Source organism: Pseudomonas sp. F007, assembly GCF_057814275.1.
On the sequence record NZ_JBVATA010000006.1, the window covers coordinates 281,236 to 338,906 of the forward strand.

Consider the following 57,671-nt stretch of genomic DNA (forward strand, 5'->3'; position numbering starts at 1 on the left):
CGGTGATCATCTTCGACGACGCCGACATCGACGCGGCGGTCGAAGGCATTCGTACCTTCGGTTTCTACAACGCCGGCCAGGACTGCACCGCTGCCTGCCGCATCTACGCCCAGGACGGGATCTACGACAGGTTCGTCGAGAAGCTCGGAGCGGCGGTCGCCAGCATCAAGTACGGCCTGCAGGATGACCCAAGCACCGAGCTCGGCCCGCTGATCACCGCCCAGCACCGCGACCGTGTCTCCGGTTTCGTTGAACGCGCCGTGGCGCAACCGCACATCCGCCTGGTCACGGGTGGCAAGACAGTCGAAGGCAATGGTTTCTTCTTCGAACCAACGGTGCTGGCCGACGCCCAGCAGGACGACGAAATCGTCCGCCGCGAAGTGTTCGGTCCGGTGGTATCGGTGACCCGTTTCAACGATGAAGCCCAGGTTCTCGGTTGGGCCAACGATTCGGACTACGGCCTCGCCTCTTCGGTGTGGACCGCCGACGTCGGCCGCGCCAACCGCCTCGCCGCTCGCCTGCAATACGGCTGCACTTGGGTCAACACCCACTTCATGCTGGTCAGCGAAATGCCCCATGGCGGTCAGAAACTGTCCGGCTATGGCAAGGACATGTCCATGTATGGGCTGGAGGACTACACCTGTGTGCGGCATGTGATGTTCAAGCATTAAGAAGGGGTTCGCTGCGATGCGGCGAAGATGTCCCCCCGGTTTCAAGGCAGAAACCGGCAACAAGCACCACCAGGCTAGCGACACAAAACAACAATAACCCCCGATCCAGGCGACGCCTCCCAAGGCGCCGCCTCGGCTTCGGCCATCCGAAATCTGCCGATTTTCCGGAGCAACTACGCCATGAGTGCACTACCCGAAATGTCTGCAAGCGCCGCCGACAGCGATGCCGAGCAGCTACGCCGACTGGGCTACACCTCGAACTTCAACCGCAGCATGAGCCTGTGGGAAAACTTCGCCCTTGGCTTCACTTACCTCTCCCCAGTCGTAGGGGTTTATACCCTCTTCGGCCTGTGCCTGGCCGCAGGCGGGCCGCCGATGTTCTGGGCGTATTTGCTGGTGGGCTGCGGCCAACTGCTGGTGTGCCTGATCTTCGGTGAAGTGGTTTCCCAATTCCCGATCTCCGGCGGCGTCTATCCCTGGGCTCGGCGCCTGGTGGGCAAGCGCTGGGCGTGGATGGTCGGCTGGATCTACTCCATCGCCCTGTGCGTGACCATCGCTGCAGTGGCCGTTGGTGCCGGTCCGTACCTGGCCGCGATGCTCGGTTTTGAACCGAACAACAACACCAACATCGTCATTGCCCTGGTGCTGACCCTGTTCGCCACCCTGGTCAACCTCAGCGGCACCAAAGTGCTGGCGCGAATCGCCATGTTCGGTTTTCTCTGTGAGCTGATCGGCGCGGTCATCGTCGGTGTTTACCTGCTGATTTTCGAACGTCACCAACCCATCAGCGTGCTGTTCAACACCTTCGACATCAGCGTCGATGGCTCCTACCTGCCGGCCTTCCTCACCGCTTCGCTGGCCGGGATGTTCCTGTATTACGGCTTCGAAGCCTGCGGTGACGTGGCCGAGGAAACACCGAACCCGAGCAAGAAGATTCCGGTGGCCATGCGCATGACCATCTACATCGGCGGCATCGCCGCGATGTTCGCTTGCCTGGCGCTGATTCTCGCGGTACCGGACATGCAGGCAGTGATCAACGGCACCGACAAAGACCCGGTAACCACCATCCTCAACAACGCTTTCGGCCCGGTGGGTTCAAAAGTGGTGATGGGCGTGGTGATGATTTCCTTCATCTCCTGCGTCATCAGCCTGCAAGCGGCGGCCAGTCGTCTGCTGTACTCCTACGCCCGTGATGAGATGGTCATCGGCAGCAGCCTGCTCAAACGCATCTCGCCGACTACTCAGGTGCCAGTCGCGGCGCTGTTCGTGTCAGGGGTGCTGCCGGCGCTGATCATTGTCCTCGGCTTCTTCCTGCAGGACGCGGTTGCCACCATCGTCAGCTTCGCCGCCATCGGTATCTACCTGGCCTTCCAGATGATTGTCCTCGCGGCGCTCTATGCCCGCGCACGCGGCTGGAAGCCCAGCGGCAAATTCACCCTGGGAGCCTGGGGCCTGCCGGTGAACATCGGCGCGCTGGTCTATGGTGTCGGAGCGATCGTCAACATGGCATGGCCACGCACGCCGGATGCGCCGTGGTTCATCAACTACGCAATGGTCTTGAGCACCGCCATCGTGATTGGCCTGGGCCTGCTCTACATGTGGCTCGGCAAACCGTACGACCACGGCACCGCACCTTCCGGGGATGCCTGGAAAGTCAGCCGGTAACGACAACGCCCTGGCCGGTGAAGACGGGTCAGGGCGACTAAAAACCAACAAGGATTGAACATGGATATCACCCGCCGCGACTTCCTCAACGGCGTCGCCGTCACCATCGCCGCCGGCATGACGCCGCTGCAGATTCTCCAGGCCGCCCCGGATGGACGCTACTACCCACCGGCCCTCACCGGCCTGCGCGGCAGCCACGTCGGCTCGTTCGAACTGGCGCACCAGATGGGCTGGGAGAAAAAAGTCTTCGACACCGATGCCCTGCCAATCAGCGAGGACTATGACCTGGTGGTGGTCGGCGGTGGCTTGAGCGGGTTGTCCGCCGCCTGGTTCTACCGTGAGAAACATCCAAAAGCGCGGATCCTGATTCTGGAAAACCACGACGACTTCGGCGGCCACGCCAAGCGCAATGAATTCTCCGCCGGTGGCCGGATGATCATCGGCTACGGCGGCAGCGAGGCCTTTCAGTCGCCCAACCATCTCTACAGCAAGGAAGTGAACGGTCTGCTGAAAAAACTCGGGGTCGACATCAAGCGCTTTGAAACCGCCTTCGACCGCCAGTTCTATCCGGGCCTGGGCCTGTCGCGCGCCGTGTTCTTCGACAAGGAAAACTTCGGCGAAGACAAACTGGTCACCGGCGACCCGACGCCGATGGTGGCCGACGACATCGCGCCGGACCAACTGCACGCCCGCAGCATCGAAGCCTTCATCAACGACTTCCCCCTGCCGCAGTCCGACCGCGATGCGTTGATTGCCCTGCACAGCGCACCGAAGGATTACCTGGCGGGTAAATCCACCGAGGAAAAAACCGCGCACCTGGAAACCACCAGCTACCGCGATTTCCTGCTCAAGGATGTCGGCCTGTCGGAACAGGCGGTGAAGTACTTCCAGAGCCGCACCAACGACTTCATGGCCCTGAGCATCGATGCCGTGGCCGCGTACGACGCCTACAACGTCGGCTTCCCCGGTTTCAGTGCGATGAATCTGGAGCCGATCAGCGAAGAAGCCCTGGCGGAAATGGAAGAGCCCTACATCTACCACTTCCCCGACGGCAACGCGTCGCTCGCACGCCTGCTGGTGCGCAGCCTGATCCCGGCGGTCGCCCCGGGTCACACTATGGACGACATCGTCCTCGCGCCGTTCGACTACGCCAAACTCGACCAGGCGAAAACCCCGGTGCGCATTCGCCTCAACAGCACCGCGGTCAGTGTGCGCAACGTCGGCAACGGGGTGAACATCGGCTACAGCCGTGGCGGAAAATTGAGTCAGGTGCGCGGCAAGCACTGCATCATGGCCTGCTACAACATGATGATTCCGTACCTGTTGCGCGACCTGTCGAAGGAGCAGGCCCACGCCCTGAGCCAGAACGTGAAATTCCCGTTGGTGTACACCAAGGTGGTGATCCGCAACTGGCAGTCGTTCCAGAAGCTGGGGGTGCATGAAATCTATGCGGCTACTCAACCCTACAGCCGGATCAAGCTCGATTACCCGGTCAGCATGGGCGGTTACAAGCATCCCAGGGACCCGACGCAGCCGATCGGCCTGCATATGGTCTATGTGCCCACCAGCCCCAATAGCGGCATGAACGCCCGCGACCAGGCGCGTGCCGGCCGGGGTCGACTGTATGGCCAGACCTTCGAGGCGCTTGAGGCACAACTGCGCGATCAGTTGCAGCGCATGCTCGGCCCGGGTGGGTTCAACCAGGAGACCGACATCCTGGAAATCACCGTCAACCGCTGGTCACACGGCTATGCGTACTTCTCCAACAGCCTGTACGACGATGCCGATGAGAGCGAGAAGCTGATGGAACTGGCGCGTCAGCCGGTGGGCAAAGTCAGCATCGCCAACTCTGACGCTGCCTGGAGTGCCTACGCCCATGCGGCGATTGATGAAGCCCATCGTGCGGTAGGAGAAATCGGCTGACCAACGCCGTACTGTCTCTGCCTCGCCAAGAACATTGGCGAGGCAGGATCGGGAAACAACCTCAAAACCGCGAAATGCTGCGCATCGCGTCCACCAGATAGCGCATGGCAATCCGGTCACTTTCGGACAATTCCCGGTAGTGCTCCACCAGCCTTCTCTCCTCATTACTGAGCCGACGTGCACCGCACACGCCGCTCACCCCCAGGAACATCCCCAGCCACTCGATAATGCGTTGCGCTTTTGCCATGGACGAATTCCTTCTGAATCTGGATAAAAACGCCGACTGCCGCGTCGGTCATGAGCCTAAGAATAGGGAGAAAAAACGCTTCGAGAAGGGTTTTTAGAGTAATTAGTCAAATAAATAAAAACGCTTATTTAAAACGCCATATCGGTCATTCAGAACTACATACAAGGCTGTAGGAAATCCCCTCGACCTGTAGGAGCGAGCTTGCTCGCGAAAAACGTCAACGATGACGCGGATTGTCTGATAGCAAGCGGTGCCTACAGTTTTTTCGCGAGCAAGCTCGCTCCTACAGGGACAGCCGTAGTTTTCAAAAAAACAACCCAATCATTTTGCGAGTTATTTCGAACCCTTTAACTAATCGGGCATCTGTTTAAACTCCCACGGGTTTGGCCGAAGGCTTGTCCGAACCTCCATTTCAGATCCGTAACGCAGCCAGGAACGCCGCGGGATTGTCCAAGACAGGTTGTCCTATGCACCGCAGGAATTTGCTCAAGGCCTCCATGGCCATCGCTGCCTACACCGGCCTTTCGGCCACTGGCCTGTTGGCAACCCGCGCCTGGGCCGGGACGGCCGATGGCGAAGCCCAGGCCTTCGATTTCGAAGCACTGAAGATCCAGGCCAAGCAACTGGCCAGCAACCGCTACGTCGATACCAAGCAAGTACTGCCGCCAACGCTGGCCAGCATGACCCCGCAGAACTTCAACGCCATCCAATATGACGCCAACCATTCGCTGTGGAATGAGCTGAACGGTCAACTGGACGTGCAGTTCTTCCATGTCGGCATGGGTTTCAAGCAGCCGGTGCGCATGTACAGCGTCGACCCCAAGACCCGCCAGGCGCGAGAGGTGCATTTCCGCCCTTCGCTGTTCAACTATGAGCGCTCCAGCGTCGACACCAGCCAGCTCAAGGGCGACCTGGGCTTTGCCGGGTTCAAGCTGTTCAAGGCCCCGGAGTTGGATAAGCACGACGTGGTGTCGTTCCTCGGTGCCAGCTACTTCCGCGCGGTGGACAACACCGGCCAGTACGGCTTGTCGGCCCGCGGCCTGGCCATCGACACCTACGGCAAAAAACGCGAAGAATTTCCCGACTTCACCAAATTCTGGTTCGAAACCCCGGACAAGGACAGCACCCGCTTCGTGGTCTATGCCCTGCTCGACTCGCCAAGCGCCACCGGTGCCTATCGCTTCGATATCGACTGTCAGGCCACGCAGGTGGTGATGGCGGTCGACGCCCACGTCAACGCACGTACCGCGATCGAGCAATTGGGCATCGCCCCCATGACCAGCATGTTCAGCTGTGGAACCCACGAACGGCGCATGTGCGACACCATCCACCCGCAAATCCACGACTCGGACCGACTCGCCATGTGGCGCGGCAATGGCGAGTGGATCTGCCGGCCGCTGAACAACCCGGCAACCCTGCAGTTCAATGCATTCGCCGACAAGGACCCGAAGGGCTTCGGCCTGGTGCAGACCGACCACGAGTTCGCCAGCTATCAGGACACCGTCGACTGGTACAGCAAGCGCCCGAGCCTGTGGGTCGAACCGACCACAGCTTGGGGCGAAGGCTCGATCGACCTGCTGGAGATCCCGACCACCGGCGAAACCCTGGATAACATCGTCGCCTTCTGGACCCCGAAAAAACCGGTGGCCGCCGGCGATTCGCTGAACTACGGGTACAAGCTCTACTGGAGCGCCCTGCCGCCGGTGGGCACACCGCTGGCACGGGTCAACGCCACGCGCTCAGGCATGGGCGGTTTCACCGAAGGTTGGGCACCGGGCGAGCATTATCCGAAAGTCTGGGCACGGCGTTTTGCGGTGGACTTCAATGGCGGCGGGCTGGATCGCCTGCCCGCGGGCACCGGGATCGAGCCGGTGGTCACCGCGTCGAACGGTGAGGTCAAGGATTTCAACGTGCTGCTGCTCGATGACATCAAGGGCTATCGAATCACTTTCGACTGGTTCCCTACCAATGACAGCGTCGAGCCGGTGGAACTGCGCCTGTTCATTCGCACCCACGACCGGACGCTGAGCGAAACCTGGTTGTACCAGTACTTCCCTCCTGCGCCTGACCAGCGCACCTACCCCGACTGGCCGAAGGCCTGAACCCTGCGGGTCGGCTCCCATGGGGAACCGACCCGCTCGCGGCTTCAGTCGCGCAGATCCGACTCATGGATCGGCTGATCGCGGTGCGTCGCCCGCTGGTACTGCGATGGCCACACGGCCTTGCGTCCTCCCAGGTCGTCGTCGGCATGCAGCGGCCAGTAAGGATCACGCAGCAATTCCCGCGCGAGCAGAATGATATCGGCCTGGCAGGTGCGCAGAATGTGCTCGGCCTGTGCCGGTTCGGTGATCAAGCCGACGGTGCCGGTGGCAATCCCCGATTCCTTGCGCACTCGCTCGGCGAACCGCGTCTGGTAACCCGGCCCCGTCGGAATCTCGGCATTCGCCGCCGTACCGCCCGACGACACATCGATCAGATCCACACCCAGGGCTTTCAAGCGCCGTGCCAGTTCGACGGTTTCATCCGGGTTCCAGCCATCCTCGACCCAATCGGTCGCCGACACCCGCACGAACAGCGGCAACTCTTCAGGCCACACCGCGCGCACCGCCTCGGTCACCTGCAGCACCAGGCGAATGCGATTTTCAAACGAGCCACCGTACTGGTCGCGCCGCTGGTTACTCAGCGGCGAGAGGAATTGATGCAGCAGATAGCCATGGGCGGCGTGCACCTCGACCACCTTGAAGCCGGCGACAAGGGCGCGTTTGGCGGCCGCGACGAACGCCTGAATGACCTCGCTTATTTGCGCCTCGTCGAGCTGTGTGGGCTGGGTGTGCTGCGGGTCGAAGGCAATCGGTGACGGGCCGACCGGGGTCCAACCGCCATCCGCTGGTTTGACACTGCCATGCAGCCCCAGCCATGGCCGATGAGTACTGGCCTTGCGCCCGGCGTGGGCCAGTTGAATACCGGCCACTGCACCCTGGGCGGTGATGAAGCGGGTGATGCGCTGCAGCGGTTCGATCTGTTCGTCGTTCCACAGGCCCAGGTCCTGTGCGGTGATACGGCCATCGGCGGTGACCGCCGTGGCTTCGGTAAAGATCAGGCCGGCCCCGCCCACGGCACGGCTGCCAAGGTGTACGAGGTGCCAGTCATTGGCCAGGCCATCGACGCTGGAATACTGGCACATCGGCGACACGGCGATGCGGTTGAGCAGGGTCAATTGACGAAGGGTATAGGGTTCAAGCAGCAGACTCATGGGGCACCTCTTTGATCCAGTGGGCAGGCTCCAGGGTTCTGATTGAATAGTCGACGAGTGACTGGAAAGGATGCAGGACCCGCCCCCGCGGGTAAAAAATGGACAAAACGTCACAAGGCCAATCAAACAGTGATTAGAGCCTAGTCGACATCCGCCGATCAGGAAGGGTTCGGACTGCAGTTAACGAGTTGCAGCCCGACCGGGAGCCTCAGCGCGGCTCGATATGGGCGATCATCAGTTGCACGGTTTCCTGGCCGCGGAACTCGTTCACATCCAGCTTGTAGGCCAGTTCGACCCAGCGGATGGTCGGGTTGGGCCAGACCTCGCGATCGATCCCGAAGGCAATCCCGTCGAGTTTCACCGAGCCGCATTCGCTCTTGAGCACCACCTTGAGGTGGCGCTCGCCAACGATGCGCTGCTCGACCAACTGGAACACCCCATGAAACAGCGGCTCCGGGAAATGCTGCCCCCAGGGGCCGGCATGGCGCAGGGCGCGGGCCAGTTCCAGGTGGAACTCTTCGACCGCCAGGGTGCCGTCCGACAGCAGCCGCCCGGTCAGGTCTTCCTCGCGCATCTGGCGTCGCACCTCGGCGTCGAATGCCTGGCAAAACAGCGGGAAATTCGCTTCCGGCAAGGTCAGCCCCGCCGCCATCGCATGGCCGCCGTATTTGCTGATCAGCTCCGGATGCTGCGCCGCCACCACGCTCAGGGCGTCACGGATGTGGAAGCCCTGCACCGAACGTCCCGAGCCCTTGAGCATGCCGTCGCCAGCGTCGGCAAAGGCGATGGTCGGACGGAAGTAACGTTCTTTCATCCGCGAGGCGAGAATACCGATCACCCCCTGGTGCCACTCCGGATCGAACAGGCACAGGCCGAACGGCATCGATTCCACCGGCAAATCCTTGAGCTGGGCCAGTGCCTCGCGCTGCATGCCCTGCTCGATGGATTTGCGGTCCTGGTTCATGCCATCCAGTTGCGCAGCCATTTCACGGGCCAGGCCGACGTCATCGGTGAGCAGGCATTCGATCCCCAGGCTCATGTCGTCCAGGCGCCCGGCGGCGTTCAGCCGTGGGCCGAGGATGAAGCCCAGATCAGTGGAGGTGATGCGCGAATGATCGCGCTTGGCCACTTCGAGGATTGCCTTGATCCCCGGTCGCGCGCGCCCGGCGCGGATCCGCTCCAGGCCCTGGTGCACCAGGATCCGGTTGTTGGCATCCAGCGGCACCACGTCGGCGACACTGCCCAGGGCCACCAGGTCGAGCAATTCGCCGATGTTCGGCTGCGGCCGACTTTCATACCAGCCGAGGCTGCGCAGGCGCGCGCGCAGGGCCATCAGCACATAGAAAATCACCCCGACCCCGGCCAGCGCCTTGCTCGGAAAGGTGCAGCCGGGCTGGTTGGGATTGACGATGGCATCGGCGAGCGGCAGTTCGTCACCCGGCAAGTGGTGATCGGTCACCAGCACCTTGAGCCCGGCCTGTTTCGCCGCGGCAACGCCTTCGACGCTGGAGATGCCGTTGTCGACGGTGATCAGCAACTGCGGCTGGCGCTGCAGGGCCACCGCGACGATCTCCGGAGTCAAGCCGTAGCCGTACTCGAAGCGATTGGGCACCAGATAGTCGACATGGGCCGCGCCCAGCAGCCGCAAGCCCAGGGTGCCAACAGTGCTGGCTGTCGCGCCATCCGCGTCGAAATCGCCGACGATCAGGATCCGCTGGCGCTGCTCCAGCGCCACCACCAGCAAATCCACCGCGGCCTCGATGCCCTTGAGCTGCTGGAACGGGATCAGGCGCGCCAGGCTCTTGTCCAGTTCAACCTCGGACTGCACGCCGCGCGCAGCATACAAGCGCGTCAGCAGCGGCGGCAGGTCACCAAGAAATGGCAGGGTGGCGGGGAGCTGGCGAGGTTCGATGCGCATGGGAGGTCGGGGGCTTCTCTTCGATAAGGGTGTAAAGGATGCGGGAGCGCGATCAGCCGCGCTCGCCCTGCAACCATTGCAACTGGACTTCGTGCTGGCCACGGTCGTCGGTGACGAAAATCGTCCCTTCGCTGATCATCACATCCCACTTGATGACGCGGGGCATGTCCTGGGCCAGGGTCTCCAGCACGTCCTGGGGCACGGCGGCGATGTTGACGTTTTTCAGGGTCTTGATCGCCGGAATCACCTTGCCTTCCCAGACGCGCAAGCTGCCGTAGGCCAGCAGGCTGGTGCGTTCGGTGCGACGCGAACACCAGGTCAGGCGCTCGGCATCCGGCTGGCCGACTTCGATCCAGTGCAGCACGCGATCGTCCAGGCTCTTTTCCCACAGGGCTGGTTCGTCGACGTCCGACAGGCCACGTCCAAAGGACAGTTGCTCGTTGTACCAAAAGGCGTAGGCCAGCAGCCGCACGGTCATCCGCTCTTCGGTTTCCGACGGGTGACGGGCGATGGTCTGCTTCACCGTCTCGTAGATACTGCGGTCGAGGTCGGTAAGGTTCAGTTCAAACTTGTAGGTCGTGGACGGCTGGGCCATGGACGGGCTTCTTGATACGAGGAAAGGCGGCAAGTCTAACCGATGCGAGGACCATTCACCGAATCATGACCGCCATCAAGCTTGGCCGCCGGGCGCCTGGCTATGATAAAACGCTGTATTGATTCCGCCTTGTCCTACAGGATCGTCCATGTCGCTCTCCGCCAAACCGCTTGCCGGCCTGAAAGTCATCGAACTCGGTACCCTGATCGCCGGGCCGTTTGCTTCGCGCATCTGTGCCGAATTCGGCGCCGACGTGACCAAGATCGAATCCCCGGACGGCGGCGATCCCTTGCGCAAGTGGCGCAAACTCTACGAAGGCACCTCGTTGTGGTGGTTCGTCCAGGCGCGCAATAAAAAATCCCTGACCCTTAACCTCAAGCACCCCGATGGCCTGGCGATCCTGAAAAAGCTGCTGGGCGAAGCCGATATCCTCATCGAGAACTTCCGCCCCGGGGTCCTGGAAAAACTCGGCCTGGGCTGGGATGTGCTACATGCCTTGAACCCCAAGCTGGTGATGGTCCGCTTGTCCGGCTTTGGCCAGACCGGACCGATGAAGGACCAGCCGGGTTTTGGTGCAGTCGGTGAATCCATGGGCGGCTTGCGCTACATCACCGGCTTCGAGGACCGTCCACCGGTGCGCACCGGGATCTCCATCGGTGACTCGATCGCCGCCCTGTGGGGCGTGATTGGTGCCTTGATGGCCTTGCGTCACCGTGAAGTCAACGGCGGCCAGGGCCAGGTGGTGGACGTGGCCTTGTACGAGGCTATCTTCGCCATGATGGAAAGCATGGTCCCGGAGTTCGACGTGTTCGGCTTCATCCGCGAGCGCACCGGCAACATCATGCCCGGCATCACGCCCTCCTCCATTCACACCAGCGCCGACGGCAAGCATGTGCAGATCGGCGCCAATGGCGATGCGATCTTCAAGCGCTTCATGCAGATCATCGGTCGCGACGACCTGGCCAATGACCCCAGCCTGGCCAGCAACGATGGCCGTGACAACCGCCGCGACGAGCTCTACGGGGTGATCGATCGCTGGGTCAACTCGCTGCCGCTGGACACCGTGATCGAACGCCTGAACGCCGCCGAAGTACCCGCCAGCCGGATCTTCAGCGCAGAAGACATGTTCAGCGATCCGCAATTCATCGCCCGGGAAATGTTTCTCCAGGCCAAGCTGCCCGACGGCAAGGCCTTCAAGATGCCCGGCATCGTGCCGAAACTCTCGGACACCCCGGGCTCCTGCGAATGGGTCGGCGCCGAACTGGGCGAACACAATGCTCAGGTCCTCGGCGAACTGGGCTATGACGCGGCACAGATCACGCGGCTGCGTGAAGCCGGAGCAATCTGAGCTGGCCAGCCCTGGGCGAGGCTTGCGCTGGCTGGGCGTCGCGGCAGTTCTGGCCTGCCTGCAGGTGTTTCCGGCCGCCGCCGACGACAAGCAAACGCTGATCTGGCTGCTGCGCGACTTGCCGCCGCTGACCATTTTCGAAGGTCCGCAGAAGAACCTGGGCGCGGTCGATCAGCTCATGCCGCTGTTGATCGCCAGCCTGCCGCAGTACCGCCACGACCTGTTGCGGGTCAATCGCGCGCGGGGCATGCAGATGCTCCTGGAACCGAGTTTTACCTGCGACCCCTCTTTGCTGTGGAATCCCGAGCGGGCAAAGCGCCTCGCCTATTCGATCCCGGCCTATCGCATCCGCAGCAACGGCATTGCCATCCGTCGCAAGGACCGGGAAGCGCTCACACCTTTTCTCGTCGACGATCAGATCGACCTTGAGCGATTGCTGGCCAGCAATGGGCGCAAGCTGGGCGTGGTGGCCGAACGCAGTTACGGCGAGGTCGTCGATCGCATTCTGCGTCAGGCTCCGCCCGCCAGCCTGTCGGCGCACTACGGCAATGATGCTCTGGGCAGCCTGCTGCAGATGCAGCGCCTGGGCCGTCTGACATCGCTCATGGGCTACTGGCCGGAAATTCGCTACCAGGCGCTGCAGCAAGGCATCGCGCCTGAAGATCTCGAGTTCTTCGGCATTCACGGCAACGCCAAGTACCAATCGATCCATGTGGCCTGCTCGGACACCGCCGAGGGCCGCCGGGCGATCAGCGCCATCAATGTAACGATTCGTCAGTTGCGCAATAACCGCCTGATCGAGTTCTACGCGCAGTGGCTCGATCCGCAGATGCGCAGTGAGTACCTGCGCGACGCCGAGGATTTTTTCCAGGACGAGGCGCCTGAATAAACGCCAGGCAAAAAGAAACCCCGAGCAGTGGGGAGACGACTCGGGGTTAAACGTGGTCTACAAAGACCCGTACCTCAAGCGACAAGCACCGGAGCACAATGCTTGCTCTTGAAGGTACTGAATCTGACAGGCTCGATGAGGCGAAGGTTCCCGAAAAATAACAATCAGTGGCTCAGCACCTGGTGCCGCTCCTGGGCAACATTGCGCAGGGCCTCGATGGCACAGGGTTGCAGGCGCCCTTCGGCAATCAACAGATCACGGTGCAAACCATCGACGACATCGGTCAGCAGCCGCTTATCGGTGAACTGCGCCTGATTGAACTCGCGCTCGATCACAATGGCGCCCACGGTGCTCTTCAAGGTCACCAGGCAGAGGCCGTCGACACCCGAGGGCGTCAGCGTCACGTGGTAGGGGCTCAATGCTTCGCTCAACAACAGGCTGATACTTTCCATCTCGATCACCACTCAATAATTCGAAGACAAAGTGCCAAGGCGCATTCACTGTAAATGACCACCGGCCCGAGAAGAAAGTTCTGCACCGCCCCTGCGCGAGCGCGATGCCACCCTGAGTTGGCTGAGCATGCACGGCAAAGATGACAGGAAAAAAACAGCGCGTTACGCGTCAGTCGCCCCAGTTCGCGACGGCCCGCCACGGGGCTCGGTCCATCCCCCCACCACCCCGCGCAACTCACCGCTGGCGCTGTAGAACGGCACGCTCCATTGATAGATGCCCCTGACGCCCTCCTTGAGCAGCAGTTGGCGCTCGCAGAAGCGGCTTTTGCCACTGCTCAGCTGTTCCATCATTTCCTCGTGCAGCAGTCTGGCCGTGGCATCCGGGACCACGTCCATGTCGGTCAGGCACTTGCCCTGCACCCGTTCCAGGCGCACCGACAGATACTCCTCGTAGCCCTTGTTGCACAGCAGCAGGCGCCCTTGCAGATCGCGCACAAACATCGGGTCGGGCATGGCGTTGATCAAACTGTGCTGGAATGCCAGTTGATCGCTCAGCGCCTGCTCGGCCTCCCGGCGCTTGCTCACCTGGACCTCCAGACGACGACGCCACGACACGCTGAGCAGGCCGAACACGCCGGCGAGCAAACCACCCCACAACAGCCACGAGTAGATCGCTTGCCATGGCGAGGGGGGTGGCGCGACGACGCCTTCCAGCCATTTGCTGCGGATTGCTCGCAACTCGGTGGCAGGGAGCGCCTCCAGCGCCTTGTTGAGGATGCTCAGCAGTTGCGGTTGATCCTTGCGCAGGGCCAGGTGATCGTGCTCCCACTTGCCTTCCAGGCTCGCGCCAACCCTCAGCCGGCCAGCGGGAAAGCGGTAGATGGCATTGTCGTTTTCGATGGTCGCGTCGGCCTCGCCGGTCTCCACCAGCGCTCGCGCCTCGGCATAGGTTTTCACCGAACGCAGGCCGATCTGCGGGTATTCGTGACGGATCGCGCTCTCCAGCGCATGCCGCGCCGGCAACGCCAGGACCTTGCCTTGCAACGCTTGCAGCGACTCCACCGGCGGCGTCCCGGAGCGCTCTACAAAGACCCATCCGGACCCACCAAACGCGTGAGTGAAATCGAGGAACTCCTTGCGCTCCTCGCTCATCGCCAACGTCGTGCTCATGTTCGCACGGGCACTCTCCAGCAAGCCCAGCAGGTGCTCGGTGGAAAACGACTCTTCATGGACGAACTGCAAGCCGGTCATCCGCGAAATCTGCACCAGGATCTCGTTGTTAAGGCCCGTCCACTGCCCCTGCTCGTCCTTGAACAGGTACAACGGGTACTGCACCGATGCGACGATCACCTGGCGGTTATGGGCGATCCAGTCGCGCTCTTCGGAGGACAACAGCAGCGGCCTGTTCACACCGCCAGGGTTGCTTGCCGGGCCATCGGCCTGAGCGGTCGGCCCGCATGACGCAATCCCCAGCAAGCAGAAAAAAAACAGCCAGCAGATAGCTGGCCTTGTACGTGTCATTAGCCACATGCCCACATCCTTCACTCTGACTGCCCCATCCCTGAAGGGCAAAAACGGCGACCAGTGTGGCATGCAGAAACAGGAAAGCCCGTCAGGAGACGGGCTTCATGTGTGACAGTTTTTTGCAGATCAGAGAGGCTTGCCGCGGTTGCCATGCTGACTGACAAAGGCCTGCACGGCTTTCAGATCATTTGGCAGGACGGTGCAACGCTCGTCTCGCTCAAACAAATCCGAAAGGTGCGCAGGCAGTTCAAGCGCTTTTCCTACGCCAGCCTTTTCCACAGCTTCCGGAAACTTGACCGGATGCGCAGTTCCGAGGATCACCATCGGGATATCCAGGCTACGGCGGCATTCGCGCGCGGCCTTGACGCCAATGGCTGTGTGCGGGTCGAGCAGCTCACCGGTCTGGGCAAAGACTTCAGCGATGGTTTCGCAGGTCTGTGCGTCATCCACGGCCAGGGAATCGAACAGTTTGCGGGCTTCGGTCCAGCGCTCCTGCTCGACACTGAAACCGCCGCCTTGCTTGAAGCTGTCCATCAGGCCGGCAATCGCTGCACCGTTGCGACCATGCAGGTCGAACAGCAGGCGCTCGAAGTTCGACGAGACCATGATGTCCATCGACGGCGACAGGGTCGCGTGCAGGGTTTCCTTGACGTACTGGTTGCCGCTCATGAAGCGGTGCAGGATGTCGTTGCGGTTGGTGGCGACGATCAACTGGTTGATCGGCAGGCCCATGTTGCGCGCCAGGTAGCCGGCGAAGATATCGCCGAAGTTGCCGGTCGGCACCGAGAACGCGACCGAACGTGCCGGCCCGCCCAACTGCAGGGAGGCGTGGAAGTAGTAGACGATCTGGGCCATGATCCGCGCCCAGTTGATCGAGTTCACTGCGACCAGGCGCGTGCCCTTGAGGAAGCTCTGGTCGGCGAAGCTGGCCTTGACCATTTCCTGGCAGTCATCGAAGTTGCCTTCGATGGCAATGTTGTGAATGTTGTCGCCGAACAGCGTGGTCATCTGCCGACGCTGGACTTCCGAAACCCGGTTGTGCGGGTGGAGGATGAAGATGTCGACGTTTTCGCAGTGCTTGCAGCCTTCGATCGCCGCCGAACCGGTGTCGCCGGAAGTCGCACCGACAATCACCACGCGCTCGCCGCGCTTTTCCAGCACGTAGTCGAGCAGACGACCGAGCAGTTGCAGGGCAAAGTCCTTGAACGCCAGGGTCGGGCCGTGGAACAGCTCGAGCACCCACTCATTGCCGTTGAGCTGACGCAAAGGCGCCACGGCGTTGTGGGAAAACGCGCCGTAGGTCGCTTCGAGAATCTTCTTGAAATCGGCATCCGGAATGCTGCCGGTTACGAACGGGCGCATCACCCGGAACGCCAGCTCGTGGTATGGCAGGCCGGCCCAGGACGCGATTTCTTCCTGGGTGAAGCGCGGCAGGTTCTCGGGCACGTACAGACCGCCATCACTGGCCAGACCGGCCAGCAGGACGTCTTCGAAATTCAGGGCCGGTGCCTGGCCGCGGGTACTGATATAGCGCATTGGGGCAAACCTTCGGTTTGAGCTTGGGGCTGCAAGCGGCAAGTGAACGCTGAACCGCCTTTCACTTGCCGCTTGCCGCTCGCCGCTGCTGTATTAATTCAAATGTTCGACGCGGATACGTACTACCGGACCGTCAACGCCCTGCAGCGCTTCGAGGGCGGTAATCGCATCGTTCATGCGCTGCTCCAGCACACGGTGCGTCAGCAGGATCATTGGCACCAGGCCGTCGTGTTCTTCGACTTCCTTTTGCATGATCGATTCGATGTTGATTCCGCGCTCCGACAGAATGCTCGCCACCTGGGCCAGTACGCCTGGATGATCCTTGGCCTGGATGCGCAGGTAGTAGGCACTTTCGCAGGCATCGATTGGCAGGATCGGGTGCGCCGACAGGGTGTCCGGGTGGAACGCCAGGTGCGGTACACGATTCTCCGGGTCGCTGGTCATGGCGCGAACCACGTCCACCAGGTCGGCGATCACCGACGAAGCGGTCGGCTCCATGCCGGCGCCAGCGCCGTAGAACAGGGTCGAACCGGCAGCGTCACCATTGACCATGACCGCGTTCATCACGCCGTTGACGTTGGCAATCAGGCGATCGGCCGGGATCAGCGTCGGGTGAACCCGCAATTCAATACCACTGGCGGTGCTGCGTGCCACGCCCAGGTGCTTGATGCGATAACCCAGGGCTTCGGCGTAATTCACGTCAGCGGTGGTCAGCTTGGTGATGCCTTCGGTGTAGGCCTTGTCGAATTGCAACGGAATACCGAAGGCAATCGACGCCAGGATCGTCAGCTTGTGCGCCGCATCGATGCCTTCGACGTCGAACGTCGGATCGGCTTCGGCGTAGCCGAGCGCCTGGGCTTCGGCGAGCACGTCTTCGAAGGTACGGCCCTTCTCACGCATTTCGGTGAGGATGAAGTTGCCAGTACCGTTGATGATGCCAGCGACCCAGTTGATACGGTTGGCCGACAGGCCTTCACGAATCGCCTTGATCACCGGGATGCCGCCAGCCACGGCCGCTTCGAACGCAACGATCACGCCCTTCTCCCGCGCCTTGGCGAAAATCTCATTACCGTGAACGGCGATGAGCGCCTTGTTCGCGGTGACCACATGCTTGCCATTCTCGATGGCCTTGAGTACCAGCTCGCGGGCAACGGTGTAGCCGCCCATCAGCTCTATAACGATGTCGATCTCAGGGTTCGTGGCCACATCGAAGACATCGTTGGTAATCGCAATACCGGTCGTCTGGAACTGAGGCTTTGGCGTGCGCATGGCAATTTGTGCCACTTCGATTCCACGCCCGGCACGACGAGCAATTTCCTCGGCGTTGCGCTGAAGTACGTTGAAGGTGCCGCCACCGACGGTACCTAACCCACAGATGCCTACTTTGACCGGATTCACTCTGAACTCCCCATAAAACGGCCGACTCGAGGCCGGCCGTGGAAACAGCCGCACAATGTGCGGCTCTCTATTAATGGAGCGTCGACGACTGTCGTCGCCCCATGATCGTCAAAGGCTTACCGCGACGACGCAGGATTATTTCGCACCCAGCGCCAGTTTGGCCACTTGTGGCGCTGGCTGGTAGCCCGGAATCACCTGGCCGTCGGCCAAAACGATGGCCGGTGTGCCGTTCACGCCAATCGACTGGCCGAGAGCGAACTGTTTGGAGACCGGGTTATCGCACTTGGCGGCCTTGATCTCCTTGCCATCGACCATCTTGTCCATGGCGGCTTTCTTGTCGGCCGAGCACCAGACATTCTGCAGTTGCTCATCACCCGGCGAGCCCAGGCCCTGGCGCGGGAAAGCAACATAGCGCACTTCGACCCCGAGTTTGTTCAGGGCCGGCACTTCAGCGTGCAATTTATGGCAATACGGGCAGGTGGTGTCGGTGAAGACGGTGATGTGGGTCTTGGTTTCGCCGATGGCCGGATAAACCACGGTTTCAGCGACCGGAATGCCGTTGACCAGCTTGGCGATGCCCAGGCGCTCGGTCTTCTCGGTCAGGTTGACCGGCTTGCCATCCTTGAGTTGGAACAGGTAGCCCTGGACGATGTACTGGCCATCGGCGCTGGCGTACAGCACGCGGCTGCCCTTGAGTTTGACTTCGTAAAGACCGGCCAGCGGGCTGGCGCTGATGGTTTCGATCGGCGTGTCGAGCTGGAGGGTTTCGAGGCTCTTGCGGATGGCTTTGTCAGCCGCATCATCGGCGACGGCGAAAGTGCTGAGCAACGCAATGGCTGCAGCGGCGAAAATCTGGGTCAGACGCATGGGAACTCCTGAAGGCGGACAAATGGATCGATCAGAACGCCGCTATCGCTACAGCGGGTCATAATCGTCCATCGTGCAAACCGGCAAAGCCTATCACATAAGGCTTGGCGGGGCGGAATGCGGGTGATGCAAGGTGTTGGCGGTGGATCAGCCAGCAGGTGTATTGACTGGGCCGGCCCCATCGCCAGCAGGCTGGCTCCCACAAAGCTGCTTTCAACCCCGCGGATGATGCCTGGCATGCAGATCCTGCAACCGCGCCCGCGCCACATGGGTGTAAATCTGCGTGGTCGACAGGTCGCTGTGGCCCAGGAGCATCTGCACCACCCGCAAATCTGCCCCATGGTTGAGCAGGTGCGTGGCGAAGGCATGGCGCAGGGTGTGGGGCGACAGCGACTTGCCGATCCCCGCAACCTTGGCCTGGAGCTTGATCCGGTGCCAGAACGTCTGGCGGGTCATCTGCTCACCGCGCTGGCTGGGGAACAATACATCACTGGGGCGCCCGCCCAGCAGCTCGACACGGGCGTCACGCAGGTAACGCTCGACCCAGACGATCGCCTCCTCGCCCATCGGCACCAAGCGCTCCTTGCTGCCCTTGCCCATGACCCGCAACACGCCCTGGCGCAGGTTGACCTGTTCCAGGGTCAGGCTGATCAGCTCGGTCACCCGCAGTCCACAGGCATACAGCACCTCGAGCATGGCCCGGTCACGCTGGCCGATCGCCTCACTCAAGTCCGGCGCCTTGAGCAACGCTTCGACATCGGCTTCCGACAAGGACTTGGGCAACGGCCTGCCCAGTTGCGGCATGTCGACCCGCAGCGTTGGGTCCACGGCAATCATTTTTTCCCGCAACAGATAGCGATAGAACCCACGCACACCCGAGAGCATCCGCGCCGTGGAACGGGGTTTATAGCCCTGCTCCACGCGCCAGGCCAGGTGATCGAGGATCAGCTCGCGCCCTGCGTTGAGCAATTCCAGCCCCTGCTCCTGGAGCCAGCCGTTGAACAGCGCCAGATCACTGCGATAAGCGTCACGGGTGTTGTCGGAAAGGCCTTTTTCCAGCCACAAGGCGTCGAGAAACTGGTCGATCAGCGGGTGTTCGATAGCAGGCATGGGCACTCAAGACACGCAGGCCAGGCACTGCGTGCAAAAAAATAGTGAACGGTAAAGATGCCCGCTAGTCTTTCATAGCTGGCCATTTCAAGGAACAGGGAGCCTCAATGAACGAGCAGCAAATCCTCTTGGCCTTCGGTGGCATCGGTGCGGCAGCCATAGGCTGCCAATGGTTGGCCTGGCGCCTGAAACTGCCGGCGATTCTGTTTCTGCTGTTGGCCGGCATCGTCATGGGCCCGGTCATCGGCTGGCTCGACCCCGAAGAAATGTTCGGTCCGCTGCTGATGCCCCTGGTGTCACTGGCGGTGGCGTTGATTCTGTTCGAAGGCAGCCTGACCCTGCACCTCTCGCAATGGCGGGAGATCGGCAGTGTGGTACGGCGCCTGGTGACCATCGGCGCCCTCTCCACCTGGCTGGTGATCGCCGTCGCCACCCACTGGCTGCTGGGTTTCGACTGGCTGCTGGCAATCCTGTTCGGCACTCTGACCCTGGTCACCGGACCTACCGTCATCGTACCGATGCTGCGGGTGGTACGCCCCAAGGCCTCGATCGCCAACATCCTGCGCTGGGAAGGCATCGTCATCGACCCGATCGGCGCGTTGCTGGCAGTGGTGGTCTACAGCTTCATCATCGCCAGCGCCGATGGGAACGGCCTGAAGGACAGCCTGCTGACCTTCGCCGGGGTGATCGTCTGCGGCAGCCTGTTCGGCATCGGTGGCGGCCATGCCCTCGGCAGCCTGATTCGCCGGCAGTGGTTGCCGGAATACCTGCACAACCTGGCATCGCTGGCGGCGGTCCTGGGGGTGTTCATCGCAGCCAACGAGACGATTCATGAGTCGGGTTTGCTGGCCGTGACCCTGATGGGCATGTGGCTGGCCAACATGAAAGGCGTGGATGTGCGGCATATCCTGCACTTCAAGGAAAACCTCAGCGTACTGCTGATCTCCGGCCTGTTCATTTTGCTCGCGGCGCGCCTGGACCTGGACGCCATGCTCGCCTTGGGGCCCGTGGTCCTGCTGTTGTTGCTGGTGATTCAGTTCATCGCCCGACCGCTGAACGTAATGCTGTCGACGGCCGGGTCGAACCTGAACTGGCGCGAGCGCGCGTTGCTGGCCTGGATCGCGCCCCGGGGCATCGTTGCCGCCGCGGTGTCGGCGATCTTTGCGATTCGCCTGCACGAGGCCGGCCATCAAGGCGCGCTGCTGCTGGTGCCCCTGACCTTTGCCGTGATCATCGGCACCGTGGTCCTGCAAAGCGCCACCGCTCGGCCGCTGGCGCGCCTGTTGAAAGTGGCCGAGCCGGCGCCCAGCGGCTTTCTGATCGTCGGTGCCAATGGCCCGGCGCGCGCCTTGGGCAAGTCCTTGCAACAGCTGGACAGCCGCGTGCTGCTGACGGATTCGAGCTGGGAAAACATTCGCGCGGCGCGCATGGAGGGGCTACCCACCTACTTCGGCAATCCGGCCTCGCAACACGCCGATGCACACCTGGACCTGGTGGGGCTCGGTCACCTGCTGACCCTGTCACCCTCGGGCGAGTTGAACACTCTGGCGACCATGCGTTTTCGCCATGAGTTCGGCCATCAGCGGATGTACTCCCTGGCCAGCGGCCAGGAAAGCCGGCGCACCGACAAACACCGGGCCAGCCTCGAACACCGTGGACAACTGCTCGGTAGCCAGGCACTGACCTACACCAAGCTGACCAGCCTGCTGGGCCAGGGCGCCGAACTCTACACCACGCACCTGACGGACGGCTTTGACTGGGACGATTACCAGGCCTTGCACGGCGAGCGGGCGACGCTGTTGTTCGCTCGCGACAGCAGCGGCTGGGTCTATGTGGTGACACCCGATAGCGCACTCAAGCCCGGCCCGGGATGGACCCTGGTGGCGCTGATCCAGGCGCAACCCCATGGCGATGGATAAATCGCAGGCAACAAAAAAGCAGCCCGTAGGCTGCTTTTTTCTGCATCGGAAGCTGGACTTAAGCCAGTTTTTCCTTGATGCGAGCTGCTTTACCCGACAGGTCGCGCAGGTAGTACAGCTTGGCTTTACGCACGTCACCGCGACGCTTGACAGCCATGCTTTCGATTTGCGGGCTGTAGGTCTGGAAAGTACGCTCTACGCCAACACCGTTGGAGATTTTACGAACAGTGAAAGCACTGTTCACGCCACGGTTACGCTTGGCGATTACTACGCCTTCGAACGCTTGCAGACGCGCGCGGTCGCCTTCCTTCACTTTCACCTGAACGACAATGGTGTCGCCCGGGGCAAAGGTAGGGATCTCTTTGGTCATCTGCTCTGCTTCGAGTGCAAGGATGATTTTGTTAGTCATGCTGTGCTCCTAAGGTAAATCGTCGGATCTACCATCGATACGTTGTTAACTATCGTCCCGCTCGCGGATGTATTCCTCGAGCAGCTTCTTCTCTTCTCCAGAAAGCGAGCGGCTTTCCAGAAGATCGGCGCGTCGTTCATAGGTCCGACCAAGGGACTGCTGTAAACGCCAACGCCGGATGTGTGCGTGGTTGCCACTCAGCAACACGTCGGGAACACGCTGATCCGCATACACCTCCGGTCGGGTGTAGTGCGGGCAATCCAGCAGACCGTCCGTAAAGGAATCTTCCTCGGCGGAGTCCGCATGCCCTAAAGCTCCAGGCAGCAGTCGCGTAACCGCGTCAATCAGGACCATGGCCGGCAGCTCACCGCCAGACAGTACATAGTCGCCAATCGACCACTCTTCATCGACATGAGCATCAATAAATCGCTCGTCAATGCCTTCATAGCGGCCGGCAATCAGGATCAATGATTCCTCATTCGCCAACTCGCGTACCGCCGACTGAGTCAGTTGACGGCCTTGGGGCGACAGATAAATTACCTTCGCCGCCTCCCCGGCTGCTGCCTTGGCCTGAACCAGTGCATCTTCCAGGGGCTTGATCTTCATCACCATGCCCGGGCCACCGCCAAATGGGCGATCGTCCACAGTGTGATGTCGATCCGTCGTGTAGTCTCGCGGATTCCAACAGGTCAGCTGCAACAGCCCCTGTTTCACCGCACGACTGGTGATGCCGTAGTCGCTGATGGCGGAAAACATCTCGGGAAACAAACTGATCACTTCTACGCGCAAGTTAGCCACGCTTAGAAGTCCGCATCCCAATCCACCTTCATCTCGCCCGCTGCCAGGTCGATAGCCAACACGCATTGCTCCGTATAGGGCAACAGGCGCTCGCGATCATCCAGGCTGCCAGCGCAAGGCTTGACCACCATTACATCATTCGAGCCGGTCTCCAGCAGGTGATCGATCTTCCCGAACAGTTGCCCGAGTGTGTCGATGACCTTCAGACCTTCCAGCTGGTACCAGTAGTACTCGCCGTCGGTCAGTTCAGGGAACAGGTTGCGCGGCACGCAGATCTCATAACCGGCCAGAAGACGAGCTTCCTCACGATCATCGAGACCCTTGAGCTTTGCGACCAGGAACTTGTCGTTCCCGCGTCCGCTGACCAGCTCTACCTGCTTGACATCGCCTTCGCGCTTGAGCGTCCAGGATTTGTAGTTGAGCAGGTTCTTGATCGGATCAGTAAAGGAATACACCTTCACTTCGCCGCGAACGCCGTGAACAGAATAAATTTTGCCGATAACGATCAAATCATCAGCAATGTCTGGCGTCGCGTTCATATTGCTCAGGCCGCAGCCTTAGCAGCGTCCTTCAGCAACTGAGCAACGCGCTCAGAAGGTTGTGCACCAACGCTCAGCCAGTAGGCTACGCGCTCTTGGTTCACGGACAGACGAGTTTCCTGGCCACGAGCAACAGGGTTGAAGAAACCAACCTGTTCCTTGTGCGAACCGTCGCGCGGGTTGCGGCTGTCGGTTACGGTCAGGTGGTAGAACGGGCGCTTTTTGGAGCCGCCAAGGGCAAGACGGATTGTTAGCATGTGAACATAGTTCCTGTAGTCGGTGCTGCAAATCTAAACGCACAGCGGGCATAGGTGCCCGAAAGGCCGCATATTCTAAGGAATATCCGGACTTTTGCAAATGACTTTTTCCGACGCCTGTCGAAGTGCGCTGCAGATTTGCTATAAGAGCCGCTGCGAACAACGGCGAGTCAGTGCCTGCCAAGGCAGGTCACTGTAGTCCCCACATCCCTGTGGGAGACACGCCGGCATCACTGCCGGCGCGAATTCTTTACATTTTAGGCATGCCGCCGCCGGGCAACATTCCGCCCATGCCGCGCATCATCTTGGCCATCCCGCCCTTGGCGGAGAATTTCTTCATCATCTTCTGCATCTGCTTGTGCTGCTTGATCAAGCGACCGATGTCCTGCACCTGGGTGCCCGAACCCATGGCGATCCGACGCTTGCGCGAACCGCTGATCAGCTCGGGGTCGCGGCGCTCGGCCGGGGTCATGGAATTGATGATGGCTTCCATCTGCTTGAATTGTTTCTCTGCCGCACCCTGGGCGTTGCCCATCTGCGCCAGATTGACGCCGCCGATGTTCGGCAGCTTGTCCATGAGCCCGCCGAGGCCGCCCATGTTCTTCATTTGTTGCAGCTGATCGCGGAAGTCTTCGAGGTCGAAGCCTTTGCCTTTCTTCAGCTTCTTCGCCAGCTTGTCGGCCTTGTCCTTGTCGAGGGTCTGTTCGGCCTGCTCGATCAGGCTGAGCACGTCGCCCATGCCGAGGATGCGCGAAGCGATACGCTCCGGGTGGAACAGCTCCAGGGCTTCGGTCTTCTCGCCCATACCGATGAACTTGATCGGCTTGCCGGTGATGGAACGCACCGACAGCGCGGCACCGCCACGGGCATCACCGTCGACCTTGGTCAGGATCACACCGGTCAGCGGCAGTGCATCGCCAAAGGCCTTGGCCGTGTTGGCGGCGTCCTGGCCGGTCATGGCGTCGACCACGAACAGGGTTTCGACCGGCTTGACCGCAGCGTGCAGGGCCTTGATCTCGCCCATCATCTCTTCGTCGATGTGCAGGCGACCGGCGGTATCGACGATGACCACGTCGATGAACTTCAGCTTGGCTTCTTTAATAGCCGCTTCGGCGATGGCAACCGGCTTCTGGCTCAGGTCGGACGGGAAGAACGTCACGCCGATGTCGTTGGCCAGGGTTTCCAGCTGCTTGATTGCCGCCGGACGGTAGACGTCCGCGGACACCACCATCACCGACTTTTTCTTGCGCTCTTTAAGGAAGCGCGCCAGCTTGCCGGCGGTGGTGGTTTTACCGGCACCCTGCAAGCCTGCCATCAAGACGACGGCCGGCGGTACGGCGCTCAGGTTCAAATCTTCGTTGGCCGCGCCCATCAGGCTTTCGAGTTCGGCCTGGACGATCTTCACGAAGGCCTGGCCCGGTGTCAGGCTGCGCGACACCTCGGTGCCGACGGCGCGCTCCTTGACCGAGTTGACGAAGTCCTTGACCACTGGCAAGGCAACGTCAGCCTCCAGCAACGCCATGCGCACTTCACGCAGGGTGTCTTTGATATTGTCTTCGGTCAGCTTGGCCTTGCCGGTGACATGGCGCAGCGTCTGCGAGAGACGGTCGGTTAAGTTTTCAAACATGCGCGATCCTTTCAGGCCCTAGGGAAGACCGGATAATGGCGGCCCAGACCGTGAAATACAGGTGCTCGGCGAGCCTGCGGCGGGGGCAGGTCGCGGATTATAGCGAAGACTGCGTCTGGCGCACACCCGCCGTCTCGTTGTGCGGTCTTTCATGCGACGAGGGTTGTATGCCAAACTCGTTGTCTTTCGGGCTTGCCTAACAGGACTTATGCTCCCTTTGTCACCCAGTTTGCTCACTACCCTCGCCGCCGCCTGCTTGTACGCCGCTGCGACTCTCTACCAGGGCTCCCGCCTGGCCACAGGCGCCAAGGCGAACAAACGCCTGTTGGTGACGCTCGGCATCCTTGCCGTACTGACCCACAGCGCGAGCCTTTTCGCTCACCTGATGACGCCGATCGGCCTGGGCCTGGACTTTTTCAGCGCCGCCAGCCTGATTGCCGCCGCCGTGATCGCCCTGACCCTGCTGGCCACCTCGCGGATCCCGGTGGAAAACCTGCTGCTATTGCTGTTCCCGCTGGGTATGGCCACAGTCCTGCTGGCGCAGTTCGCGCCGCCCGGGACAGTGCAGGTGATAGACGAAGAACCGGGCATCCTCGCCCATATCCTGCTGTCGATCCTGGCGTACGGGATGTTCACCATCGCGGTGTTCCAGGCGCTGCTATTGCTGGTGCAGGATCACCAACTCAAGCACAAGCACCCGTCCGGGCTGATCAAGAACTTCCCGCCGCTGCAAACCATGGAAAGCCTGCTGTTCGGCTTTCTCTGGGCCGGCTGGACCCTGCTCTCGCTGTCGCTGATCTCCGGCTGGCTGTTCGTCGAAAACCTGTTTGCCCAGCACCTGGTGCACAAGACCCTGCTGGCGTGCCTGGCGTGGATCGTCTTCAGTGTGCTGTTGTGGGGGCGCACGCGCCTCGGCTGGCGCGGCCACAAGGCGATTCGCTGGACCCTCGCCGGTTTCTGCCTGCTGATGCTGGCCTATTTCGGCAGCAAGCTGGTCCGCGAATACATCCTGCACATCTGACGGGCATTCGTTATGGACAACCTGCCCCTGGGGCCATTACTCGCTGTTCTGGCCCTGTTGATCCTCTGGTCCGCCCTGTTCACCGCCATCGAAGCGGCCCAGCAGCACTTGCTGGCCCAGCGCACCGCCTCGCGCTCCAGCGACAAGCCAGTGGCCCGCCTGAGCTTCCCGCTGGCCAGCCTGATTCTGTGCAACACCCTGTGCCGTTCACTGGTAGTGATTATCAGCACCTTGCTGGCAGTGTTCGGCTGGGCTGACAACGGACCATGGCTGGCCTGCCTCGGCGCCACGGCCGCCCTGCTGGTGTTCGCCGACTACCTGCCACGCACCCTCGCCGGCCGCTACCCGGATGCCGTCTTGAGCCTGGGCAATACACTGCTGGCGGTGCCACTTAAGATTCTCTACCCGCTGGCCTGGCTGCTCAGCAGCATCAGCCAGCTGCTGCTCAAGCCTCTGGCGCGCAAACCGAAGATGGTCCAGCAGAGCGACGACGAGCCCGCGCCGGCACAAAACGCCACCGCCGACGGCGAGCACGCCGCCTGCCGCCCGCACGCCCTGCCCGGCATTCATGCGCTGGACAACATTACCGTCAACGACATCCTGGTACCGCGCAGCGAAGTCGACGGGATCAACCTCGATGAGCCGATCGAAGCGATCATCGAGCAGCTGCGGGCCAATCGACGCACACGCCTGCCGGTGTTCCACAGTGACATCAACCAGGTCGAGGCGGTGCTCAACACCCGCCAGATCAGACACATGCTGGCGGACGCCAGCCTGACCAAGGAGGCCTTGCTGGCCGCCTGCCACGAGCCATACTTCGTACCCGAAAGCACCCCACTGCAACTGCAACTGCTGAATTTCCACAAGCAGCAACGTCGTCTGGGGATGGTGGTCGACGAGTACGGCGAAGTCCAAGGCATCGTCACCCTGGAAGATATCCTCGAAGAAATCGTCGGCGAATTCGAAAGCCAGCACAGCCTCGACAACCCGCACATTCACCCGCAGCCCGACGGCCGCCTGGTGATCGACGGCGCGGCCTCGATCCGCGAAGTGAACAAAAGCCTCGGCTGGCACCTGCCCAGCGACGGCCCGAAAACCCTCAACGGCCTGGTGACCGAAGCCCTGGAAACCATTCCAGACTGCCCGGTGTGCCTGAAAATCGGCCGCTATCGCCTGGAAATCCTCGAAACCGAAGACAACCGGGTCAGCCAGGTATTGATCTGGCAGACGGCCTCAACACCGGCCGTGCGCTAAGCCCCTTGTTGAATCGTTAGCCTCCTTTCTATAATCCAGACGCTTACCCAAGCGCCGCCGCAGACCGTGCTACCCGCACTCCGCGTCCTGCGGCAAGATCCGCGACTATCCGGCGCTCGCTCCTACCTTGAGCCTGCGCCGCGCCCCACCCCACATCCCTGGGTGCTTCAAACCATAATAATTCGCTCCTCGCGAGCACATGACTGTCAGGGATAACCGCATGACCACGAGCACCACCTACGGCGCCGATACGCCTGCCCAACCGACGAACTCCGCGACCCGGGTCGCCACCGCGAGCTTCATTGGCACCGCCATCGAGTTCTACGACTTCTACGTCTACGCCACGGCCGCCGCACTGGTGATCGGCCCGGTGTTTTTTCCCCAGACCTCCGGCACGGCGCAGATGCTGTCGGCCTTCCTGACCTTCGGCATCGCCTTCCTCGCCCGGCCACTGGGTTCGGCGCTGTTCGGCCACTTTGGTGACCGTATCGGCCGCAAATCGACGCTGGTCGCCTCGCTATTGCTGATGGGCGTCTGCACCACCCTGATCGGCGTATTGCCAGGCTATGACAGCATCGGTGCCTGGGCGCCGATCCTGCTCTGCGTGCTGCGCTTTGGCCAAGGCCTGGGATTGGGTGGCGAATGGGGTGGTGCAGCCTTGCTCGCCACCGAGAACGCGCCGAAAGGCAAACGCGCCTGGTTCGGCATGTTCCCGCAACTGGGGCCTTCGATTGGTTTCCTGGCGGCCAACGGCCTTTTTCTTACGCTAGCCATGACCCTGGACGACGAACAGTTCCGCTCCTGGGGCTGGCGCATCCCGTTCCTGCTCAGTGCCGCGCTGGTAATGGTCGGCCTGTACGTGCGCCTGAAGCTCCATGAAACCCCGGTCTTCGCCAATGCCGTGGCCCGCCAGGAGCGGGTCAAGATCCCGCTGGTCGAACTGTTCAGCCAGTACTGGGCGCCGATGCTGCTGGGCGCTGCGGCGATGGTGGTGTGCTACGCGCTGTTCTACATCTCGACGGTGTTTTCCCTGAGCTACGGCGTATCGACCCTGGGTTACAGCCGCGAAACCTTCCTCGGCCTGCTGTGCTTCGCCGTGCTGTTCATGGCTGCCGCCACGCCACTGTCGGCCTGGGCCAGCGACCGTTTCGGACGCAAGCCGGTGTTGATCATCGGCGGCGTGCTGGCGGTGTTGTCGGGATTCACCATGGAACCGCTGCTGACCCACGGCAGCACCTGGGGCGTGGCGCTGTTCCTGTGCATCGAGCTGTTTTTGATGGGCGTGACCTTCGCCCCGATGGGCGCGCTGTTGCCGGAACTGTTTCCGACGCACGTGCGCTATACCGGCGCCTCGGCGGCCTACAACCTGGGCGGCATTGTCGGCGCCTCGGCAGCACCCTTCTTCGCCCAGAAACTGGTGGCGATGGGCGGACTGAGTTGGGTGGGCGGGTATGTGTCGGCGGCAGCGGTGCTCAGCCTGATCGCTGTGCTGTGCCTGAAGGAAACGCGTAATAACGATTTGGATCGGGTGGTATGAGGCAACCAGTGTAGGAGCGAGCCTGCTCGCGATGAACGTCAACGATAACACTGGGCGCCTGACACTCCGCAGCGCTCTCAGGTCCATCGCGAGCAAGCTCGCTCCTACAAGGACGCGGCGTTACAGTTCGACAACAACCGCCTGAGCCGCACGGGTCGCCTTGGCCCGTGCCGCTTCGATCGACTCATCGCGAGCCAATGCCACGCCCATGCGGCGCTGGCCGTTGACTTCAGGCTTGCCGAACAGACGCAGCGCGGTGTCTGGCTCAGCCAATGCCGCGCCGAGGTTGGCGAACGCGGTCTGGGTCGATTGCCCTTCCACCAGGATCACTGCCGACGCCGATGGTCCGAACTGACGGATCAGTGGAATCGGCAGGCCGAGGATCGCCCGGGCGTGCAGGGCAAATTGCGACAGGTCCTGCGAAATCAGGGTCACCAGGCCGGTATCGTGCGGGCGTGGCGAGACTTCGCTGAACCACACCTGATCGCCCTTGATGAACAGCTCGACGCCAAACATCCCGCGACCGCCCAGGGCCTCGGTCACCGCCTTGGCCACCCGCTCGGATTCTGCCAGGGCAATCGGACTCATGGCTTGTGGCTGCCAGGATTCCTGGTAGTCGCCCTTCTCCTGACGATGGCCGACCGGCGCACAGAACGTGGTACCGCCGATGTGACGGACGGTCAGCAGGGTGATTTCGTAATCGAAATCGATGAAACCCTCGACGATGACTCGCCCTTTACCGGCACGCCCGCCTTCCTGCGCGTAGTCCCAGGCTTTCTGCACGTCATCGGCGCTGCGCAGCAGGCTCTGGCCCTTGCCCGAAGAACTCATGACGGGCTTGACCACGCACGGGAAGCCGAGGTCGTCGACGGCCTTGCGGTAGTCTTCCACGGTGTCGGCGAAGTGGTACGGCGACGTCGGCAGGTCCAGCTCTTCGGCGGCCAGGCGGCGGATGCCCTCGCGGTTCATGGTCAACTGGGCGGCGCGCGCGGTCGGGATCACAGTGAAGCCTTCGGCTTCCAGCTCGACCAGGGTGGCGGTGGCGATGGCTTCGATTTCCGGCACGATGAAGTGCGGCTTCTCGGCCTCGATCACCGCGCGCAGTGCGGCGCCGTCGAGCATGTTGATCACGTGGCTGCGATGGGCCACCTGCATCGCCGGCGCATCCGCGTAACGGTCCACGGCGATCACTTCAACGCCCAGGCGCTGCAGCTCGATCACCACCTCCTTGCCCAACTCACCACAGCCACACAGCAATACGCGGGTCGCGGTTGGCGACAATGGAGTTCCGATACGAGTCATTTGCAGTTCCTCAAAGGAGCGGATCATCAAGGGACAAGGCGCTGCGCGCAGTTCCCAGGGGAGAAAGCGCGGCATTTTACATGAACCGAGGGCTTTGGCCTCAGCTGGCGAGCGCCTGTTTGCGCAAGCGCCAGGCCATGATCAGCCATACGGCGGTCACGCCGGCGAACTTGGAACCCAGCGCAGTGAGAATCACCCCAGGGGTCAGGGCGTCGATCATGCCGAAGAAGATGAAGGTGTCCAGCGGAATGCTCAGCGCCGAGCTGATCCACAAGCGGTCATGCAGCGGCCGCTTGGTGATGCTGAACACCAGCCAGTCGATGCACTCGGACACCGCGAACGCCGTGGCACTGGCCAGGGCGATGGACGGATCGGAAGTCAGGTAGGACAGCACCAGCGCCACCAGCATGGCAATGATCGCGCCGTGACCGAAGCGGGTCTGCACCATGTCGCGCAGCACAAACACCAGGCCACCCCAGGCCGACCAGATGATGTCCAGGTGCGGGGCGGTGGAAAAGGCGAAGTTGATCAGCACGACGCTGCTGATGTAGGCAATCAGAAAGAGCATGGGACGCGGAGTACCTGGAAATTTGCCGCACAGAATACCGTAGGAGCTGGCTTGGCGGCGATGGAGGTGAACGATAGCGCCCAATACCTGGCACACCGAGGCGGTCTCGGGTGCTTCGCGGGCAAGCCCGCTCCTACAGTGGGTCTGGCAAGCTCGTGCTTACGACTGTTTGGTGCCGATCATCCACACCAGCCCGCTGGCCTTGGCCCGCTCGTGACACAGCCCCAGGACCTGGCGGCGTTCGTCGTTGTCCATGCGGCTCCAGCGGGTGATTTCCGCCACGGTACGCTGGCAACCGGTGCAGATGTCCTGCTCGTCCAGTGCGCAGATGTTCACGCAGGGCGAGGCGACAGGGCGTTCCGAGGCCGTCATTCTTCTTGCTCGACCAGGTCAACCGCATAGCGTTGGGAGCGGTGGACATAATGCGCGGCACTGGCTTCGAGCATTTTGATCTGCGGCTCGGTCAACTCGCGTATGACCTTGCCCGGCGAGCCCATCACCAGCGAGCCATCCGGGATCTGCTTGTTCTCGCCAATCAGCGAGTTGGCGCCGATGATGCAGTTTTTGCCGATTTTCGCCCCGTTGAGGATCACCGCATTGATACCGATCAGGCTGTTATCGCCGACGGTGCAGCCGTGCAGCATGGCGTTATGGCCGATGGTCACGCCGGTGCCGATGGTCAACGGATAACCCATGTCGGTGTGCATCACCGTGCCGTCCTGGACGTTGCTGTTCTTGCCGATCAGGATCAGCTCGTTGTCACCGCGCAATACCGCGTTGAACCAGACGTTGGCGCCCTCTTCCAGCTTGACCTTGCCAATCAGCACCGCGTTGGGTGCGACCCAGCTCTGCGGATGGGTTTCGACGCGGGCGTCGCCCAGACGGTATTTCATCGTTGTTATCCTCATGGCTCAGGCGGCCGTGGGTTCGCGCCTTGGGCACGAGGGCTTCAAATATTGATAAAGCTTTTGGGGGGTTGGTGCAGGCTGATCTTGGCGTCATAGAGCAGATTGATCAACTCGACAATCATGATCGCGGTCAGGCCCCAGATCTTGTACTCACCGTATCGGTAGCTCGGCACATACCAGCTACGCCCCTGATAATCGATGCGGTGCGTATGTTCGCGCGGGTCCTCGCGAAAAAACTCCAACGGCACCGTGAACACGGCGGCGATCTCGGCGTCGTTGGCGCGGTACTCGACAAAGTCCGGAATGACACCGACATAAGGCGTGACCTTGATCCCATGCAGGGAGATCAGCGGGCTCAACGGCCCAATCACTTCCACCAGGCCCGGGGGCAGGCCGATTTCCTCTTCGGCTTCACGCAGGGCGGTGAACACCAGATCGGGGTCTTCTGGGTCGCGGCGACCGCCTGGAAAGGCCACTTCACCGCCATGGGTGGAGAGTCCGCTGGCGCGCAGGGTCAGAACCAGCTCCGGTTCGTCACTGCGAGTGATAGGCACTAACACCGCGGCCTCAGGGAAACGTCTGTCAGTCTCCATGGTACTCGGCGTGTGATTACTTACCCGATGCAGTAGCTCGTCCAGCATGAGTGCTCTCGATCTGTTGGCTACCCCGCATCATGCACCAAACACACAGGCCGCCCAAGCCCCGAACCCGGGCATGTCGCTAAACGACAACTTGCCGACGGACACCGCTGCACGCCAAGATAGGCGCAGCCTTTTCGGAAAACCCAGCATGAATTTTTGCAGCCACTGCGGTAACCCGGTCACTCAACGCATTCCCGAAGGCGATTCGCGCCTGCGGTATGTCTGCGACAAATGTCAGACCATTCACTATCAGAACCCCAATATCGTCGCTGGCTGCATTCCTACCCTCGGTTCCAAGGTACTGCTGTGTCGCCGTGCCATCGAGCCGCGTCGTGGATTCTGGACCTTGCCGGCCGGTTTCATGGAGAACGGTGAGACCATCGAACAGGCGGCGATTCGCGAGACCGCCGAGGAAGCCTGCGCCCGGGTGCGCAACCTGAGCATCTATACCCTGATCGATGTGCCCCACATCAGCCAGGTGCATGTGTTCTTTCGCGCCGAGATGGCCGACGAGCAGTTTTCTGCCGGCGTCGAAAGCCTGGAAGTGCAGCTTTTCGAAGAACAGGACATCCCTTGGTCAGAGCTGGCTTTCCGCACGGTGGGCCGTACCCTAGAATGCTTCTTCGCTGACCGTCGCCAGGGCAATTACCCGGTGCGCAGCGAATCCATTCCTCCGCTTGCTCAGCCGGCGATCACTTAAACAACAAGAAGTACGCCGTACTCACAGGGATATCGTTTCAATGCGCTGGTTGCTCGCGTTCCTTTGCCTGTCGTTCGTTGCTGTCACCCAGGCTTCCACCGTGGAGACCCTGGACGGCAAAACCATCGAAAAAGTCCTGGTGCTCAAATCCGCCCATCAGTTGCAACTGATCAACGATGGCAAGCCGATCAAGACCTACCGCATCTCCCTGGGCAAGAACCCCAGGGGCCAGAAGCTCATGGAAGGCGATCGACGCACGCCTGAAGGCTTCTATTGGCTGGACTGGCGCAAGGTCAGCGACCGTTTCAACCTGGCCATGCACATCTCCTACCCAAACATCAGCGATGCCGCACGCTCGCGCCGCGAAGGCGTGAACCCTGGCGGCATGATCATGATCCACGGCACCCCGGACACCGAGGAAAACCCCGAGGATCTGTTCCACACGCTGGACTGGACCGACGGCTGCATCGCCATGCGCAATGTCGACATGCGCGAAGTCTGGGGCCTGGTCCCGGACGGTACGATGATCGAGATTCGCCCCTGATCTCGTCGCGGCGAGGGCCTTGGCGCCCTCGCCATCCCGACGACCACACGTCGCCCGGCAAAAAAAAACTGAAAAAAAATCCTTCCTGGGCAACCCGCCCTACCGCCATACCACCTGCGCAAGAAAACACCGGAGCAGACAGTCGTCTGATCCGCTCGCAACGCCACCTTTAATACCACTTCAAAGCCAAGGTTGACGCCGCCTCCAGCCCAGCGGGTTTTCGCTTGCCTGCAGCCGGCCAGTGGCGTTGACATGGTATTTAAGTGGTATTAGTTTCGCCCCACAACCGGGCGACAACAATCCTACATCCGCATCGGAAGCAACCTATGAACGACCTCCAGGCCCTACGCCTCGATGACTCTCAGCCTACGCCGCTGTACCTGCAGCTGGCGCGCAATCTGGAAGCGGCGATCCACGCCGGCCACTGGAAAGCCGAACAGGCACTGCCCTCGGAACGCAACCTCAGCGAATTGCTGAACATCTCCCGGGTGACCGCGCGCAAAGCCCTGGAAGTGCTGTTCGAACAGGGTCTGATCCGTCGCAGCCAGGGTTCGGGCACCTTCATTACCCCGCGCCTGGAACAACCGCTGTCGCGCCTCTCCGGTTTCAGCGAAATGCTCCGCCTCAAGGGTTTCGCCCCCAGTTCGCAGTGGCTGCAGCGGGAAATCACCCAGCCGACCCATGAAGAGTTGATTCGCCTGGCCCTGTCGCCCTACGACAAAGTCGCGCGCCTCAAGCGCCTGCGCAAAGCCGACGACACCGTGATGGCCATCGAAATGAGCACCCTGCCCGCCTCGATCATTGCCCAGCCCCAGGCCGTCGGCGACTCGCTCTACCACTACCTCGACGGCATCGGCAAGCCGGTGGTCCGCGCCCTGCAACACATCCAGGCGATCAACGCCTCGGACGAATTCGCCGCACTGGTGGGCATCGCGCCGGGCACCGCCATGCTGCTGATGACCCGGGTCGGCTACCTCGAAGACAACACACCGATCGAAGTCACCGACACCTATTGCCGCAACAATTACTACGACTTCGTCGCCGAACTGCGTCGATAACAGGCCAGAGAACCGTCCCATGTCCGAAGACAACATCCTCACCGCGCACGGCTGGATTCGCGGCCGGCTGATCCATGAACACGGCAAGGTCGTGCGCATCGAAGGCCAGCCCTGCGATCCGGCGGAAAACGACCTGCCCTACCTGCTGCCGGGCTTCATCGACCTGCATGTGCATGGCGGTGGCGGCAAGGACTTGATGGAAGGCACACCCGCCTTCGAAACCATCACCAAAACCCATGTGCGCTTCGGCACCACGGCGCTGCTGGCCACCACCATGACTGCCCCCAGCGAAGAAATCGCCCGGGTGCTGGAGCAGGCCGGTGAATTCTGCGAGCAACGCCCTCCCGGCTGCGCCCGGGTCCTTGGGGTTCACCTGGAGGGGCCCTACATCAATCCGGGAAAACTCGGCGCACAACCCAATTTCGCTCACACCGCGCTGCTGGCCGAAGTCGAGTCGTACATGGCCCTGGCACCGATCCGGGTGATCACCATCGCCCCGGAAATCGCCGGTCACGCTCAACTGATCCGCACCCTCAGCGAGCGTGGCGTGCGCCTGCAACTGGGCCACACCCTGGGCAGCTACGAGGAAGGCGTGGCCGCGCTGGAAGCCGGCGCCACCAGCTTTACCCACCTGTACAACGCCATGAGCCCGCTACATCACCGTGAACCGGGCATCGTTGGCGCGGCGCTGGCCCATGCGCAATACGCCGAGCTGATTCCCGATCTGCTGCATGTGCACCCCGGGGCGATCCGCGTGGCGTTGCGTTCGATCCCCTGCCTGTATTGCGTGACCGACTCCAGCGCCGCCGCCGGCATGCCGGACGGTGAATACAAGTTGGGCAGCCACACAGTGACCAAATGCCTCGGCGGTGTGCGCCTGCCCGACGGCACCCTCGCCGGCAGCACCCTGACCATGGACCAGGCCCTGCGCAACCTGGTGAAAATCGGCCTGCCCCTGGCCGAAGCCTCGCAACGCCTGTCGCAATTTCCCGCCGACTACCTCGGCATCAACGAGCGCGGGCGCCTGCAGCCCGGTGCCTGGGCCGACTGCGTGCGCCTGGATCGCTCACTCACACTGACCGCGGTGATGGTCGAAGGAGAAGACATTGACTTCAAAAATGCTTGAGGAGGCGCTGTCCTCGCACCAGGCGGTGGAAAACCAGTTGCGGCAACTCGATCCTCAGTTGATCGAGGTTGCCGGTCGCCTGAATCGCCAGCCGCCGCAAGTGGCAATGACCGTCGCCCGTGGCAGCTCCGATCACGCCGCCAGTTACTTCGCCTACCTGACCATGCAACAGGTTGGCGTGCCAGTGGCCTCACTGCCGATGTCGGTGGTGACCCTGCAGCAGGCACCGTTGAAAGTCAGCGGCCAGGCGGTGTTCGGTTTTTCCCAGTCGGGACAGAGTCCGGACCTGGTCAACAGCCTGCGCCTGCTGCGCAAACGCGGCGCCCTGAGCATTGCCATGGTCAACGCCGAGGATTCGCCGCTGGAAGCCGCCTGCGAATTCAGCCTGCCGCTGTGTGCCGGCGCTGAGCGCAGCGTCGCCGCGACCAAGAGTTTCATTGCCACCCTGAGCGCCAGCGCACGCCTGGTGGCCCACTGGAAGCAGGACGCCGAACTGCTCGAAGCCGGCCTGGAACTGCCCCTGGGCTTGCGCGAAGCCGCGACCCAGGATTGGACGCCAGCCATCGACGCCCTGCGTGACTGCCAACGCCTGATGGTGATCGGCCGCGGCGCCGGATTTGCCATCGCCCAGGAAGCGGCGCTGAAACTCAAGGAAACCTCGGCTATCCAGGCGGAAGCCTTCAGCAGCGCCGAAGTGAAACACGGCCCTATGGCCCTGATCAGCGACAACTACCCGCTGCTGGTGTTCGCCCCGCGTGGTGCGGAACAGGCCGGCCTGCTGAGCCTGGCGGCGGAGATGCGCCAGCGCGGTGCCCGGGTGCTGCTGGCCGCCCCCGATGACGTCAACGAGCGTGACCTGACCCTTAGCCGCGCCGCACACCCGGCGCTCGATCCGATCCTCGCCATCCAGAGTTTCTACGTGATGGCCGTCGGCCTCGCTCAGGCCCGCGGCATGGATCCGGATCAGCCGCGGCACCTGAGCAAAGTCACCCGCACCCACTAAATCGCCCGAGTCGAGTAGCGCGCCATGCCCAACAACAATAATGAGCTGACCCTCAGCGCCCCACTCAGCGGCCCGGTGCTGACACTCGCCAAGGTCCCCGACCCGGTGTTCGCCAGCGGCGCCATGGGTGACGGGATCGCCATCGACCCGCTGAACAACACGCTGCACGCGCCCTGCAGCGGCGTCGTGGTGCAATTGGCGCGCACCCGTCACGCGGTGACGCTGCGCGCCGACAACGGCGCCGAGTTGCTGCTGCACCTGGGCCTGGACACGGTCAACCTGCAAGGCGCGGGGTTCACCCTGTTGGTCGAGGAAGGCGCGCGGGTCAGCCAGGGCGACGCATTGCTGCGCTTTGACCTGGACCGGGTCGCCCAGGGCTGCAAGAGCCTGGTCAGCCTGTTGATCCTGACCAACAGCGACGACTTCCAGGTGCGGCCAATTACTCTCAAGTCGGTCAAGGTCGGCGAACCCTTGCTGCACATCGTGCCCAAGGCTGGCCATGCTGCGCCGCGGGAAACCGACGAGGTGACGCTGACCGCTCAGGGGCACGTGCGAGTCAACCATCGCGGCGGCCTGCATGCGCGTCCGGCGGCCTTGATCCGCCAGACTGCCCAGCAGTTCAGCAGCCGTTCGCAGCTGCACTTCGCCGGGCAATCGGCGTCCTGTGACAGCCTGATCGGCCTGATGGGCCTGGGCATCGGCGAGCAGGACGAAGTCCAGGTCATCTGCCGGGGCGCGGACGCCGACGCGGCGCTGCAAGCCTTGCTCACGGCGCTGTCGACGGCGGTGCACGACACCCATCAAAGCGTCGCGCCCATCGCGCTTGCTCACCCCCCGCGCGCCGCTGAAGCAGGTGTGCTGCAAGGAGTCTGCGCCGCGCCCGGACTGGTCGGCGGTGCGCTATTCCAGCTGACTGCGATCCACCTGCCCGACGATCCCGGCAATCACTCCCCTGCGCAACAGCATCAGGCCCTTGCGGTCGCCCTGGATCAGGTGCGCCACGAGATCGGCGAGACCCTGATCGCAGCGCAGAAACACCGACAGGTGGAAGAAGAACAAATCTTCGCCGCCCACCTCGCCCTGCTCGACGACCCGGCCCTGCTCGACGCTGCGCATCAGGCCATCGAGCAAGGCAGCGCCGCGACGCATGCCTGGAGCGAGTCGATCGAGGCCCAGTGCCAGGTCTTGCTGCAACTCGGTAACCAGCTGCTGGCCGAACGCGCAAACGACTTGCGCGACCTCCGCCAGCGCGTGCTACGCGCCCTGCTTGGCGAGCAATGGCAGTACGAAATCCCGGCAGGCTCGATAGTCGCCGCCCACGAACTGACCCCGTCCGACTTGCTGCAACTGTGCGAACAGGGCGTCGCCGGCCTGTGCATGGCCGAAGGCGGCGCGACATCCCACGTGGCGATCCTCGCTCGCGGCAAGGGCCTGCCGTGCCTGGTCGCACTTGGCGCCAGCCTGCTCGAGCAACCCCAGGGCCAGGTGGTCGTGCTGGACGCTGACGCTGGCCGCCTGGAATTGACGCCCGATGCCCAACGCCTGGCGCAAGTCGCCCAAGCCCGGGACGAACACCAGCAACGCCGTGCCCGTCAGCAGGCCCAAGCCCACGAGCCGGCGGTGAGCCGCGATGGCATTCACCTGGAAGTGGCCGCCAATGTCGCCTCCAGCCACGAAGCCGCCGACGCCTTCAAGGGCGGCGCCGACGGGGTCGGCCTGCTGCGCACCGAGTTTCTCTTCGTCGATCGCCAGACCGCCCCGGATGAACAGGAGCAACGCCTGGCCTATCAAGCGGTGATGGATGCCATGGGCGACAAATCGGTGATCATTCGCACCATCGACGTCGGTGGCGACAAACAACTCGACTACCTGCCGCTGCCGGCCGAGGCCAATCCGGTGCTGGGCCTGCGCGGGATTCGTCTGGCTCAGGTGCGCCCGGAACTGCTCGACCGGCAATTGCGCGCCCTGTTGCAGGTCACGCCGCTGCAACGCTGCCGGATTCTGCTGCCGATGGTCAGCGAGGTGGATGAGTTGCTGCAGATTCGCCAGCGCCTCGACGCGCTGTGCGGCGAACTGCAGATCACCCAGCGTCCAGAGCTGGGGGTGATGATCGAAGTTCCGGCCGCCGCCCTGCTGGCCGAACAACTGGCCGAGCAGGCGGACTTTTTGTCCATCGGCACCAACGACCTGTCCCAGTACACCCTGGCCATGGACCGCGACCACGCCGGCCTCGCCGCCCGCGTCGACGCCCTGCACCCGGCGCTGTTGCGCCTGATCGCCCAGACCTGTGCCGGCGCCGCCCGTCATCAGCGCTGGGTCGGGGTCTGCGGGGCGCTGGCCTCCGATCCGCTGGCGACGCCGGTGCTGCTCGGCCTGGGGGTTCGCGAGCTGTCGGTGAGCCCGCCGCAAATCGGTGAAATCAAGGCGCGCGTGCGCCAACTCGACGCGGCCGATTGCCAGCGCCTGAGCACCGAGCTGCTCAAGCTGCCCAGCGCCGCCGCCGTGCGTGACGCCTGCCGGCAACATTGGCCGCTGGCCTGAATAACAAGAATCCACGGAGACACGCCATGTACCAACTCTTTATCGAAGGCTTGCAACGCCTCGGCCGGGCCCTGATGCTGCCCATCGCGATCCTGCCGATTGCCGGCCTGCTGCTGCGCCTGGGCGACACCGACCTGCTGGACATCGCGATCATTCACGACGCCGGCCAGGTGATTTTCGCCAACCTGGCGATGATCTTCGCCATCGGCATCGCAGTCGGTTTCGCCAGGGACAATAACGGCACGGCCGGCCTGGCCGGGGTGATTGGCTACCTGGTGATGATCTCGACCCTCAAGGTGCTCGACCCGAGCATCAACATGGGCATGCTCGCCGGCATCGTCGCCGGGCTGATGGCCGGCGCGCTGTACAACCGCTTCAAGGACATCAAGCTCCCGGAATACCTGGCCTTCTTCGGCGGCAGACGCTTCGTGCCGATCGTTACCGGCTTCGCCGCCGTCGGCCTGGGCGTGGTCTTCGGCCTGATCTGGCCGCCGATCCAGCAGGGCATCAACAGTTTCGGCGCGCTGATGCTGGAGAGCGGCAGCTACGGCGCCTTCATCTTCGGCGTGCTGAACCGCCTGCTGATCGTCACCGGCCTGCACCACATCCTCAACAACATGGCGTGGTTCGTCTTCGGCAACTTCACCGACCCGGCCACCGGCGCCCTGGTCACCGGCGACATCGCCCGTTACTTTGCCGGTGACCCCAAGGGCGGCCAGTTCACCACCGGCATGTTCCCGGTGATGCTGTTCGGCCTGCCGGCCGCCTGCCTGGCGATGTACCGCAACGCCCTGCCGGAACGGCGCAAGGTGATGGGCGGGATCTTCCTGTCGATGGCGTTGACCTCGTTCCTCACCGGCGTCACCGAACCGATCGAATTCGCCTTCATGTTCCTCGCCCCTCTTCTTTATCTGCTGCACGCGCTGCTCACCGGTTTGTCGATGGCGATCACCAATGCGCTGAACATCCACCTGGGTTTCACCTTCTCCGGTGGGTTTATCGACATGATCCTCGGCTGGGGCAAGTCCACCAATGGCTGGAGGGTGCTGCCGGTCGGCCTGGTCTACGGGTTGATTTACTACAGCGTGTTCAGCTTCTGCATCCGCCGCTTCAACCTGAAAACCCCGGGCCGGGAAGACAGTCTGGTCACGGAAAAAACCGCGCTGAGCGACAACCAGCGGGCCGGTGCCTACATCCAGGCCCTGGGCGGTGCCGCCAACCTGATCACCATCGGCGCCTGCACCACCCGCCTGCGCCTGGAACTGCTCGACCGCAATCGGGCCAACGATGCCAAGCTCAAAGCCTTGGGAGCGATGGCCGTGGTTCGTCCGGGCAAGGGCGGCAGCTTGCAGGTGGTGGTGGGGCCTTTGGCCGACAGCATCGCCGACGAAATCCGCCGGGCGCTGCCGATGACCGGGGCAATGCCGGTTGCGGCGATGGCCGAAGAAGAAGCAGTGCCGGCAGTACCGAGCAGCGAAGCCCGAAAATGGCTCAGTGCCCTGGGTGGTCGCAACAATGTGCTGCACCTTCAGTGCGTGGCCTTGACCCGGATTCGCCTGCAATTGGCCGATGGCCAGGCGCTTTCGCAGAGTCAATTGAAGGAGTTGGGTTGTCAGGGCGTGAGTGCGCTGGAGGGCAATGTGTGGCATTTGCTGGTGGGGGAAAAGGCTGCGGGATTGAGTGCGGCGCTAATGGGATTGGTTGAGCGGCGGGAGGTGGGTGCCAGGGTTTAGATTATTTGGCTCCCGGAGGCCCTCTTCGCTGGCAAGCCAGCTCCTACAGAGATTTCAAACCCCGTAGGAGCTGGCTTGCCAGCGAAGAGGCAGTCAGCCCCGATACAAAACCCCGGGCAACAAAAAACCCGCTGAAATCACTCTCAGCGGGTTTTTCATTTCAGCGGTCAGAAATCTTCCAACCGCCCTACCTCATACGCCGGTGTCTCATAGGGATGGCTCTGTTTCAGCGCCATCACCACCGGGCGAATCAACTCGTCGGCTACGACCAACTCGACCTTCCATTCCTCGACCCGCTCCACCTGCCCCGCTTCGCCAATGAACGGCTGGCTGCCGTCCAATGGGCGAAACTGGCCCTGGCCGAGCACTTGCCAGGCGCAGTGGTCATAGGCACCGATTCGTCCGCCACCGGCGGCGAATACGGCACTTTTGACCACCTCGACGTGGCTGTCGGGAACAAAAAAGCTGAGCTTGTACACAGCCCTTAGTTCACCCACACGCGAGCGTTACGGAACATGCGCATCCACGGAGCGTCTTCGTTCCAGTCGTCCGAGCGCCACGAGTTCTGCACGGCGCGGAATACACGCTCCGGGTGCGGCATCATGATGGTCACGCGACCGTCGCGGCTGGTGAGGCCGGTGATCCCGCGCGGCGAGCCGTTCGGGTTGGCCGGGTAACGTTCGGTGACCTTGCCGTGGTTGTCGACAAAACGCAGCGCCACGCAACCGGACAAGTCGGCTTCAAGCAGTGCCTCTTCGCTTTCGAACTCGGCATGACCTTCACCGTGGGCGATGGCGATCGGCATGCGCGAACCGGCCATGCCCTGCAGGAAGATCGAGTTCGACTCCTGCACCTGGACCATGGCCACACGGGCTTCGAACTGCTCGGAACGGTTGCGCACGAAGTGCGGCCAGAACTCGCTGCCCGGGATCAGCTCATGCAGGTTGGACATCATCTGGCAACCGTTGCACACGCCGAGGGTGAAGCTGTCGTTGCGCTCGAAGAAACCCTGGAACGCATCGCGGGCACGGCTGTTGAACAGCGCGGATTTAGCCCAGCCTTCACCGGCACCCAACACGTCGCCGTAGGAGAAGCCGCCGCAAGCCACCAGGCCCTTGAACTCGTTCAGGTCGACGCGGCCGGCCAGAATGTCGCTCATGTGCACGTCGATCGCGCTGAAACCAGCGCGATCGAAGGCTGCAGCCATTTCCACCTGACCGTTGACGCCCTGCTCGCGCAGCACGGCAACCTGTGGGCGGATGCCTTTCTTGATGTAAGGCGCGGCGATGTCCTGGTTGACGTCGAAACTGAGCTTGACGCTCAGGCCCGGGTTGTCCTCTTCCAACACCACGTCGAACTCTTGATCGGCACAGTCGGCGTTATCACGCAGACGCTGGATCTGGTAGCTGGTTTCCGCCCATTGGCGTTGCAGCAGACGGCGCTGGCCTTCAAACACGGTTTCGCCGTTGAAGGTGATGCTGACTTCGCCGTTATTGATCGGCTGGCCGATCACCGACACGCAGTCGCCCAGGCCGGCAGCGCTGAACTGCGCGAGGACGTCCGGGGTGGCGTCCTGGCGAACCTGGATCACCGCACCCAACTCTTCGTTGAACAGGATCGCAGCGATCTCGGCCGAGGTTTCCGCCAGGCTGTCGAGGTTCAGGTTCAGGCCGCAGTGACCGGCGAAGGCCATTTCCACGGCGCTGGTCAGCAAGCCACCGTCGGAACGGTCGTGGTACGCCAGCAGGTGACCGTCGGCGTTGAGGCCCTGGATCACCGCGAAGAAGGCTTTCAGGTCTTCGGCGTCGTCGACGTCCGGAGCCTGGGAACCGAGCTTGCCGTGAACCTGGGCGAGGATCGAGGCGCCCATGCGGTTCTGGCCACGACCCAGATCAATCAGGATCAGGTCCGTGGTGCCCTTGTCCATGCGCAGTTGCGGGGTCAGGGTCTGACGGATGTCGGTCACTGGCGCGAAGCCGGTGACGATCAACGACATCGGCGAAGTCACGGTCTTGTCGACGCCTTCGTCGTTCCAGCGCGTGGCCATGGACATCGAGTCCTTGCCCACCGGAATGGTGATGCCCAGCTCAGGGCACAGTTCCATGCCGACCGCTTTCACGGTGTCGTACAGACGTGCGTCTTCACCCGGGTGACCGGCTGCCGACATCCAGTTCGCCGACAACTTGATGTCGGAGAGCTTGGCGATGCGCGAGGCGGCGATGTTGGTCAGGGTTTCGCCGATGGCCATGCGGCCCGACGCCGGGGCGTCCAGCAGGGCCAGCGGCGTACGCTCGCCCATGGCCATGGCTTCACCGGTGTAGACGTCGAAGCTGGTGGCGGTCACGGCCACGTCAGCCACCGGCACCTGCCATGGGCCGACCATCTGGTCACGGGCCACGAGGCCGGTGATGGTGCGGTCGCCGATGGTGATCAGGAAGCTCTTGCTGGCCACGGCCGGGTGATGCAGGACGCGCTCGACGCAGTCGGCGATGTCCAGGGTCGACGGATCGAAATCGTCGCCCTGCTCGGCTTCACGCTTGACCGAACGGTGCATGCGCGGCGCCTTGCCCAGCAGCACTTCCAGCGGCATGTCCACCGGGCTGTTGCCGAAGTGGCTGTCGGTAACGGTCAGCTGTGGTTCGGCAGTGGCTTCGCCGACCACGGCGAACGGGCAACGCTCACGCTCGCAGATCGCCTTGAAGCGCTCGAAATCAGCCGGGCCGACTGCCAGGACGTAACGCTCCTGGGATTCGTTGGACCAGATTTCGTGCGGGGCCATGCCCGGCTCGTCGTTGGGAATGTTGCGCAGTTCGAAACGGCCACCGCGGTCGCCGTCGTTGACCAGTTCCGGGAAGGCGTTGGACAGGCCACCGGCACCCACGTCGTGGATGAAGCTGATCGGGTTCTTGTCACCCAGTTGCCAGCAACGGTCGATGACTTCCTGGCAGCGACGCTCCATTTCCGGGTTTTCACGCTGAACCGAAGCAAAGTCCAGATCTGCAGAACTGGTGCCGGTGGCCATCGAGGAAGCGGCACCGCCACCCAGGCCGATCAGCATCGCCGGACCGCCGAGCACGATCAGCTTGGAGCCAACCAGAATTTCGCCTTTCTTGACGTGTTCTTCACGGATGTTGCCCATGCCGCCCGCGAGCATGATCGGCTTGTGGTAACCACGAACTTCATCACCGTGCGGGGTGCTGATGGACTGTTCGAAGGTACGGAAGTAGCCGGTCAGGGCCGGACGGCCGAATTCGTTGTTGAACGCGGCGCCGCCAAGCGGGCCTTCGATCATGATGTCCAGCGCGTTGACGATGCGCTCGGGCTTGCCGTATGGCACTTCCCATGGCTGTTCAAAGCCCGGGATCTGCAGGTTGGACACGGTGAAACCGGTCAGGCCAGCCTTTGGCTTGGCGCCACGGCCGGTCGCGCCTTCGTCGCGGATCTCGCCGCCGGAACCGGTGGATGCGCCCGGGAACGGGGCAATCGCGGTCGGGTGGTTGTGGGTCTCGACCTTCATCAGGATGTGCACCGGTTCCTGCACCGCGCCGTACTGGCGGGTCTCAGGGTCCGGGAAGAAACGCCCGGCCACCGAACCGACGATCACCGAAGCGTTGTCCTTGTAAGCGGACAGCACGCCTTCGCTGTGCATCTGGTAGGTGTTCTTGATCATGCCGAACAGGCTTTTATCCTGGCTCTGGCCGTCGATATCCCAACTGGCGTTGAAGATCTTGTGACGGCAGTGCTCGGAGTTGGCCTGGGCGAACATCATCAGTTCGATGTCGTGCGGGTTGCGCTTCAGGCCGACGAAGGCGTTGACCAGGTAGTCGATCTCGTCTTCGGCCAGGGCCAGGCCCAGCTCGACGTTGGCTTTTTCCAGCGCGGCGCGACCGCCACCCAGCACGTCGATCGCGGTCAGCGGCTTGGGTTCGGCGTGTCTGAACAGGCCGGCAGCCTGCTCGAGGTTGCCCAGCACGATCTGGGTCATGCGGTCGTGCAGGACATCGGCAATGAGCTGGGCTTCGGTGTCGCTGAACTGACCGGCCACGTAGAAGGCGATGCCGCGCTCCAGGCGCTGGATCTTCGCCAGGCCGCAGTTACGGGCAATGTCGCTGGCCTTGCTCGACCAGGGCGAAATGGTGCCAAACCGTGGCAACACCAGGAACAGTCGGCCACTTGGCTCTTGTACCGGAACGCTTGGGCCGTACTTCAGAAGGCGCGCAAGCACCTGCTGTTCGTCGCCGGTCAGGACGCCGGTGACTTCGGCGAAGTGAGCGAATTCAGCATACAGGCCACTGACAGCTGGAACCTTCTGGCTCAGTTGCTCAAGGAGTTTGCTGTGGCGAAAGGCAGAAAGGGCAGGAGCGCCGCGCAGGATCAACATCTTCGGGACAGCCTCGGGAAGGGGGTGTGCTTTGAGGCCGTGCATTCTAGCCTAAACCGCCCGCGACAGCACCCGAAACGCTACGCCCGGTATTGCCCGAACGTCGGCCAGTGGCGGCAGGCCTATAACCAATGCTCATTAAGGTGGCCGCCCGGGAATGATTTGGTACTGAAAATCACTGGCAGACAGCCGTTTTTACTGGCTTTGCGCCGGTTTTTCGCGCACTAGCAGACAAGCCCCTTGCTGTCGAGATATGGCGGCCGTGGTCCTTTGCGTATACTGCGCAGATGTTTTCCCCAATGGCTTTGCGTCCGCGATTCGCCAAATGGCTCATCGCAACCGGACTCTTCCTGATGCTCAGCGGCTGTGTTGATAAACCCAACACCCTGGAGCGCGTAAAGGAGGATGGCGTGCTGCGCGTGATCACGCGTAACAGCCCGGCCACCTACTTCCAGGACCGCAACGGCGAAACCGGCTTCGAATACGAGCTGGTGAAACGCTTTGCCGACGATCTGGGGGTGGAGCTGAAGATCGAGACCGCGGACAACCTCGACGACCTCTTTGAACAGGTGGGCAAGCCCAACGGTCCAGTGATCGCTGCTGCCGGCCTGGTCAGCAGCGAGCAACGCAAGGCGCAGGTGCGATTCTCCCACTCCTATCTGGAAGTCACCCCGCAGATCATCTACCGCAACGGCCAGTCGCGCCCCACCACTGCGGCAGACCTGGCGGGCAAGAAGATCATGGTGCTCAAGGGCAGCACCCATGCCGAACAACTGGCCGAATTGAAAGCGAAGAATCCTCGGATCGAATACGAAGAGTCTGACGCTGTGGAAGTGGTCGACCTGCTGCGCATGGTAGACGAAGGCCAGATCGACCTGACTCTGGTCGACTCCAACGAAGTCGCGATGAACCAGGTGTACTTCCCCAACGTCCGGGTTGCCTTCGACCTCGGCGATGCCAGCAACCAGAGCTGGGCCGTGGCCGCCGGCGATGACAACAGCCTGCTCAACGAGATCAACGAGTTCCTCGACAAGGTCGAGAAAAACGGCACCCTGCAACGCCTCAAGGACCGCTATTACGGGCACGTCGACGTCCTCGGCTATGTCGGCGCCTACACCTTTGCCCAGCACCTGCAGCAGCGCCTGCCCAAGTACGAACAGCACTTCAAGACCTACGCCAAGAAAGAGAAAGTCGATTGGCGGCTGCTGGCCGCAATTGGCTATCAGGAATCCCTGTGGCAGCCGGCCGTCACCTCCAAGACCGGCGTGCGCGGCCTGATGATGCTGCCCCAGAACACCGCGCAGGCGATGGGCGTGTCGAATCGCCTGGATGCGCGACAGAGCATCATGGGCGGCGCCAAGTACCTGGCCTACATGAAGGATCAGCTTGACGACTCGATCAAGGAGCCTGATCGCACCTGGTTTGCGCTGGCGGCCTACAACGTCGGCAGCGGCCACCTGGATGACGCGCGCAAACTGGCCGCCAAGGAAGGGCTGAATCCAGACAAATGGCTGGATGTGAAGAAGATCCTGCCGCGCCTGTCGCAGAAACAGTGGTACAGCAAGACCCGTTATGGCTACGCCCGTGGCGGCGAGCCGGTGCATTTCGTGGCCAACATCCGCCGCTACTACGACATCCTGACCTGGGTGACGCAGCCGCAACTGGAAGGCGATCAGGTCGCCGAAGGCAACCTGCATGTGCCGGGGATCGACAAGACCAAGCCGCCGGAAGAGCCGGCGCCGCTGTGACGGCCAGCGCATGCCCCCCGTAGGAGCTGGCTTGCCAGCGAAAAACGTTAAAGATAACGCGGTCATTCAGGATGAGCGTGGCGCTCTCGAGTTTTTCGCGAGCAAGCTCGCTCCTACAGCGCTTTTGTGTTGGTTTTCAGGCCTTGGCGGCAGCCGCCACGATCAACGCCTTCATCTCGGCCACCGCCGACTTGAAGCCGACAAACAGCGCATGGGCCACCAGCGCGTGGCCGATGTTCAGCTCATTGATGCCCTTGATCGCCGCTACCGCTTCGACGTTGTGGTAGTGCAAGCCGTGACCGGCATTGACGATCAGGCCCTGGGCCAGGCCGCAGGCCACGCCATCGGCCACGCGCTGCAGCTCTTCGGCGACTTCGCTGGGTGTCTGGGCATCAGCGTAGCGCCCGGTGTGCAGCTCGATCGCCGGGGCGCCGACGCGCTTCGAGGCTTCGATCTGACGCTCCTCGGCATCGATGAACAGCGACACTTCGCAACCGATCTTCGCCAGGCGCTCCACTGCCGCCTTGATCCGCGCCTCCTGCCCTGCGACATCCAGGCCGCCTTCGGTGGTCAGCTCCTGACGGGTTTCCGGCACCAGGCAAATATGCGCCGGGCGAATGTGCTCGGCGAACGCCATCATTTCCTCGGTGACACCCATCTCGAAATTCATCCGGGTCTGCAGCACGTCCTTGAGCAGCAGCACGTCGCGCTCCTGAATGTGCCGGCGGTCTTCGCGCAGATGCACGGTGATGCCGTCGGCGCCCGCCTCTTCTGCGTCCAGCGCGGCCTTGACCGGGTCAGGGTAGCGAGTGCCCCGGGCCTGACGCAGGGTGGCAACGTGGTCGATGTTCACGCCAAGAAGAATGCGGGTGCTGGTGGTCACGGAAAACGCTCCAGAGGAAGAGAAAGTTCGGTGCACAGCATACGGGGTGATCAGGGCTTGCGAAACAGCTCGCGACTGACAAGCGGCCGGCCACCGAGGTGAACCGCCAGCGCCTGGCGCATCAGGCGCTTGGCGGCGGAGAGTGCGCCAGGCACGTCCCAATCAGTTTCGGCCATGGCCAACAGTTCGGCACCGCTGAACAAACCCGGCTGCACCAGGTAGACCCGCTCCAGCCCGGCATCGACCTGCAAGCGGTACATGCCCGCCGCCTCGATCGGTTGCTGGTGGATATCACTGGTCAGCGCGAAGCCATAGCCGAGGTCATCCAGCAGGCGCCATTCGAACGAGCGCAGCAAGGGTTCCAGCGCGCGACCTTCGGCCAGGGCCAGCAAGGTCGCGGCATAGTGATCGAATACCGCAGGATGGGGATCTTCGGCGGGCAGCAGGCGAATCAGCAGTTCATTGAGGTACAAGCCGCTGAACAGCGCCTCGCCATTGAGCCAGGTGGGGATACCTGCCCCGTCCATGCGCCCGACATTTTTCAGCTCACCCCGCCCGCGAAACTCCACTTCCAGCGGCACGAACGGCCGCGCCAGCGTCCCGGCCTTGCCCCGCGCACTACGCAACACCGCCCGCAAGCGGCCCTGCGGGGTGATGAAGTCGACCAGCGCACTGTTTTCGCGGTAGGCGCGGGAGTGGAGGACGTAGGCGGGTTGGCTGGGAGCGGGATTCGAGGACATGAGTGTCTCGCTGAAGGGGTACCGCTTTTGAGATCGATGCAGCCCAATGTAGGAGCGGGCTTGCCCGCGAAGGGGATGCAGCATTCAAAAGAGATGTTGAATGTCACTCCGTCTTCGCGGGCAAGCCCGCTGCTACAAGGGTCCGGTGTAGCTTACAAGTCGCCGTAACCCAGCGAACGCAAGGCGCGTTCGTCGTCGGACCAGCCGCCCTTCACCTTGACCCACAGGTTGAGCATGATCTTGGAGTCGAACAGCAGCTCCATGTCCTTGCGCGCCTCGGTGCCGATGCGCTTGATGCGCTCGCCCTTGTCGCCAATGATGATCTTCTTCTGACCGTCACGCTCGACCAGGATCAGCGCGTGGATGTGCAGGGTCTTGCCCTGCTGCTTGAACTCTTCGATTTCCACGGTGATCTGGTACGGCAGCTCGGCGCCCATCTGGCGCATGATTTTCTCGCGCACCAGTTCGGCGGCGAGGAAACGGCTGCTGCGATCGGTGATCTGGTCTTCCGGGAAGAAGTGATCGTTTTCCGGCAGGTGCTCGGCGATCACCCGCTCCAGCGCGTCGAGGTTGTGACCGTGCTGGGCCGAGATCGGGATCACCTGGGCGTTCGGCAACTGCTCCTGCAACCAGCTCAGGTGCGGCATCAGCTCGGCCTTGTCTTCGATGCGGTCGGTCTTGTTCAGCGCCACGATCAGCGGGCCGGTGACGTACTGCACGCGCTCGAGCACCATCTGGTCTTCTTCGGTCCACTTGGTCCGGTCAACCACGAAGATCACCACATCAACGTCTTTCAACGCCGCCGAAGCAGTCTTGTTCATGTAGCGGTTCAGGGCCTTCTCGCCGCCCTTGTGCATGCCGGGGGTGTCGACGTAGATGGCTTGCACGTCGCCTTCGGTCTTGATCCCGAGCATGTTGTGGCGGGTGGTCTGCGGCTTGCGCGAAGTGATCGCCAGCTTCTGGCCGAGGATGTGGTTCAGCAGGGTCGACTTGCCCACATTCGGGCGGCCAACGATGGCGACATAGCCACAGCGAGTTACGTTTGTATCAGTCATGGCCATTCTCCACGCCCAGGGCGATCAGTGCTGCAGCGGCCGCTACCTGTTCGGCAATACGACGGCTGACGCCCTGGCCACGGCTTTTTTCGTTCAGTAAGGTGATTTCACATTCGACGAAGAACGTCCGGCAATGCGGCTCACCCTGGATATCCACCACTTCGTAGCGCGGCAGTTCACAGGCACGCGACTGCAGGAACTCCTGCAGGCGGGTCTTCGGATCCTTGTTGGTGTCGACCAGCGTCAGGCTGTCGAACTCGGACGCCAGCCAGGCCAGTACCCGCTCACGCGCCATGTCCATGCCAGCATCGAGGTAGATCGCACCGATCAGCGCTTCGAGGGCGTCGGCGAGAATCGACTCGCGACGGAAACCACCACTCTTCAGCTCGCCGGAACCCAGGCGCAAATGCTCGCCCAGGTCAAAACCACGGGCCAGTACCGCCAGTGTCTCGCCTTTTACCAGGCGCGCGCGCAATCGCGACAACTGGCCTTCGCGGGCCAGCGGGAAGCGATCGAACAGGGCTTCACCGGCGACGAAGTTGAGGATGGCGTCACCGAGGAATTCCAGGCGCTCGTTGTTGCGCCCGGCAAAGCTGCGGTGAGTGAGGGCCAGGACCATCAGTTCCTGGTCCTTGAAGGTGTAGCCGAGCTGACGCTCAAGACGACTTAAGGAGGCGCTCACGGTTTACCCACGCTGAGTTCGTGGTCGACTTCCCCCACAGCATCGCTGCGAAGGCCTGGGACAAATAACGCTGTGTTCAAAAATTATTTCCTGAATATCGTGGCTTCAATGCTTTTCAGCAACCGTCTGCGGGTTCCAGAAAAACACTCGGCGCTGTATTCAACAGCGCCGTGTGGGATTACTTGATCAGGCCAACCCGCGAGAAATTCGGCAGGTGGCTGAGTTTTGGTTCAGGCCAGCTCATCCAGACCGCGAAGGCCTTGCCGACGATGTTCTGGTCGGGAACCATGCCCAGCAGGTTCTTGGGAATGTTCGGGTCATCCCAGTAGCGACTGTCGTTCGAGTTGTCGCGGTTGTCGCCCATCATGAAGTAATGCCCGGCAGGCACGGTCCACTGGCGGTCCGGAGTGGCGCGATAGCGGGTCATTTCCTTGCGGATCATGTGCTCCGCCGCACCGAGTTTTTCCTTGTACAGCTCGGCGCTGCCCAGGGTTCCCGGCTCGGAGCCGACCAGTTGCTCGGCAATCGACTCGCCATTGACGAACAGCTTCTTGTCGGCGGTGTAGCGAATCTGATCGCCCGGCAGGCCGACCACACGCTTGATGTAGTTGACGTTCGGGTCGCTCGGGTAGCGGAACACCATCACATCCCCGCGCTGCGGATCACCGACTTCGATGACTTTCTTGTCGAGCACCGGCAAACGAATGCCGTAGGAGAACTTGTTCACCAGGATGAAGTCGCCGACATCCAGGGTCGGTTTCATCGAGCCCGACGGAATCTGGAACGGCTCCACCAGAAACGAACGCAGCACCAGCACGATGAACAGCACCGGAAAGAACGATTTGCCGTATTCAACCAGCATCGGTTCCTTGTTCAGTTTCTCGATCACGACCCGATCCGGTTGGCTGACAGTGCCCTGATACGAGGCAATGGCGGCACGCCGACGTGGCGCCAGAAACACCAGGTCGAGCAACGCCAACAGACCGCAGACGAAGACAGCGATGACCAGCAACAGCGGGAAATTTAGTGACATAGGACCTAACTATCCAACCTGAGCACAGCAAGGAAGGCTTCCTGTGGAATTTCCACGTTGCCGACCTGCTTCATGCGTTTTTTACCGGCCTTTTGCTTCTCCAGCAGTTTCTTCTTACGGCTGACGTCACCGCCGTAGCATTTGGCCAATACGTTCTTTCTGAGAGCCTTGACGGTTGTCCGCGCAACGATCTGACCGCCAATGGCGGCCTGGATGGCCACGTCGAACATCTGCCGAGGAATCAGGTCTTTCATCTTCTCGGTCAACTGGCGACCTTTGTAGTGCGAGTTGTCGCGGTGCACGATCAGCGCCAGGGCGTCGACCTTGTCGCCGTTGATCAGCACATCCAGCTTGACCAGATTAGCTGATTGGTAGCGATCGAAATGGTAGTCCAGCGAAGCATAGCCACGGCTGGTGGATTTCAGGCGATCGAAGAAGTCCAGCACCACTTCGTTCATCGGCAGGTCGTAGGTCACCTGGACCTGGGTGCCGAGGAACAGCATGTCGACCTGCACACCGCGTTTCTCGATGCACAGGGTAATGACGTTGCCCAGGTGTTCCTGCGGCACAAGGATGTTGGCGCGCACGATCGGCTCGCGCATGTCCTCGATGGTCGACAGGTCTGGCAGCTTGGACGGGTTGTCGACGTAGATGGTCTCGCCGGTCTTGAGCAGCAGCTCGAAGATTACCGTTGGTGCGGTGGTGATCAGGTCCAGGTTGTATTCGCGCTCCAGGCGCTCCTGGATGATCTCCATGTGCAGCATGCCGAGGAACCCGCAACGGAAGCCGAAGCCCAGGGCGTCGGAGCTTTCCGGGGTGTATTGCAGCGAGGAGTCGTTGAGGGTGAGCTTTTGCAGCGCCTCGCGGAAATCTTCGAAGTCGTCGGAGCTGACCGGGAACAGGCCGGCGTAGACCTGCGGCTGAATACGTTTGAAGCCCGGCAGCACGTCGACGTCGGGGGTCGAGCTCAAGGTCAGGGTGTCGCCCACTGGCGCGCCGTGAATATCCTTGATGCTGGCGATGATGAAGCCCACTTCACCGGCCTTGAGGTCAGCGGTCGGGGTGTGTTTCGGGTTGAACACACCAACGCTGTCCACCAGGTGGATCTTGCCGGTGGACTTGACCAGGATCTTGTCGCCCTTCTTGACGCGACCATGCCGCACACGCACCAGGGACACAACGCCCAGGTAGTTGTCGAACCAGGAGTCGATGATCAACGCTTGCAGCGGATCTTCAATATTGCCGGTCGGCGCGGGAATGGTAGTCACCAGGCGCTCGAGCACCTCATCGACACCCAGGCCGGTCTTGGCGCTGCAGGTGACGGCGTCAGTGGCATCGATGCCGATGATCTTCTCGATCTCTTCCTTCACCCGCTCAGGATCGGCCTGCGGCAGGTCGATCTTGTTCAGGACAGGCATCACTTCCAGACCCTGCTCGATCGCCGTGTAGCAGTTGGCTACCGACTGCGCCTCGACGCCCTGACCGGCATCGACCACCAGCAGCGCGCCTTCACAGGCCGCCAGCGAACGGCTGACCTCATAGGTGAAGTCAACGTGGCCCGGGGTATCGATGAAGTTCAGTTGGTAGTTGATACCATCTTTGGCTTTGTAATACAGGGTAACGCTGTGCGCCTTGATGGTGATCCCGCGCTCGCGTTCCAGGTCCATGGAATCCAGTACCTGGGCTTCCATTTCACGCTCGGCCAGGCCACCGCACATCTGGATGAAACGATCGGCCAGCGTCGACTTGCCATGGTCAATGTGGGCGATGATGGAGAAATTGCGGATATGACTCAAATCACTCACGGATCAACACTCAAAAAGGCTGCAGGCATGGCCCGCCGAAAAATAGCCGGGAATTGTACCTGAATCACTGGGCAAGCGTCACGTTTGCAGCATCAAGCCCACCTGCAAAAACGCCCCGCTCTGGCGAACGGGGCGTTTTTGAGTGTTCGGCGCAATGCTATAGACCGCTCGTCAGCCGGCTCGACGCATCAGGAACAGACCCGCCAGCGCGCAGACGGCGGCCGGCACCAGCACCGCGAACAGCGGCGAGAAACCGAACACCAGACTCGACGGGCCAAGCAAATCCGAGACGATACGGAAGGTGAACCCCACCAGCACCCCGGTGAACACCCGCTGCCCCAGGGTGACCGAGCGCAACGGACCGAAGATGAAGGAAATCGCCATCAACACCAGCGCAGCGGTGACCAGTGGTTGCAACACCTTGACCCAAAATGCCAGCCAGTAGCGCCCGTTGTTCAGACCCTGGTCAGCCAGGTAGTGGATATAGCCCCACAGGCCGCTGATCGACAGCGACTCCGGTGCCATCACCACGGTGCTCAACAATTGCGGGCTCAACGCCACATCCCAGCGCTCAACCGGGGTGCTCACCACTTCGGTGCTCTTGTCGTGGAACAGCGTGGTGGTGACGTCGCTCAGTTGCCAGTGATCGGTGTCGAACTCGGCGCGCTTGGCAAAACTCGACGACACCAGGTGTCGCTCGTTATCGAAGCGATAACGGGTCACACCATACAGGCGGCCGTTGGGCTGTACCGAGTTGACGTGGATGAACTCCTCGCCCTGGCGATGCCACAGACCATGCTTGGCGCTTTGCGAATCGCCACTGCCCTGGGCCAGCGAACGATTGGCCTGGGCGATGGTTTCGGTGGCCGGCGCCACATATTCGCCAATCAGCACGCCGGCGACCATCAGCACCAGCATCGGCTTCATCACCGCCCAGACGATCCGGCCGATCGACACGCCTGCGGCGCGCATGATGGTCAGTTCACTGTTGCTGGCCAGGCTGCCGAGGCCGATCAGGCAGCCGATCAGTGCCGCCATCGGCAACATGTCGTAGAGCCGGCGCGGCGCAGTCAGCAGCACGTAGCTCAGGACATCCATCACGGTATAGGTGTCACTGGCATCGCCCATTTCATCAATGAAGGCGAAGAGTGTCGCCAGCCCGAGGATGATGCCCAGCACGGCCAGGATGGCCATGAACACACTGCTGCCAATATAGCGATCGAGCTTAACCACGAGCCACCTCCAACGCACGGCGACTCGCCCGCTTCAACTTCAAGGGTTCCCAGTAAAGCAGGCCGAGGCCGATGACCAGGAAGATCCCGTGGACCCACCACAAGCCCAGCGACGCTGGCAGCTTGCCTTTCTCCAGGGCGCCGCGAGCGGCAATGAGGATGGTCAGGTAGGCCATGTACAATAGGATCGCCGGCAACAGCTTGAGGAAGCGACCCTGGCGCGGATTGACCCGAGACAGCGGCACCGCCATCAGGGTCACGATAAACACCAGCAGCGGCAGGGACATGCGCCATTGCAACTCGGCACGGTTGCGTACGTCATCACTGCCCAGCAGCGTGGCGGTGCTGATGGCGTCGCGGTCGGTGACTTCGTCGCTGACATCCGGCTTGGGTAGCAGCACGCCGTAAGTGTCGTACTTGATGATCCGGTAGTCGGCCTGCCCCGGGCTGCCGTCGTAGCGGTAGCCGTTATCGAGGATCAGGTAGCGGTTGCCGTCGGGCTTGATTTCCTGGCGGCCTTTTTCAGCCACCAGCACCGAGATCCCCCGATCCTTGGTTTCCGAGCCTTGATTCTTCTGCGAAATGAACACGCCGGCGAGGTTGATCCGGTCGTCCGTCAGTGTTTCGGTGTAGGTCACCCGCGTACCATCGCGCAGTGACTGAAAGCGCCCCGGTTCCAGGGTATCGAACTCGGTCAGGGCATCCTGTTTGTTCAGCAGCAACTGGAACTGATTGGCCCCTTGCGGCGCCAGGCCCAGGCTCAGCCAAGCCACCAGCAAGGCCACCAGGGTCGCTGGAAACAATGTGTAAACAACCAGCCGCTGCTGGCTCATGCCGGTCGCGGACAACACGGTCATTTCGCTTTCCAGGTACAGCCGGCCATACGCCAGCAGAATCCCCAGGAACAACCCCAACGGCAGGATCAGTTGCAGGAAGCCCGGCAGGCGAAAGCCCATGATCAGGAACAGCGAGCCCGGATCCAGCAGGCCGGCAGCGGCCTGGGCCAGGTATTTGATGAAGCGCCCACTCATGATGATGACCAGCAGCACGGCGCTGACGGCACTCAGGGTCACCAGGACTTCACGGGACAGATAACGGAAGACAATCAAACCAGACACTCCAGGGTTGTCAGGCTAACGCGGCCAAACAAGCAAACGGTGGCTCGCAGGGATGAGCCACCGAAAAAGATGCGGCATTATCCTGTGATTGACCGCGCCTGTCACTGCGCACGCTCAAGCCGGCGCGCAAAGCCTCGAAGATCCGTTGCGCAAGGGTTGTCAGGCGCCTCCGGCGAGGTTCACACTGCGGCCTTTGTCGCTGGCCGTAGCAGCGCCTTTTCAATATAGAAGCAAACGTGCATGCCGTTGCACTTTGACCATTTATTCAGGGACCCGGACATGGAACTGGTTGTAAAAAGCGTCAGCCCAGAAACGTTGAAGACCGCCACCCTGGTGGTTGCCGTCGGCGAAGGCCGCAAACTCGGCAACGTCGCTCAGCAGATCGACGAACTCACCGGCGGCGCCATCAGCGCCCTGCTCAAGCGCGGCGACCTCGCCGGCAAAGTCGGCCAAAGCCTGCTCCTGCACAACCTGCCCAACATCAAGGCCGAGCGCGTGCTGCTGGTGGGCGTGGGCAAGGACGCTGAACTGGGCGACCGTCCGTTCCGCAAGATCGTCGCTGGCGTCCTCAACACGCTCAAGGGCCTGGGTGGCAGCGATGCCACGCTGGCGCTGGACGAAGTCGCGGTCAAGGGTCGCGACAGCTATGGCAAGACCCGCCTGCTGGCGGAAACCCTGGTGGACGGCGAATACACCTTCGATCAGTTCAAGAGCCAGAAAGCCGAACCGCGCGCACTGAAGAAAATCACCCTGCTGACCATCAAGGCCGCCCAGGCCGAAGTGCAGCGCGCAGTGACCCATGCCACGGCCATTGCCAACGGCATGTCGTTCACCCGCGACCTCGGCAACCTGCCACCAAACATCTGCCACCCGACCTTCCTCGGCGAGCAGGCGAAGAACCTCGGCAAAGAGTTCAAGGGCCTGAAAGTCGAAGTGCTCGACGAGAAGAAGATCAAGGAACTGGGCATGGGCTCGTTCTATGCCGTTGGCCAGGGCAGCGCCCAGCCGCCGCGCCTGATCGTCATGCAATACAACGGTGGCAAGAAATCCGAGAAGCCGTACGCACTGGTCGGCAAGGGCATCACTTTCGACACCGGCGGCATCAGCCTCAAGCCTGGCGCCGGTATGGATGAAATGAAGTACGACATGGGCGGCGCCGCCAGCGTGTTCGGCACCCTGCGTGCCGTGCTCGAACTGAAACTGCCGATCAACCTGGTGTGCATCCTGGCCTGCGCCGAGAACATGCCGAGCGGCAACGCCACGCGCCCGGGCGACATCGTCACCACCATGAGCGGCCAGACCGTGGAAATCCTCAACACCGACGCCGAAGGCCGCCTGGTGCTGTGCGACGCCCTGACCTACGCCGAACGCTTCAAGCCACAGGCGGTGATCGACATCGCAACCCTGACCGGCGCCTGCATCGTTGCGCTCGGCTCCCATACCTCGGGCCTGCTGGGCAACAACGACGAACTGATCGAGCAACTGCTCAGCGCTGGCAAGGCTGCCGACGATCGCGCCTGGCAACTGCCGCTGTTCGATGAGTACCAGGAGCAACTCGACAGCCCGTTCGCCGACATCGCCAACATTGGCGGGCCGAAGGCAGGCACCATCACCGCCGCGTGCTTCCTGTCGCGTTTCACCAAGAACCTGAACTGGGCGCACCTGGATATCGCCGGCACTGCCTGGATCAGCGGTGGCAAGGACAAGGGCGCCACTGGCCGTCCAGTGCCTCTGCTGACCCAGTACCTGCTGGATCGCGCCAAGGCCTGAAACCGATGACCGCGGGTGGCGTCCTGTGCGGGACGCCAACTGCGGCTCAGGAACCGCAATGACCAAAGTCGACTTTTATATCCTGCCCAGCGCCGATCCATCGGCACGCCTGGATTTCGCCTGCAAGCTCACGGAAAAAGCCTGGCGCATGGGCCATCGCATTTACCTGCACTGCAGCGATGCCGCGCAACGCGACGACCTGGATGCACGGCTCTGGGCCTTCAAGGGCGAAAGCTTCGTCCCCCACGGCGCCGCCGAACGTGAACCGGACGGCTTGATCGTACTGGGCCTGGGCGACGATCCGGGAACCCATCAGGACCTGCTGGTCAACCTCGACCTCAAG

At 62.1% G+C, this 57,671-nt stretch carries 50 protein-coding genes (2 of these 50 only partly in view); 20 read left to right on the forward strand and 30 right to left on the reverse strand.

Features of this window, described 5'->3' with window-relative positions; translation table 11 throughout:
• The 3 genes from ACZYR5_RS16725 to ACZYR5_RS16735 form a co-directional block, all read left to right on the forward strand.
• On the forward strand, positions 1-671 hold the 3' portion of the coding sequence (locus tag ACZYR5_RS16725) for a gamma-aminobutyraldehyde dehydrogenase (RefSeq protein WP_489090206.1). 754 nt of this gene lie to the left of the window's left edge; the window shows 671 of its 1,425 coding nt (coding positions 755-1,425); its start codon lies off the left edge, out of view; its stop codon occupies positions 669-671.
• 180 nt (positions 672-851) lie between these two features.
• On the forward strand, positions 852-2,336 hold the full coding sequence (locus tag ACZYR5_RS16730; protein ID WP_489090207.1) for an APC family permease: 1,485 nt from the start codon (positions 852-854) through the stop codon (positions 2,334-2,336).
• 60 nt (positions 2,337-2,396) lie between these two features.
• Positions 2,397-4,259: an NAD(P)-binding protein gene (locus ACZYR5_RS16735; protein WP_489090208.1), complete on the forward strand. Its 1,863-nt coding sequence runs from the start codon at positions 2,397-2,399 to the stop codon at positions 4,257-4,259.
• A 61-nt stretch (positions 4,260-4,320) separates the two neighbouring features.
• Here the strand turns inward: ACZYR5_RS16735 and ACZYR5_RS16740 are convergent, their stop codons facing one another.
• On the reverse strand, positions 4,321-4,506 hold the full coding sequence (locus tag ACZYR5_RS16740; RefSeq protein WP_489090209.1) for a hypothetical protein: 186 nt from the start codon (positions 4,504-4,506) through the stop codon (positions 4,321-4,323).
• A 467-nt stretch (positions 4,507-4,973) separates the two neighbouring features.
• Between ACZYR5_RS16740 and ACZYR5_RS16745 the strand changes: the two genes are divergently transcribed.
• The gene (locus tag ACZYR5_RS16745) at positions 4,974-6,608 is read left to right on the forward strand and encodes a glucan biosynthesis protein D (protein ID WP_489090210.1); all 1,635 of its coding nucleotides are present in this window, start codon (positions 4,974-4,976) and stop codon (positions 6,606-6,608) included.
• Positions 6,609-6,652: 44 nt separating this feature from the next.
• Here the strand turns inward: ACZYR5_RS16745 and ACZYR5_RS16750 are convergent, their stop codons facing one another.
• The 3 genes from ACZYR5_RS16750 to ACZYR5_RS16760 all read right to left on the reverse strand — a co-directional run bounded on the left by ACZYR5_RS16750 (position 6,653) and on the right by ACZYR5_RS16760 (position 10,272).
• Positions 6,653-7,759 carry an NADH:flavin oxidoreductase/NADH oxidase gene (locus ACZYR5_RS16750; protein ID WP_105755138.1) on the reverse strand — a complete coding sequence of 369 codons (1,107 nt, stop codon included), beginning with the start codon at positions 7,757-7,759 and terminating at the stop codon, positions 6,653-6,655.
• A 208-nt stretch (positions 7,760-7,967) separates the two neighbouring features.
• Positions 7,968-9,677 (reverse strand): single-stranded-DNA-specific exonuclease RecJ, encoded by a 1,710-nt coding sequence (gene recJ, locus ACZYR5_RS16755; RefSeq protein ID WP_489090211.1) that lies wholly within the window; start codon positions 9,675-9,677, stop codon positions 7,968-7,970.
• Between the two features lie 52 nt (positions 9,678-9,729).
• The gene (locus ACZYR5_RS16760; RefSeq protein ID WP_489090212.1) at positions 9,730-10,272 is read right to left on the reverse strand and encodes a YaeQ family protein; all 543 of its coding nucleotides are present in this window, start codon (positions 10,270-10,272) and stop codon (positions 9,730-9,732) included.
• 148 nt (positions 10,273-10,420) lie between these two features.
• On the opposite strand from ACZYR5_RS16760, the gene ACZYR5_RS16765 reads away from it, so the two are divergent.
• Positions 10,421-11,620 carry a CaiB/BaiF CoA transferase family protein gene (locus ACZYR5_RS16765; protein ID WP_489090213.1) on the forward strand — a complete coding sequence of 400 codons (1,200 nt, stop codon included), beginning with the start codon at positions 10,421-10,423 and terminating at the stop codon, positions 11,618-11,620.
• Positions 11,574-12,509 carry a TIGR02285 family protein gene (locus ACZYR5_RS16770; protein WP_489090214.1) on the forward strand — a complete coding sequence of 312 codons (936 nt, stop codon included), beginning with the start codon at positions 11,574-11,576 and terminating at the stop codon, positions 12,507-12,509. Before ACZYR5_RS16765 ends, ACZYR5_RS16770 begins: the two co-directional genes overlap by 47 nt.
• A 164-nt stretch (positions 12,510-12,673) precedes the next feature.
• Here ACZYR5_RS16770 and ACZYR5_RS16775 read toward each other — a convergent pair whose 3' ends face one another.
• The 6 genes from ACZYR5_RS16775 to xerD form a co-directional block, all read right to left on the reverse strand.
• Positions 12,674-12,961 carry a DUF3509 domain-containing protein gene (locus ACZYR5_RS16775; protein ID WP_489090215.1) on the reverse strand — a complete coding sequence of 96 codons (288 nt, stop codon included), beginning with the start codon at positions 12,959-12,961 and terminating at the stop codon, positions 12,674-12,676.
• A 162-nt stretch (positions 12,962-13,123) separates the two neighbouring features.
• A complete protein-coding gene (locus ACZYR5_RS16780; protein ID WP_489090216.1) occupies positions 13,124-14,491 on the reverse strand; it encodes a transporter substrate-binding domain-containing protein in 1,368 nt (455 codons plus the stop codon).
• A gap of 120 nt (positions 14,492-14,611) precedes the next feature.
• Entirely contained in the window at positions 14,612-16,021 is a 1,410-nt protein-coding gene (gene thrC / locus ACZYR5_RS16785; RefSeq protein ID WP_027619116.1) for a threonine synthase, read from the reverse strand.
• A gap of 93 nt (positions 16,022-16,114) precedes the next feature.
• On the reverse strand, positions 16,115-17,419 hold the full coding sequence (locus ACZYR5_RS16790) for a homoserine dehydrogenase (protein ID WP_027619117.1): 1,305 nt from the start codon (positions 17,417-17,419) through the stop codon (positions 16,115-16,117).
• Positions 17,420-17,554: 135 nt separating this feature from the next.
• Positions 17,555-18,286 carry a DsbC family protein gene (locus tag ACZYR5_RS16795; RefSeq protein ID WP_489090217.1) on the reverse strand — a complete coding sequence of 244 codons (732 nt, stop codon included), beginning with the start codon at positions 18,284-18,286 and terminating at the stop codon, positions 17,555-17,557.
• A gap of 213 nt (positions 18,287-18,499) precedes the next feature.
• Positions 18,500-19,396, reverse strand: coding sequence for a site-specific tyrosine recombinase XerD (gene xerD / locus ACZYR5_RS16800; RefSeq protein ID WP_489090218.1), 897 nt, complete (start codon positions 19,394-19,396; stop codon positions 18,500-18,502).
• Between the two features lie 107 nt (positions 19,397-19,503).
• On the opposite strand from xerD, the gene ACZYR5_RS16805 reads away from it, so the two are divergent.
• Entirely contained in the window at positions 19,504-21,315 is a 1,812-nt protein-coding gene (locus ACZYR5_RS16805; RefSeq protein WP_489090219.1) for a cation:proton antiporter, read from the forward strand.
• A 58-nt stretch (positions 21,316-21,373) separates the two neighbouring features.
• On the opposite strand, the gene rplS is transcribed toward ACZYR5_RS16805, so the two are convergent.
• The 5 genes from rplS to ffh form a co-directional block, all read right to left on the reverse strand.
• Positions 21,374-21,724: a 50S ribosomal protein L19 gene (gene rplS / locus ACZYR5_RS16810; RefSeq protein ID WP_027619121.1), complete on the reverse strand. Its 351-nt coding sequence runs from the start codon at positions 21,722-21,724 to the stop codon at positions 21,374-21,376.
• A 45-nt stretch (positions 21,725-21,769) separates the two neighbouring features.
• Entirely contained in the window at positions 21,770-22,522 is a 753-nt protein-coding gene (gene trmD, locus ACZYR5_RS16815; RefSeq protein ID WP_489090220.1) for a tRNA (guanosine(37)-N1)-methyltransferase TrmD, read from the reverse strand.
• A 2-nt stretch (positions 22,523-22,524) separates the two neighbouring features.
• Entirely contained in the window at positions 22,525-23,061 is a 537-nt protein-coding gene (gene rimM / locus ACZYR5_RS16820) for a ribosome maturation factor RimM (RefSeq protein WP_489090221.1), read from the reverse strand.
• A 5-nt stretch (positions 23,062-23,066) separates the two neighbouring features.
• On the reverse strand, positions 23,067-23,318 hold the full coding sequence (rpsP, locus tag ACZYR5_RS16825) for a 30S ribosomal protein S16 (RefSeq protein WP_489090222.1): 252 nt from the start codon (positions 23,316-23,318) through the stop codon (positions 23,067-23,069).
• Between the two features lie 250 nt (positions 23,319-23,568).
• Positions 23,569-24,945 (reverse strand): signal recognition particle protein, encoded by a 1,377-nt coding sequence (ffh, locus tag ACZYR5_RS16830; RefSeq protein WP_489090223.1) that lies wholly within the window; start codon positions 24,943-24,945, stop codon positions 23,569-23,571.
• Positions 24,946-25,153: 208 nt separating this feature from the next.
• On the opposite strand from ffh, the gene ACZYR5_RS16835 reads away from it, so the two are divergent.
• The 3 genes from ACZYR5_RS16835 to ACZYR5_RS16845 all read left to right on the forward strand — a co-directional run bounded on the left by ACZYR5_RS16835 (position 25,154) and on the right by ACZYR5_RS16845 (position 28,757).
• Positions 25,154-25,966, forward strand: a complete 813-nt coding sequence (locus ACZYR5_RS16835) for a cytochrome C assembly family protein (RefSeq protein WP_489090224.1) — start codon at positions 25,154-25,156, stop codon at positions 25,964-25,966.
• 12 nt (positions 25,967-25,978) lie between these two features.
• The gene (locus ACZYR5_RS16840; protein ID WP_489090225.1) at positions 25,979-27,220 is read left to right on the forward strand and encodes a transporter associated domain-containing protein; all 1,242 of its coding nucleotides are present in this window, start codon (positions 25,979-25,981) and stop codon (positions 27,218-27,220) included.
• 220 nt (positions 27,221-27,440) lie between these two features.
• The gene (locus tag ACZYR5_RS16845) at positions 27,441-28,757 is read left to right on the forward strand and encodes an MFS transporter (protein ID WP_105755131.1); all 1,317 of its coding nucleotides are present in this window, start codon (positions 27,441-27,443) and stop codon (positions 28,755-28,757) included.
• 120 nt (positions 28,758-28,877) lie between these two features.
• Here ACZYR5_RS16845 and purT read toward each other — a convergent pair whose 3' ends face one another.
• The 5 genes from purT to ACZYR5_RS16870 all read right to left on the reverse strand — a co-directional run bounded on the left by purT (position 28,878) and on the right by ACZYR5_RS16870 (position 32,176).
• Positions 28,878-30,059, reverse strand: a complete 1,182-nt coding sequence (gene purT / locus ACZYR5_RS16850; RefSeq protein ID WP_489090226.1) for a formate-dependent phosphoribosylglycinamide formyltransferase — start codon at positions 30,057-30,059, stop codon at positions 28,878-28,880.
• 100 nt (positions 30,060-30,159) lie between these two features.
• Positions 30,160-30,627, reverse strand: a complete 468-nt coding sequence (locus ACZYR5_RS16855) for a VUT family protein (RefSeq protein WP_027619129.1) — start codon at positions 30,625-30,627, stop codon at positions 30,160-30,162.
• Between the two features lie 159 nt (positions 30,628-30,786).
• Positions 30,787-30,999 (reverse strand): DUF1289 domain-containing protein, encoded by a 213-nt coding sequence (locus ACZYR5_RS16860; RefSeq protein ID WP_489090227.1) that lies wholly within the window; start codon positions 30,997-30,999, stop codon positions 30,787-30,789.
• Positions 30,996-31,520 (reverse strand): gamma carbonic anhydrase family protein, encoded by a 525-nt coding sequence (locus tag ACZYR5_RS16865; protein WP_489090228.1) that lies wholly within the window; start codon positions 31,518-31,520, stop codon positions 30,996-30,998. The genes ACZYR5_RS16860 and ACZYR5_RS16865 overlap by 4 nt, the downstream gene beginning before the upstream one ends.
• Before the next feature lie 56 nt (positions 31,521-31,576).
• Entirely contained in the window at positions 31,577-32,176 is a 600-nt protein-coding gene (locus tag ACZYR5_RS16870) for a CoA pyrophosphatase (RefSeq protein ID WP_489090229.1), read from the reverse strand.
• Positions 32,177-32,324: 148 nt separating this feature from the next.
• On the opposite strand from ACZYR5_RS16870, the gene ACZYR5_RS16875 reads away from it, so the two are divergent.
• From ACZYR5_RS16875 to nagE, 7 genes are all read left to right on the forward strand, one after another.
• Positions 32,325-32,876 (forward strand): NUDIX hydrolase, encoded by a 552-nt coding sequence (locus tag ACZYR5_RS16875; protein ID WP_489090230.1) that lies wholly within the window; start codon positions 32,325-32,327, stop codon positions 32,874-32,876.
• 40 nt (positions 32,877-32,916) lie between these two features.
• Positions 32,917-33,420 carry a L,D-transpeptidase family protein gene (locus ACZYR5_RS16880; protein ID WP_489090231.1) on the forward strand — a complete coding sequence of 168 codons (504 nt, stop codon included), beginning with the start codon at positions 32,917-32,919 and terminating at the stop codon, positions 33,418-33,420.
• Positions 33,421-33,746: 326 nt separating this feature from the next.
• Complete coding sequence (locus ACZYR5_RS16885) at positions 33,747-34,478, forward strand: GntR family transcriptional regulator (RefSeq protein WP_489090232.1); 732 nt, start codon at positions 33,747-33,749, stop codon at positions 34,476-34,478.
• A gap of 19 nt (positions 34,479-34,497) precedes the next feature.
• On the forward strand, positions 34,498-35,604 hold the full coding sequence (gene nagA / locus ACZYR5_RS16890) for an N-acetylglucosamine-6-phosphate deacetylase (protein WP_489090233.1): 1,107 nt from the start codon (positions 34,498-34,500) through the stop codon (positions 35,602-35,604).
• On the forward strand, positions 35,585-36,607 hold the full coding sequence (locus ACZYR5_RS16895) for an SIS domain-containing protein (RefSeq protein WP_489090234.1): 1,023 nt from the start codon (positions 35,585-35,587) through the stop codon (positions 36,605-36,607). The genes nagA and ACZYR5_RS16895 overlap by 20 nt, the downstream gene beginning before the upstream one ends.
• A gap of 24 nt (positions 36,608-36,631) precedes the next feature.
• Positions 36,632-39,148, forward strand: coding sequence for a phosphoenolpyruvate--protein phosphotransferase (gene ptsP, locus ACZYR5_RS16900; RefSeq protein ID WP_489090235.1), 2,517 nt, complete (start codon positions 36,632-36,634; stop codon positions 39,146-39,148).
• Between the two features lie 26 nt (positions 39,149-39,174).
• Positions 39,175-40,881: an N-acetylglucosamine-specific PTS transporter subunit IIBC gene (gene nagE / locus ACZYR5_RS16905; protein ID WP_489090236.1), complete on the forward strand. Its 1,707-nt coding sequence runs from the start codon at positions 39,175-39,177 to the stop codon at positions 40,879-40,881.
• Between the two features lie 167 nt (positions 40,882-41,048).
• Here nagE and ACZYR5_RS16910 read toward each other — a convergent pair whose 3' ends face one another.
• Positions 41,049-41,360, reverse strand: a complete 312-nt coding sequence (locus tag ACZYR5_RS16910; protein WP_489090237.1) for an NGG1p interacting factor NIF3 — start codon at positions 41,358-41,360, stop codon at positions 41,049-41,051.
• Between the two features lie 5 nt (positions 41,361-41,365).
• Positions 41,366-45,262 carry a phosphoribosylformylglycinamidine synthase gene (gene purL, locus ACZYR5_RS16915; RefSeq protein ID WP_489090238.1) on the reverse strand — a complete coding sequence of 1,299 codons (3,897 nt, stop codon included), beginning with the start codon at positions 45,260-45,262 and terminating at the stop codon, positions 41,366-41,368.
• A 287-nt stretch (positions 45,263-45,549) separates the two neighbouring features.
• Between purL and mltF the strand changes: the two genes are divergently transcribed.
• The gene (mltF, locus tag ACZYR5_RS16920) at positions 45,550-47,010 is read left to right on the forward strand and encodes a membrane-bound lytic murein transglycosylase MltF (protein WP_489107622.1); all 1,461 of its coding nucleotides are present in this window, start codon (positions 45,550-45,552) and stop codon (positions 47,008-47,010) included.
• Positions 47,011-47,146: 136 nt separating this feature from the next.
• Here mltF and pdxJ read toward each other — a convergent pair whose 3' ends face one another.
• The 8 genes from pdxJ to lptF form a co-directional block, all read right to left on the reverse strand.
• Entirely contained in the window at positions 47,147-47,893 is a 747-nt protein-coding gene (gene pdxJ / locus ACZYR5_RS16925; protein ID WP_489090240.1) for a pyridoxine 5'-phosphate synthase, read from the reverse strand.
• Between the two features lie 50 nt (positions 47,894-47,943).
• Complete coding sequence (gene recO, locus ACZYR5_RS16930; RefSeq protein ID WP_489090241.1) at positions 47,944-48,633, reverse strand: DNA repair protein RecO; 690 nt, start codon at positions 48,631-48,633, stop codon at positions 47,944-47,946.
• Positions 48,634-48,785: 152 nt separating this feature from the next.
• The gene (gene era, locus ACZYR5_RS16935) at positions 48,786-49,688 is read right to left on the reverse strand and encodes a GTPase Era (RefSeq protein ID WP_027618657.1); all 903 of its coding nucleotides are present in this window, start codon (positions 49,686-49,688) and stop codon (positions 48,786-48,788) included.
• Positions 49,681-50,370 carry a ribonuclease III gene (gene rnc, locus ACZYR5_RS16940; RefSeq protein ID WP_489090242.1) on the reverse strand — a complete coding sequence of 230 codons (690 nt, stop codon included), beginning with the start codon at positions 50,368-50,370 and terminating at the stop codon, positions 49,681-49,683. Before rnc ends, era begins: the two co-directional genes overlap by 8 nt.
• Positions 50,371-50,548: 178 nt before the next feature.
• The gene (gene lepB / locus ACZYR5_RS16945) at positions 50,549-51,403 is read right to left on the reverse strand and encodes a signal peptidase I (RefSeq protein WP_489090243.1); all 855 of its coding nucleotides are present in this window, start codon (positions 51,401-51,403) and stop codon (positions 50,549-50,551) included.
• Between the two features lie 5 nt (positions 51,404-51,408).
• Complete coding sequence (gene lepA, locus ACZYR5_RS16950) at positions 51,409-53,208, reverse strand: translation elongation factor 4 (protein WP_027618654.1); 1,800 nt, start codon at positions 53,206-53,208, stop codon at positions 51,409-51,411.
• A gap of 171 nt (positions 53,209-53,379) precedes the next feature.
• The gene (gene lptG / locus ACZYR5_RS16955; protein ID WP_489090244.1) at positions 53,380-54,441 is read right to left on the reverse strand and encodes an LPS export ABC transporter permease LptG; all 1,062 of its coding nucleotides are present in this window, start codon (positions 54,439-54,441) and stop codon (positions 53,380-53,382) included.
• Complete coding sequence (gene lptF / locus ACZYR5_RS16960) at positions 54,434-55,549, reverse strand: LPS export ABC transporter permease LptF (RefSeq protein WP_489090245.1); 1,116 nt, start codon at positions 55,547-55,549, stop codon at positions 54,434-54,436. Before lptF ends, lptG begins: the two co-directional genes overlap by 8 nt.
• A gap of 288 nt (positions 55,550-55,837) precedes the next feature.
• Between lptF and ACZYR5_RS16965 the strand changes: the two genes are divergently transcribed.
• Together ACZYR5_RS16965 and ACZYR5_RS16970 are read left to right on the forward strand one after the other, a co-directional pair.
• Positions 55,838-57,328: a leucyl aminopeptidase gene (locus ACZYR5_RS16965; protein ID WP_489090246.1), complete on the forward strand. Its 1,491-nt coding sequence runs from the start codon at positions 55,838-55,840 to the stop codon at positions 57,326-57,328.
• Positions 57,329-57,386: 58 nt separating this feature from the next.
• Positions 57,387-57,671: the 5' portion of a DNA polymerase III subunit chi gene (locus ACZYR5_RS16970; protein WP_489090247.1), read on the forward strand. The gene runs 144 nt beyond the window's last position; 285 of the gene's 429 nt are visible here — the first part of the coding sequence; its start codon is at positions 57,387-57,389; the stop codon falls past the right edge of the window.

What these genes read in the sequence shown, in the direction of transcription:
- ACZYR5_RS16730 (WP_489090207.1), top strand. Translation starts at nt 852, where the DNA reads ATGAGTGCACTACCCGAAATGTCTGCAAGCGCCGCCGACAGCGATGCC.
- ACZYR5_RS16735 (WP_489090208.1), top strand. Translation starts at nt 2,397, where the DNA reads ATGGATATCACCCGCCGCGACTTCCTCAACGGCGTCGCCGTCACCATC.
- ACZYR5_RS16740 (WP_489090209.1), bottom strand. Translation starts at nt 4,506, where the DNA reads ATGGCAAAAGCGCAACGCATTATCGAGTGGCTGGGGATGTTCCTGGGG.
- ACZYR5_RS16745 (WP_489090210.1), top strand. Translation starts at nt 4,974, where the DNA reads ATGCACCGCAGGAATTTGCTCAAGGCCTCCATGGCCATCGCTGCCTAC.
- ACZYR5_RS16750 (WP_105755138.1), bottom strand. Translation starts at nt 7,759, where the DNA reads ATGAGTCTGCTGCTTGAACCCTATACCCTTCGTCAATTGACCCTGCTC.
- recJ (WP_489090211.1), bottom strand. Translation starts at nt 9,677, where the DNA reads ATGCGCATCGAACCTCGCCAGCTCCCCGCCACCCTGCCATTTCTTGGT.
- ACZYR5_RS16760 (WP_489090212.1), bottom strand. Translation starts at nt 10,272, where the DNA reads ATGGCCCAGCCGTCCACGACCTACAAGTTTGAACTGAACCTTACCGAC.
- ACZYR5_RS16765 (WP_489090213.1), top strand. Translation starts at nt 10,421, where the DNA reads ATGTCGCTCTCCGCCAAACCGCTTGCCGGCCTGAAAGTCATCGAACTC.
- ACZYR5_RS16770 (WP_489090214.1), top strand. Translation starts at nt 11,574, where the DNA reads ATGACGCGGCACAGATCACGCGGCTGCGTGAAGCCGGAGCAATCTGAG.
- ACZYR5_RS16775 (WP_489090215.1), bottom strand. Translation starts at nt 12,961, where the DNA reads ATGGAAAGTATCAGCCTGTTGTTGAGCGAAGCATTGAGCCCCTACCAC.
- ACZYR5_RS16780 (WP_489090216.1), bottom strand. Translation starts at nt 14,491, where the DNA reads ATGTGGCTAATGACACGTACAAGGCCAGCTATCTGCTGGCTGTTTTTT.
- thrC (WP_027619116.1), bottom strand. Translation starts at nt 16,021, where the DNA reads ATGCGCTATATCAGTACCCGCGGCCAGGCACCGGCCCTGAATTTCGAA.
- ACZYR5_RS16795 (WP_489090217.1), bottom strand. Translation starts at nt 18,286, where the DNA reads ATGCGTCTGACCCAGATTTTCGCCGCTGCAGCCATTGCGTTGCTCAGC.
- xerD (WP_489090218.1), bottom strand. Translation starts at nt 19,396, where the DNA reads ATGCCTGCTATCGAACACCCGCTGATCGACCAGTTTCTCGACGCCTTG.
- ACZYR5_RS16805 (WP_489090219.1), top strand. Translation starts at nt 19,504, where the DNA reads ATGAACGAGCAGCAAATCCTCTTGGCCTTCGGTGGCATCGGTGCGGCA.
- rplS (WP_027619121.1), bottom strand. Translation starts at nt 21,724, where the DNA reads ATGACTAACAAAATCATCCTTGCACTCGAAGCAGAGCAGATGACCAAA.
- rimM (WP_489090221.1), bottom strand. Translation starts at nt 23,061, where the DNA reads ATGAACGCGACGCCAGACATTGCTGATGATTTGATCGTTATCGGCAAA.
- rpsP (WP_489090222.1), bottom strand. Translation starts at nt 23,318, where the DNA reads ATGCTAACAATCCGTCTTGCCCTTGGCGGCTCCAAAAAGCGCCCGTTC.
- ffh (WP_489090223.1), bottom strand. Translation starts at nt 24,945, where the DNA reads ATGTTTGAAAACTTAACCGACCGTCTCTCGCAGACGCTGCGCCATGTC.
- ACZYR5_RS16835 (WP_489090224.1), top strand. Translation starts at nt 25,154, where the DNA reads ATGCTCCCTTTGTCACCCAGTTTGCTCACTACCCTCGCCGCCGCCTGC.
- ACZYR5_RS16840 (WP_489090225.1), top strand. Translation starts at nt 25,979, where the DNA reads ATGGACAACCTGCCCCTGGGGCCATTACTCGCTGTTCTGGCCCTGTTG.
- ACZYR5_RS16845 (WP_105755131.1), top strand. Translation starts at nt 27,441, where the DNA reads ATGACCACGAGCACCACCTACGGCGCCGATACGCCTGCCCAACCGACG.
- purT (WP_489090226.1), bottom strand. Translation starts at nt 30,059, where the DNA reads ATGACTCGTATCGGAACTCCATTGTCGCCAACCGCGACCCGCGTATTG.
- ACZYR5_RS16855 (WP_027619129.1), bottom strand. Translation starts at nt 30,627, where the DNA reads ATGCTCTTTCTGATTGCCTACATCAGCAGCGTCGTGCTGATCAACTTC.
- ACZYR5_RS16860 (WP_489090227.1), bottom strand. Translation starts at nt 30,999, where the DNA reads ATGACGGCCTCGGAACGCCCTGTCGCCTCGCCCTGCGTGAACATCTGC.
- ACZYR5_RS16865 (WP_489090228.1), bottom strand. Translation starts at nt 31,520, where the DNA reads ATGAAATACCGTCTGGGCGACGCCCGCGTCGAAACCCATCCGCAGAGC.
- ACZYR5_RS16870 (WP_489090229.1), bottom strand. Translation starts at nt 32,176, where the DNA reads ATGCTGGACGAGCTACTGCATCGGGTAAGTAATCACACGCCGAGTACC.
- ACZYR5_RS16875 (WP_489090230.1), top strand. Translation starts at nt 32,325, where the DNA reads ATGAATTTTTGCAGCCACTGCGGTAACCCGGTCACTCAACGCATTCCC.
- ACZYR5_RS16880 (WP_489090231.1), top strand. Translation starts at nt 32,917, where the DNA reads ATGCGCTGGTTGCTCGCGTTCCTTTGCCTGTCGTTCGTTGCTGTCACC.
- ACZYR5_RS16885 (WP_489090232.1), top strand. Translation starts at nt 33,747, where the DNA reads ATGAACGACCTCCAGGCCCTACGCCTCGATGACTCTCAGCCTACGCCG.
- nagA (WP_489090233.1), top strand. Translation starts at nt 34,498, where the DNA reads ATGTCCGAAGACAACATCCTCACCGCGCACGGCTGGATTCGCGGCCGG.
- ptsP (WP_489090235.1), top strand. Translation starts at nt 36,632, where the DNA reads ATGCCCAACAACAATAATGAGCTGACCCTCAGCGCCCCACTCAGCGGC.
- nagE (WP_489090236.1), top strand. Translation starts at nt 39,175, where the DNA reads ATGTACCAACTCTTTATCGAAGGCTTGCAACGCCTCGGCCGGGCCCTG.
- purL (WP_489090238.1), bottom strand. Translation starts at nt 45,262, where the DNA reads ATGTTGATCCTGCGCGGCGCTCCTGCCCTTTCTGCCTTTCGCCACAGC.
- mltF (WP_489107622.1), top strand. Translation starts at nt 45,550, where the DNA reads ATGTTTTCCCCAATGGCTTTGCGTCCGCGATTCGCCAAATGGCTCATC.
- recO (WP_489090241.1), bottom strand. Translation starts at nt 48,633, where the DNA reads ATGTCCTCGAATCCCGCTCCCAGCCAACCCGCCTACGTCCTCCACTCC.
- era (WP_027618657.1), bottom strand. Translation starts at nt 49,688, where the DNA reads ATGACTGATACAAACGTAACTCGCTGTGGCTATGTCGCCATCGTTGGC.
- lepB (WP_489090243.1), bottom strand. Translation starts at nt 51,403, where the DNA reads ATGTCACTAAATTTCCCGCTGTTGCTGGTCATCGCTGTCTTCGTCTGC.
- ACZYR5_RS16965 (WP_489090246.1), top strand. Translation starts at nt 55,838, where the DNA reads ATGGAACTGGTTGTAAAAAGCGTCAGCCCAGAAACGTTGAAGACCGCC.